We start from the raw sequence: 52,760 nt of genomic DNA on the forward strand, positions 1-52,760 counted from the left end.
CGGGTTTAAACAAGGGTGAGGCAAAACATACCCTGAAAAGGGCGGTGTTTTTTAATCGTCTGGGTGAAGTCCGCGATCGCTCTTATGAAGACCAATTTTATCGGGCTAGTGGGTTGAATTTGGTGGTGGCGGCGATTGTTGTGTGGAATACGGTGTACACAGAAAAGGCTGTTGAGCATTTGAAACAACAGGGTATGGATATTCCTGAAGAGCATTTGCAACATTTATCACCTTTGGGTTGGGAGCATATCAATCTTACTGGTGATTATGTCTGGAATTTGAAGCAGGCAACCAGCTTTGATAACTTGCGCCCTTTGCGAGTTAAGGAAAATAAGTATCGCTCAAATCCTTGATGGATAAAGCTTTCAGCCTTAGCGTACAATTTTCCCGTTTTGGCACGGTGACCCCAGTCTCTAAATGTATGTTTTGGATACCAACACCCTGATTTATTATTTTAAAGGTCAAGGACAAGTTGCTCAAAACTTTGCTAAAATACCTGCTCAGGAAATTATTATTCCGACAATTGTTCTCTTTGAATTACAAGTGGGAATTGCTAAATCAAATTCACCCGCAAAACGAACTCAACAACTTCAGCAACTTTTAAACTGGGTTAACTTAGTTTCTTTTGATAAAGATGCTGCTTTTGCTGCTGCTAAAATTCGCGCTGACTTAGAGCAAAAAGGAACTCCTATTGGTTCAATAGATGTTTTAATTGCTGGAATAGCTATAGCACTTCAAGCAACTCTTATTACTCACAATGTTAATGAATTTTCCAGAGTTTCAGGACTGTCTATTGTGGATTGGTTTTGATAAATTAAAACATCCTGGATATCCTGATTCTGACAAAAATAACTTTGGGAAAACAAAACCCTATATATATGGGCGCACAGATTTTCACTATACTTAAATAATAACCGAAACTTGAAAACTTGTCAACAGTTTCCGAAGAGGTTGTTTGCAAGTTTAATGGTAAACCAATAAATTTTGACTTTTAAAATTACCATAAAATACCTCTAGAATTAGTTCTAGAGGCTTTATTTTTGCTGATTAACTAAGGAAAACTAATGAAACCAGGAATTCCCAAGGGAGGAGCAAATAGTAGCGAGGGGTTGTTTCCGATAGGATCTAACGGTATAATATTGAGAAATGCTAGTGCTGACGTTAGATTAGTAGGAATAGTAGGAATACCAGGAATACCAGGAATACTAGGAATAGTGGTATTAACACCACCACAAGTATTTTCTTGTTCTTTAATAGATACGCTAGTAAATAATTTGTTGTTCATAATTTGTCATCTTTCTATGTAACAAACATTGACTGTAGCTAAATTAGTTTTGAAGCAATCTCAACTAATATTAATAATAATATAGTCAAATTGGCATTAAGTTCTATTCAAAAGGATGGAAGTTTTTTCACTGCTCTTTTGCTAGGAAAATGGTGTATTTCTTGTGACAGTTCCTTTGGATTTGAATATTTATCAAACCGCAGAGGGAAGAGGTAGAAATTTACATAATATTAATCGGATCTACGTCAATTGTTAAACTGACAGAAGCGGGAGCAAGCGATCGCACTTCTGGCCAATCTGGTAAATTTGGTAATGCGTCAGGCGCAAATTTAAGTAATATTTGCCACCGATAACGGTTAGCTACTCGTAATATACTAGCTGGTGCGGGTCCTAATATCTCAAATCCTTCTTTACCGCTTAAAAAGGTGGCAATGATTTGGGCTGTGTTTTGGACTTGAATGGGATCTAAACTACTTAACCGCAATAAAATTAATCTCCCATAAGGAGGATAATTCAGGGTTTGTCTTTCTGTTAACTCTGCATCAGAAAAAGATTGATAATCATGCTTTTGTACGGCTTCAATCACAGGATGTTCTGGGGTATAGGTTTGGACAATTACCCTACCAGGATCTTCCCCTCTTCCTGCTCTTCCTGCAACTTGGGTGAGGGTTTGAAATGTGCGTTCATTGGCGCGATAATCAGATAAGTGCAGTAATCCATCCGCAGCGACTACACCCACCAGAGTAACTTGAGGTAAATCTAACCCCTTCGTTAACATTTGTGTTCCCACTAATAAATGGGCTTCACCGTTAGCAAATTGGGTGAGAAGTTTCCGGTGTGAACCTTTGGTGCGGGTGGTATCGCTATCAAAGCGAATTATTTTCAAATTGGGAAATTGTTTAGTTAATTCTTGCGCTACCCGTTGAGTACCACTTCCGAAAAACTTTAAATAAGGGGAACTGCATTCGGGACAATGGGGAGGATGCGATCGCCCATAATTACAATAATGACAGCGTAATAATTCCGGCGCTCCCGCTTCCACGTGATGATACGCGAGGGATACATCACAGTGGGGACATTCCAACACATAACCACAACTGCGACAAGAAACAAATGTACTATGTCCACGGCGGTGGATAAATAATATTCCCTGTTGTTGTCTTTCTTCTAATTGTTGCAGTGCATTTTGCAGCTTTCTACTAAAAATAGACCGATTCCCCTCTTTTAACTCTTGACGCATATCCACTATTTCCACAGGGGGTAATGGCCGCGAGTTAATCCGTTCTGGTAATGATAAATATAGTTGATTTCCACTCACCCAACTCTCTAAAGAGGGAGTTGCTGAACCTAAAATGAGGGGACAATGTTCTAATTCGGCTCGCCATTGAGCGACGGTACGGGCGTGATAAGTGGGAATGGGGGAATCTTGTTTAAAGCTGCTGTCGTGTTCTTCGTCGAGGATAATTAAGCCTAAGTTGGGTAAAGGAGCGAAAATGGCGCTGCGGGTCCCAATGATGATTTGTGGTTCTCCTGTGAGCATTTGTCGCCAAGTGTCGTAACGTTCACCGTCGGAGAGGGCGCTGTGATAAACGTGGACTTTCTGACCAAATCTAGCGCGGAATCTATCTGTGAGTTGAGGTGTAAGTCCGATTTCGGGAACTAAGACGAGGGCGGATTTTCCTTGGGCTACTAAGGGAGCGATCGCTTGCAAGTATACTTCTGTTTTCCCTGAACCTGTGATTCCATGTAACAATACTTGAGCAAATCCAGTTAAGGAATTAATAGTTTCTAAGGCGTTATTTTGGGCTGGTGTCAAGGATTTATCCTGATCCCCAGCCATGACTGGTCCTTGTTCTCTGCGTAATATTTCCCTGTCTTCAATGACTATATAACTTTTATCTACTAAGGCTTTGAGGGTAGAAGTGCTGGTACTGCAAAGTTGCAATAATTCACTTTGCCACATTTCTCCGCCTTGTCGGCGTAGAACTTCGACAATTTCTTTTTGACGGGTTGTTAAATCTTCATTGGGATTATCCAGGAGGGTGACAGCTTTTTGTAATTTAGGTTGGGTGAGTCTTGGCGGTTCTAAATAGTTTTCTGCTAATCCTAATCTGATTAATTCCCGTATTCCCCGATATGCGGCTTTAACTTTTTGTTGAATGTAGTGATAACTATAGTCTGCTGTAGGGGTTTTTTCTAACAGAGCGATTACTTGCTGGGCTGTAGGGCTGATGTAAATCGAGAGATTTTTTCTTCCCAAGGGAGTTAAGCGTAGACGACGTTGCGATCGCCCTAATAAGCCTGGTGGTAAAGCGACGCGAATAACTTGTATTAGAGGTGTATAGTAATAAGACGCAACACGATTAAGTAAATTCCAATAACCAGGAGGAAAAAACCCCTCACTGACGACATCTTCTACTTCCCGAATTTTCTCTAAGGGAATATCTATATCTGGTTGAGTTAATAAGCGAATAGCGATCGCTCCTACCTGTGTCGCACCGAAAGGAACACTTAAAATATCTCCTGGTTTAATTGATAACTGTTCTGGTATTTTATACGTAAATAAGTCTGAACATCCTGGACAGTCTACCAGCACTTCAATCCATTGAGATAACTTAGTTTGGGGCTGATATGATCCCCCTGGTTCAGCTACGGCTATAACAGATAAATTAGCACTCTTACTATACATAACTTCCCGATTTATAAACAAATAATTTGCTCACATACTTGATTAATATTATCCAAGCTTACTTAACTCTATCCTTTGGTTTAACCTGATGTAAATAGTATTTTACAATACTTCAATTACCCATAATACTTGATAATCTTTAATTTATGTAATCTACTAAACAAATTATCTCCTAGCATCCAGGTAATAAATAATTTAAAAATTAAAAATTAAACCCCAAAAATCAGATTAAATAGGGGTTTTTAGAATTTTTAATATTTTATGGACTTATCTCCTTGTGTATTAGTAAGTATTCAGCAGCCCTTAATTACAGAGATTTTTCCTACTGTTTCCTGTTCCCGGAAATTATGTTATTAATCAATTCAGAGTTTGATCTATGAAATAGAACACAAAGCTTTTCCACCCATTGATAGATATTAAATACTTTGGCAATATGAGATGCTTTGAGACGATAAATATTATCCGGATTGTAAGTTACCATTTTCGTAATTTGAATCATTGAGTAAATTTTCGTAGAGATAAATAACTTTAGTACCAAAATGATGATTTATTCAATAACTTCCATCATCTAAACCGGAGAAACATAGAAACTTTGCAAAAAATACACAAAAATTTAATATATAGGATTTTTCTTGTATTTGTGACAGATAGCGTGGCTTTAGGGAGGCGATGAACAGACAATAGGCAACAAACAACAGATTTACTCACAAATCATTTAGGATGGATCTATAGAGTGCTTTCTCTACTTTTTTATATTTGTTAAAGTTGGTATGGGGGGATTTGACATATTTGATAATTAAGAAAAGAATAAAGAAGGAAGAGGAAGTAACCGCAGGGTTTATTTAGACTCCACCGGAAATATATCGCTGATATTCGTGGGGGTATCTTGACTGGCGGATAGGGAAAAGAAAAGTAGAAAAACTGTTCCTAGTTATCTATTCCCTATTTTTTGTTCTGTTCTTTGATGAAGAATATGTCTATTGCAATACTAATCAGTTAAGACCTGATAATTAGTTAAGTTAGTTCGGGTAAAAATTGAAAAATAAAGGGGAAAAGTTTTTTATTTTCCTATTCTCCTGCCTTTTTCCCCCTTAACCGACAAGTATTGATGTCTATTGGTATTCTGAAAAAGATAGTTTTTTGTGGGTGCTAAAACCATTAATGATTATAGGTTGTATCTAGCCAGAACGAAAAATAATGGACAAATACTGATTTCCATTCCCGAAAAGGAATGATCAAAAAGAGATTATTTTGCTAGTGATAAGGGTGTATTTGTCCTGAAGGGAAAACTACCAAGCCTGAAACAGGCTGTTGTCATTAAATTATGTACCAAACAAAGCAACCGTCCCTAAAGGAAACTATGAATATTGCTGAATTGGGAGCAATGGAAATACTAGAGAATATTACTGATCATGAAGAACCATCGCTTGAGAGCCTAGATCAAGTAGTATATGAAGATACTGCAATTGTCGAAAACTTGGAATCAGAAGAACGCAATGGCGATGAAATGGGCGCAGCCCGTCCTTCGGGATATAATAAGACGGAACATGATGATGCTGTAGGCGCATTTTTCAAAGAAATGGCGCGTTATCCCCTACTCAAACCTGATGAAGAAGTAGAATTAGCGCGACGGGTGAGATTTTTAGAAGAAGTCAAAGAATTACAAGCAGCCTTGGAATTAGAGCTAGGAACACACCCTAGTAAAAATCAAGTAGCTTCCCGGTTAGAAATGACGGAAAAACAACTAGAAAGCCGCTTGTATCAAGGTAGAGTCGCTAAACGGAAAATGATTCGCTCCAACTTGAGATTAGTCGTATCTATTGCTAAACGGTATCTAAATCGTGGCGTACCTTTTCTAGATTTGATTCAGGAAGGAGCAATGGGTTTAAACCGCGCTTCGGAAAAATTTGATCCTGACAAAGGATATAAATTTTCTACTTATGCTTATTGGTGGATTAGACAAGCAATTACAAGAGCGATCGCTAATGATGCCCGAACTATTCGCTTACCAATCCATATTGTTGAAAAACTTAATAAACTAAAAAAAGCCCAACGGGAACTCAAACAAAAACTTTCTCGTAACCCCTCTGAAGCCGAAATGGCCGAAGCTTTGGAAATTACAGTTCACCAACTCCGTCAACTTCAACAACTACGCCGTCAAGCCCTTTCCCTGAACCACCGTGTCGGTAAAGAAGAAGACACAGAGTTAATGGACTTGCTAGAAGATGAAGATAATCAGTCTCCAGAAGCAAAAATGAACGAAAACATGATGCGTCAGGAGATTTGGGAAGTCTTAGGAGACGTACTCACCCCACGGGAAAAAGATGTCATTTCCCTCCGCTATGGACTCACCAGCAGCGAACCCTGCACCCTAGAAGAAGTGGGGAATATGTTTAACCTTTCCCGCGAACGAGTCCGCCAAATCCAAAGTAAAGCTATGCGAAAGCTACGTCGTCCTCACATAGCCAAGCGTTTAAAAGGATGGTTGGTATAAGTCATTAGTCAGTTGTTAGTTGTCAGTTGTCAGTTGTCAGTTGTTAGTTTTGAAAAAAATCATCCACTGCGGTATAAACTATGGACTGTGGACTATAGATTAATAACTGATGACTGCTAATACTAATTTAATTATCCGTGCTGTTGAACCTAGTGATTCTGCTGTATTATTTGAATTGGTTCAGGGATTGGCAGAATACGAAAAATTATCTCATACTGTGACTGGCGACGTTGAAAAACTCCACCAGCATTTATTTGGCTCACCAAAATATATAGAGGCAATATTAGCAGAAATTGGTGGACAGGCAGTAGGTTTTGCCATGTTCTTCCATAATTATTCTAGCTATTTGACCAAGCCTGGAATTTATTTAGAAGATATCTATATTATCCCAGAATATCGTCAGCAAGGTATTGGCAAAGCACTTTTAATTAAGGTAGCTCAAATAGCTGTAGAAAGGGATTGTGGACGTTTAGAATGGAATGTTTTAGATTGGAATGTATCAGCCCAAGAATTTTATTATCGCATGGGAGCAGAGATGATAGAAGATTGGCGTATTTGTCGTCTTAATCAAGAGAATTTAATTAAGTTGGCAAATAATTGATAATAATCAATCAGATCCCCGATTTCTCTAAGAAGTCGGGGATCTTTAATCTTTCTTTAATCTTTACTTTAATTCTTCATAAATATGATAATAGCTTTCCTTCATTCCTAGAGCTTGATAAGTCTTTTGAGCGACTGTATTTTCACGCTCAACATAAAGTCTAAATCCGCAGACTTTCAGCCCATTTCCTGGATTTTCTGCCTGTTGTTTCACAAATTTATAAAGGGTTCTAAAAATTCCTTGCCGACGAAAATCTTGGTGAACATATACACTTTGTATCCACCAATATAAACCATTACGCCAGTCGCTCCATTCCGTGGTGATCATTAATGAACCAACAACCTGATGATTCTTTTCAGCTAATAAATAAAATCCCAAACTCGGCGTTTTTAATAATGTTTCTACACCCCCAGTTATAACATTGACGGGGAGTTGTTTCTTTTCTGTTTCATATATTAAAGCTTGATTAAACTCAACTAAAATATCTAAATCCTGCAATTCACCCCTACGAATTAATAACTCCTGTTCCATTTTTTGCTGTTCCTATGACTTGATAGCACTAATATTTGATTTTTGAAATATTGGTGGGCATTGCCCACCCTACATTACTTAGGGGGGAAAAACCTGCTTTTTTAAATCCTAAAAATAAGATTGCAGTGTGCCTTTTCTTCTAATATCTAAAGTTGCACAATGGAAAGAACCACCAAAGGTATTAAAGTTCCGGAAATTACAAGGAATTGGTGTAAATCCCCAATTTTTTAATAGTTTAATCATGGGTTCATCTTGCCTTTCCACGATCACTCTATTTTCATCAATTGATAAAACATTCATCCCTACTCCCTTACTACTCATATACAGGGGATGATCGTCAGGAAGAGCGAATTCTTTAACTTGGATTACATCCCAACTTTGGAACATATCGGGAAGTTTATCAAGTTTGTAAGGATGGATTAAAAGCTTACCAGGAGCGAGAGGAACAAAGGTGGCATCAATGTGCATGGCAGATTGATCTTTGAATTTGAGTTCATGAATTCTGTACTCATCTCCTAAACATCTCCGCATCCATTCTATCCCAAATTGATTGGTTACTTGACTTTGTTGAACAAAGATATCTCTACCACATCTACTAAATTCAGCCGCGTCAAATACTGGTTCAAATTCAGTTAGTGAAGAGTTAAATAGTGCATCTTTGTCTGCTTCTTCATATTGATAGTTATATAGTTCATCGCGTAGTTCAGGCTTAGGTGCGGGAAGCCATTGTGCGCCAGCATGAAAATACTCTTTGATGAGTGAACGATAGGCATTAATTTCAAAATATCTAGACCGCCAAGGCATGGGAGCTTCAATTAGTTTATCCCCAATGACGATCATCACATCTCTGGGCATTGCTCCGTAAAGACCACTAGGACTTTGCCAGTCTGGAGTTCCATAAGGAACAGTATAATTTACCGCGTCGGGACGGCGAACTTTGACACCTTCTGCTTCTAAAATGTGGGTAAGTTCTTCTAGTTCTTTTTCTCCAGCTTTAATTAACTCTTCTGGAAATAATTTACCACCATAGGTACGGAACACATCCCAATAACGCTGTGGCATTGTTGCTTTAACTGTAATATGCCAAGGTGGTATAACTGCACCATCCAATCGGCCAACAATTACTTCTTCTAAAAGATCCCATTCGTTAAATGAATTGACAACGGGTGTTGTTGGTGCGGTTGATTGCGGATTAAATGCCATATCTATGTCAAGTTAAGAACAATGTATAATTTCTGGAAGCTATGCAAGTGAATTGCTCACATATATTATGGTATTATGAAACACGAAATCAAGATATACAATTTTTATAATGACTAATGTTGTTGAGAAGCCAGTAGATAAAGTAGCATTAAAGCCAGGAATTTTGGATTTAGTTTTGTTATTGATAGCAGTATTACTCGTATCCTTAGATCCTATATTTACAAGATTGAGTGAAGACGAACTAGGTCCTAATGCTACGGTTTTTAATCGGGAATTAATAGCTGCCGTAATATTCCTATTTTGGCAAGGAATAGTTATAATCTGGGAAAGTCAATATAGTAATTCATCATTGTCTAAAGATTCAGAACCAATTACTTTTAGCACTTTAGCTATATTCCTAATTGGGGTAATGTTGGGAGAAATATGTTTAGTTACTTGGGCTTTATCTTTAACTCAAACTACCGTTGCTAATTCTAATCTTCTTCATAACTTGCCATCAGTTTTTGCTGTGCTTGGTGGCTGGTTATTCTTAGGTCAAAAGTTTGATCGAAGATTTATCATTGGCATGATTGTTGCTGTAGGTGGAGCAATATCCATTGGAATTCAAGATTTACACGTTTCTCATAATCACCTGATAGGTGATGCTTGGGCTTTATTATCTGCTGTGGTTTATGCAGGTTATTTTTTAACTATAGAAAAACTCCGATCTCAATTTTCTTCGTTGACTATTTCACTATGGTATTGTGTCCTTTCAAGTCTCCTCTTGTTACCTTTTGTTCTCATATTTGAAAATCAAGTTTTCCCAACTTCACTATTAGGTTGGTTAAACATATTTTCTTTAAGTATTCTCTGTCAAGTTATTGCTTCTGTTATTTTTATCTATCAACTAAAACAATTTTCTTCTGGCTTTGTTTCTCTATTCATGTTACTACAACCAATTATGGCAGCTATTCTGGCATGGATAGTTTTTCAAGAATATTTAAGTTTCGTGAATTGGATCGCTTTTTTCGTTGTTTTATTGGGTATTTACATTGCTGAATCAGGTGATGTAAGCAAAAATTAATTTTTCCAAAATTATCTCTCCTGCATTAGTTTAAAAAATTTATTTCCTTCGTTAACCAACTATTAAAAATTTCACCAAAAGCTTGTAGAATCTGCTTTCTTAATTTTTAATTATCAATTCCACACTGCGGTACTAGTATCGCAAGGCGGAAGTCAAAAGTCAAAAGTAATATTCAGCAAGCTTTTTGGCGATTAAGAATGGTTGGTTTATTTACGCCGTGCGGTACTAGTTTTTTATCCTCTGACAATGGCATCAACGCCGTCCCAATAGGTTTCCAATAGTTGTAGATATGTATTGATGCCTTCTTCAAATAAGTCTCGTCCCTCTTGATTAACCAAATAGGGTGCGATCGCATTAAAAGCATTATTGCTATGGCTAATTTCTACATTTACGTGCATTATCCAATGCTTTCTCACGTTCTTGTCATATCCTTGATTCAGCAAGGCATCATTGAATTGAGTTGACAATACTGCTGACATAGTTTCATCAGCATAGAACGCCCCTAAGTTTCTTTCAATTGGGGGTTCACAATAAAGTTTTTCTGCACCTTTATTAATAGCTGTAGTGCTAGGCAAACATTGATGATTAGCAATTTCTTCATCAGTAATCCCCATAGCATTCAGTTGTTCACGAAACAAAGTTTCATGGGTTACTTTTCCAGCCACTTCATCATAAACATTGAGGATAATTTCCTTCAATACTTTATAATCACGAGTATTTACTGCCATACTCGTAATATAGAAAGGTTCGTTTTTAAAGTAATACCAAGTTTCCAGGTAGAATTTCTTTTCTTGTTCTTTAGTAAATGCGTTTTTTGCGATAGTAAATTGAGCAGAGGATGTTGGACTGCGCGGTGATTGAGAATATACTCCATCTTCCCGTTCAAATAGTCTTTGATCTCTGGGCCATCAACATCTAAGCGTTGACGAACATTTGGATCTTGGATTTTCTCAAATTCTTGTACTTGTAAAGCTGTCATTTTCGGTTCTCCTACACAGATAGATTACATTTTTGAGAAGATGTTTGCATTGCTTTTTGGCAATTTTCTAACATTTTGACAGGTGATGTTTAAAAAATATCAAATCTCATGCTGACACAGCTAAAATTTAGCTGTAATTACCAGCTACTACTTCTTTCTCTGCCCACCAACGATCATTCTCATTGAGATTTCTTTTCTGATCATCAAGACATCCCCAAGTCATATTGAGCATAATGCGTGTAGAATCACGATTTAAGGGAACTGTTCGATGAAGAGTTGTATCTGACTTCAACAAGTAAATGTCACTAGTAACAAAACCATAGGTGCTGATAGGATTCTCACACAGATACTCATGAATTCTTGGATTAGTTTTATCCCAACTGGTATGAGGAACACATTGCAACATTCCACCATGTTCGATAGGTGGAGTTTCTAAAATCCAAATTAGCGCATAACGATAATCTCCCCAGTGCCAACCGTGGGTATCTCCGCTTTTTTCATGTCTGGTAATCAAAAATTCTTCATCTTTTGATGGACAAGCTAAGAAAGGTTCACCAGCCAATTTTTCTAGTATATTTTTCAGTGCTTCGGATCTATAGATAGTATTAACAAATTCACTGCTTTCAGCAATGTTTTCGCTGGTTACTACACTCATATTTCTGGGAGTATTTCCCGTTGTTGCTAGTTTTAAATCACGTCGTTCAGAGTGCAATTCTAACAATCTTAGAGCCTCTTGTTTCATTTCTTGACGGATCTGGAGAGGCATGATTTGAGGAACTTTAAGAAACCCATCACGCTTAAACTGGTGAGAGAGAAATGTTAAAGATGATTCGGAGAAATTATTAGCAATATTTTGTTGAATTTCTTCTTCCCAGACGTTCACTTTTGTAAAATTTGTCATTTCACCATGTGAGTAAATATACATAGAAATTTATACCATATATTTGTTCTTTCTTGTTGCATTATTTTCTAAATATTTTCTAAATATTTATTAAGAATTAGCTTTAAACATTAATAGCTTGCTTATTACAATCGTCTTTAGATTTATATAATAATTTACGTACACAGTATCAATTTACAACCTTACTTGTGTTCACGATTAACCAGGACTTACCGCTTGACAAAAAATATTATCTGTGTGTTTTAGCTAATATTATTATTATTGAACAATAATACAAGGACAGGCAGGACTTGTACTGAGCTTGTCGATAGCATAGAGTGGCGTTAGCCATAGTATGCCCATGCCACAAGATTGGATCATATTAATTTTATATTTTTCCTCGATCCTTTGTATCACAATCAATTGACCTTGAATAATTGAGTATTCAAGCCAAGTTTTACAGCCTGTCGTTTGACTAATCCTACCAGATCAAATCAGAATTAGAAAGGATATTTGCACAGTTTCCACAATTGTTGTAGAGAGAACACCAGATGAAAAGAATTATCTCAGTATTACTGTTAAGCGTAGCTATCTTCACCTTTGCCTTCAGTAGTCCCGCTTTGGCCGCAGACGCAGCCAGTGGAGCTAAAATATTTAGTGCTAATTGTGCTTCTTGTCATGCGGGTGGCAGAAATTTAGTTAATGCTGCCAAAAGCCTGAAAAAAGCAGATTTGGAAAAGTACGGTATGTATTCAGCAGAAGCCATTATTGCTCAAGTTACTAAGGGTAAAGGTGCTATGCCAGCTTTTGGTAAGAAGTTAAAAGCAGATCAAATAGAAGATGTAGCAGCTTATGTACTAGAACAAGCTGATAACGGCTGGAAGAAGTAAGTTTACATCTAATGTGATGGTTTAACAATGGGCGGGGCTTTTGTCCCGCCAAATATTTGTACTGTTGAAATTATCAAAGGAGATGTAAGTGACTTATTTCTGGCGATTAATCCTCAGTATAATTATAGTTTTTGTTTGCGCTTTTTTAGTCCCCAGTGCAAATTCATCACTGCTTGCGGAAACTCAAATTACAGCCAGTGACTTATTTAAGTTGGGTGTAAACCAAATGCACCAAAAAAGTTACCAAAAAGCCATTGAGAATTTTAGTTTGGCTATTCAAATGCAAAGTGACTTTAGTGTAGCTTATAGCGATCGCTGTTTAGCATATTTACAAATCCAAGATTACCATCAAGCGATCGCTGATTGCACTCAAGCACTAAATTTAGCACCTGATAATACAGAGGCTTATCTCAACCGAGGAATAGCACAATATAGACAGGGAAATTACTTAGATGCTATTGCCGATTATAATCAAGTAATTGCTCTCAAACCCGATAATTTCCGTGCTTACTATAACCGGGGTATAGCCTTAGCTGGAGACGGTAATTATTCCCAAGCTATAATTGATTATAATCTCGCATTAACTAAAGTTCCTTCAACTAATACTTTACGATTAGCAGATATACATAATGACCGAGGTTTAGCGCATTTTGAGTTGCAAAATATGGAAGCAGCTATGAATGATTTTCATTTTGCCATTCATTTTAATCCTGATGATGATAGAGCATATTTTAACCGGGGTTGCATTTGTGGAAGGAATGGGGATAATTTTTGTGCAAAGCGTGATTTTTCCCAAGTGATTAGGCTAAATCCTAGTAATGCTCAGGCTTATGTGAACCGGGGAGTAGCAAACTATAACTTAGGATACTACCAAATAGCCATATCTGATTTCCAAAAAGCATCGGTATATTTTGGACAGCAAAAACAAATACTTGCTTATCAAAGAACCTTAGATTTATTAAAACGTGTTCAAAAAGAAATCTCATCAGTCTGGGAAATTGCTTCTCTTTAATATTTTCATAAGTAGGTTGGCTGAAATCAACCGAACTATGTAACGAAATGTAAAAACCTCAAAACCCTTGCAATTGCTATATTTCACTACGTTATATTCGCAATGACATAGTTATAAAATTTCCCCCACCTACTTGAATTACTTATTTAGTAAATACAAAAAATCCGGTATCTCATCCTTGATTAATTTAACTATGACAGCCTGTCTTTTGACACTATTGCTATTAATAGGGAAAATCCCAATAAGTGATTGTTTTTACCGGGTGTGAGTTCAGAAAGATGAATAAAATTTTTTTATTACCAGTGTCTTTACTAAGTTTACTGGTAGCGTTTCCTGTCGTGGCTGCTGAAAATGAATATGATAAAAATTCAGATATTCTTAATCTAAAAGAAATTGAATTACCAGCCACAAATGCTGAATTATTAACTCAACAACCAGCAGAAAATGAAGTTGAGCAAGAACCTGAATTAGAAGAAGATTTAACTCCTGTAAATGATGCAGATATTTTTATAGAAGTTATTGGCGAAAAAGACGTTATCCCCGAATCTACTCCCACTTATGTCATTGAAAAAGAAGAAATTCAAAAACAGGGTGCAACTAGCGTTGCAGATGTTTTAAAAAGAATGCCCGGTTTTGCTATTAATGATGTCGGACATGGTGCAGATATTCACACAGGTACATATTATCGCGGTGCATCAATTAATCAATCTGTATTTTTGATTAATGGTAGACAAATTAATACTAATATTAGCACTTATCACGGTGGAACTGATTTAAACAGTATTCCTATCGAGGCGATAGAAAGAGTTGAATTATATAGCGGTACAGCTTCTTCTTTATATGGTTCTTCAGCCTTTGGAGGAGTTGTTAATATCATTACCAAAGCAGGTTATGGTAAGCCGAAATTAAATGCTAGTGCAGAATTTGGCTCATTGAATTTAAATAATCAACAGGTAACTTATGGTGGTTCAGCTAATAATGTAAAATACAACTTTAGCTTTGAAAGATTTTTTATAGATAATCGTTATAGTGTACCTGTAGGTGCAGCAAATCGTGATTCTCAGGGCTTTTTATCGAATGCAGATACAGCTACTAGCACTTATTTTGGGAGTATAGGAGTAGATTTAGATTCTAAAAACTCTTTGAATTTAGATGTAACTGCACTCAGCAGTCGGCGGGGTTTAATTTATTTTGGTTTTCCTTTACAACGAGATAGATTAGATCATGATGGTTTGAATATTGGTTTATCTTGGAAAACTCGACTCGGTAAAGGAGAAAATTCCAACTTAACAACTACATTGGGTTACAACCGCGATTATTTTAGTACATACGGTCCAACAGGCGCAACATTTTACCGAACCGGAGTTTTAGATACCCAACAATTCAAAACTCGGATAGATCATGAATGGAAAATGACCACTAATAATCAATTACGCTGGGGGTTAGATTTAAAAAATACCGATTTAATTGGTGATGTTTTGAGTACAAATCCTAGCCTAATTGCTAAAAATGAAAAAGAAGATAGAAGTGTATTTAATACAGCTTTATTTGCTGTCAATACTTGGAAAATTAACGATGCTTTGCAAGCAGATTTAGGAGTAAGACAAAACTTTGATAGTCAATTTGGGAGTTATTTTAATCCTAGTTTTGGTTTACGTTATGCTGTTAATCCAGCCGTCGCAGTACGTGGAAGTTGGGCGGGGGCGCAGCGTAATCCTGGTTTAGATCAATTATATGTTTTTGACACAGTTCATAATTGGAATCCTAACCCCGATTTAAAACCAGAAACAGGTTCAACTTGGACTGCGGGAGTAGATGTTAAATTGTCACAAAATCTATTAGGACAATTTACTTATTTTGGGAATAGTTTAGATAATCGTTTGGGAGTAATTAATGGTAAATGGGAAAATATTGGTTTAGTAGATACTAATGGTTTAGAAGCAGCATTGCAATTAAAAATTGCCCGTGAGTGGTCAACTTTTCTCAACTACACTTATACAGATGCTCAAATCAAAACTGGTACAGAAAAAGGATTACAGTTAGGCTTAATTCCTTACTCTTTACTACAAACTGGTATTGGATATCAAAATAATGGATGGCAAGCTAATTTATATGCTACTTATAATAGTGGTTCTCGTCGTTCTATTTTTAGTAGAAATATACCGGGAGAAAGAAGTACAGATTTTGCGCCGTCTTTCTTCAATTTAGATTTTAGTGGACGGATTCCTGTAAATAAAAATTTGGGGCTAACTTTTTACTTAGAAAATATTCTCGGTGAACAATATGAACGAGTTAATCGTATCTATAGCCCTGGTTTTACTTTCCGGGTGGGTTTAACTTCTAGTTTATAATGTAGGTTAGGTTGACGCAAGGAAACCCAACATTTTCATCCAAATCATGGGTTTGATTTCTAAAAAATGTTGGGTTGTGCTGTCGCTACGGTTTTTTTCACCAATTACCCATTACCCATTAATAATTGTCAATTGTCAATTGTCAATTGTTAATTGTCAATTTACTCAACTTCCTTAATCTGGGTTTTTCGTTCTACAATTTCTTTGAGTATCAAAGTGATTACTGCTAAAAATGCTAACAATACAGCCGCAGAAAAAGCAGCTTCAGTTTCATATTGTTTGTAAGCTTCTTCTACAAATAGTGGTAAAGTCTGGGTTGTATTGGCAATATTACCAGATACCACAGAAACTGCACCAAATTCACCCATGGCTCTAGCATTAGTTAAGATTAAACCGTAGAGTAAACCCCAACGAATACTCGGTAAAGTTACTCGCCAAAAAGTTTGCCAGTCGTTTGCACCTAGTGTTCTAGCCGCTTCTTCCTGATCTTTACCAAATTCCTCTAAAATAGGAATTACTTCTCTGGCGACAAAGGGCATACTCACAAAAGCGGTAGCCATAAGCATCCCTGGAAAAGCAAAGATGATTTGGATATTATGCTCTTGTAGCCAAGGACCAAACCAGCCTTCTCTACCATACAAGAGGACGATCATTAAACCTGCGACAACGGGGGAGATAGAAAAGGGCAAATCAATGATACTGAGAACTATAGTGCGTCCGGGGAATTGATGACGAGCGATCGCCCAAGCCGCACATAAACCAAATATTGCATTAATAGGTATAGAAATTACAGCCAGCAATAGAGTTAACCAAGCTGCATGGAGAAATTCCGGTTTTGTGAAGTTAGATAAAAATGGTGCAAATCCATTTTTGAAAGCTGCAAAAAAAACATTAATAGCTGGAATATATTGAACCAGAAATAAGTAGGCGATCGCAATCCCAATTAAAACTGCTGGGACCCAACTTTGTTTTCTGGGATCTTTGACTTTATCTATTGTCATATCTTCTCGCCCAAGCTTGTAAAAAATTAATTGCTAATAACATCACCAAGGAAATTCCTAATAAAACTACACCAATAACTGTTGCACCAGCATAGTCATACTGTTCTAAACGTTGGAAAATTAACACAGGTGCAATCAAATCTTGAAACGGTGTATTAGAAGCAATAATCACTGTTGAACCATACTCCCCCACCGCACGGGAAAAACCCAAAGCTACACCAGTTAAAATTGTCGGAAATAAAGGAGGTAAAATCACTTTCCAAAAAGTTTGCCATTGGGAAGCACCCAAACTCCAAGCAGCTTCTTCAATTTCCGATTCCATTTCCTGAAGTACAGGTTGTACAGTTCTCACCACAAAAGGTAAAGATATAAATATCATTGCTACTCCTAAACCCGCACGAGTGAAGGATACCTTAATTCCCAGTGGTGATAAAAGTGAACCTATCCAACCATTATCGCTGTAAACTGTTGCCAGTGTTAAACCCGCTACCGAAGTCGGCAAAGCAAAAGGTAAATCTACTGTCGCATCAATAATCCGTTTAAAAGGAAAATCGTAACGCACTAATACCCAAGCAATTAAAGTTCCAAATACACCATTGAGTAAAGCCGCAAATAATGAAGTTACAAACGTAACATTGTAAGTTGACAATGCTAATTCACTAGTCGCAATTTCCCAAAACTTCCCAGGGGATAATGTACCAGCCTTGAGGAACATCGCCACAATGGGAATAAATAACATTACAGTTAGATATCCCAAAGTAATCCGCCAGGTCCAAGGAAGGCTAATCAAATTATCTATAAAAACCTTCCAAATGGGCGGTTTAATATTATTTTCAACAGCACGAGATACACTCATAATTTGGTCAGTTGTCAGTTGTTAGTTCTTAATTCTTAATTCTTAGTTGTCAATTGTCAATTGTCAATTGTCAATTGTCAATTTTTCTTAGCTTGAATTTGGTCAAAAATTGCCCCATCATTAAAGAACTTTTTCTGAGCCGCATCCCAACCACCTAATTCTTGAATCGTACTTAAATTTTTTATTGGCGGATATTTTTCAGCAAATTCTTTAGTTTTAGCTACTGTTTCATCTACAGGGCGAAATCCAACTTTAGCAAATTCCTGTTGTGCTTCAGGCGTAAACAAGTATTTAACGAAAGCTTCCACTACCTCACGATTACCATGTTTTTCAACATTCTTATCAACAACAGCAATAGGATTATCAATGGAGATATTTACTTCAGGGAGAATATAATTAGTTTTTTTACCCTTCTGTACTGCTAAGACAATTTCGTTTTCATAGTTGATTAAAGCATCACCTTGTCCTTGTTTAAAAAATGCGTCTGTAGCTTCACGAGCATCTTTAGTTAACACAGGAACGTTCTTATAAACTTTAGTCACAAACTCAGTTGCTTTTGTTTCATCTCCACCAGTTTTAATGACTGAATTCCAAAGTGCGATGAAGTTCCAACGTGCTACCCCGGAGGTTTTGGGATCTGCGGTAATTACTCTAACATCGTCTTTGGCTAAATCAGCCCAAGTTTTGATACCTTTGGGGTTGCCTTCACGAGTTACTAAAGCTGCTACAGACTTAGTGACAATGCTATTATTAGGAAATTTTTTCTCCCACCCCGGTTGAATTAATCCTGCTTTTTCAATCTTTTGGGTATCTAAAGCTAGTGCTAAATGAACAACATCTGCTCGCAAACCATCAACAACAGCACGAGTTTGAGTACCAGAACCGCCATAGCTTTGTTTAAAAATTACAGTTTGGTTTTGTTCCCGTTGCCATTTTTCTACAAATTTGGGAATAATAGCTGCGTGAGCGGCTTTGGTGACAGCAAAAGATACAAGGGTTAACTCTACATTTGGTTTTTTACCCGTACCAGTATTTGTTCCAGAGGAACTACTATTGTTTGCACCGGAGCAAGCAGCTAGGGATACACTTAATAGCGTCCCTATTAGGAAAAAGGATACAAATCCCTTCAATGAATTTACTTTGAACTTAAATTGTAGTTCTTTGAGCGATCGCTGCCACCAATTCATGATTTGTCCTCCTATGAAACTAAGGTTAATTGACGGAAATACCATTATTGCACGTGTCTGAATCATCAATATCAGCTCAAACCGCATATTGACGATAGGGAATATGGAGATTGTACCAGTTTCATGGAAAATTACAACTCCTCTCAATGTCAATATCAATACACTTTAGTAAAATACTCAGCCGCTAGATCCCCAATTTCTTTGCAAATTCGGGTATTTGAGTATTATGATATATTTATGTCAGTTCATGAAAATTTACCGTATACTCTGTATAATAATTATCAAAATAATACTTAACCTATATTTAAACCTTATAAGTATTTTGTATATTTTTTAGCTAAATTCTATTTATATACTGATAATCTCATAGATAATGAATACTGAAATTTAATTGATTAAATGATATAAGTAAATTAAGAACTTTGAGCGGTTGATTAATGGTAAACATACTTTATGGGATTTAGCTGCAAAAATGCAGCAAAATGTTTTGGCTGTAACTAACTCATTACGTCCTTTTATTAATAAAGGAATTGCAGAATTTATCGAAGTATCTGATGTAGAATTATCAATAATTAAAGTTAGGCAAAAAGCTGAAGTTAAATCTGGAAAAAAGAATAACTATTATCTGATTGCTTGTATTGATGATAGTCTACAAATGTCTAAAATTCTGGAGAAGATGGTTACATCGGAAGGAATGATGTTTATTAGTATTCAAGATCCTTTACAGGCTTTACCTATATTAATTGAAAGTAAGCCCGATTTGATTTTTTTGGATTTGATTATGCCAGTGGTTAATGGTTATCAAATTTGTGAACAATTACGGCATATTTCTTTTTTTACAAAAACACCAATTATTATATTAACAAGTAGTGATGGAGTGTTTGATCGAGTTCGGGCTAAGGTATTTGGGGCAACGGATTTTATTAACAAGCCTGTAGAGAAAGAGCGGTTAATGGGAATATTGGACAAGTATTTGCAAAGGAATGAAACACAGCCTCCACAAAATTTGGCTTGGTCTTATTAGCAGACTCGTGATCAAAAATTTATGTGTATTTTATGGGTAAACCATCCTGAAATACTAGTAATTCTCCCGGTTCAATTTGTGTCCAAACTTCGTTATCAGTTAAGGGTGTAGTCACAATCACAGCAACGCGATCGCTTGATGTAGTCAATTCACTAAAATCTACAGTCATCTCTTCATCAATTAAGTGAGCAGCAGCAAAGGGCGCTTGTCTGATAATGTAGCAAAGTTTAGTTGAACAATAAGTAAAAAAATGTTCACCGTCGGAAAGTATATAATTGAAAACACCGAAAGATGCTATTTCTTTAGTAATTATGTGTAATGTCTGATAAAGTTCCTTGAGAGAGGGTTGTCCTTCAGGGTAATGCGATCGCATACTATTAAGTATTAAGCAAAATGCTTTTTCGCTGTCTGTAGTACCCACTGGTTGAAAAACACCATTGTTTTCTGGATTAAAATCTGGCAAATTACCATTGTGAGCAAATACCCAATATCTTCCCCACAGTTCCCGACGGAAAGGATGACAGTTTTCTAAAGCTATTTCACCTTGAGTTGCTTTACGAATATGAGCGATAACATGGGTAGAATGAATAGGATATTGACGCACAAAATCGGCGATTGGCGAATCTATAGAAGCTTCTGCATCTAAAAAAAGCCGACATCCTTTCCCTTGAAAAAAAGCAATTCCCCAACCGTCGCTATGTTCATCTGTTTTCCCCCCTCGTGCTGAGAAACCTTCAAAGGAAAAGCAAATGTCTGTGGGTATGTTGCAGTTCATTCCTAGAAGTTGGCACATTAGTTAATTGGTGATTGGTGATTGGTGACTTGCCCTGAGCGTAGCCGAAGGGTTGGTGGTTGGGAAACATCTTCCCCCTGCTCCCCTGCCTACTTAATACGCCCCTGTGTGGGGAAATTCATCATTTAGCGCCCATTTGCCAATTTCCCGCAGTCTATAGTCAACAGGATCATGGAGGGTGAAAGTCCGCATATTGCGCCAATAACGGTCAAAACCATATTTTTGACTGGTAGCCCGTGCGCCCATAACTTCAAAAATGCGGTTAGTAATGTCTAAACCTACTTTGGTGGCCGCGACTTTAGCAGTATTGACAGCAATCATACATTCTCCCCTCTGTTCTGAGGTGAGGTTGTGTTCCTGTTCCCAAGCTGCTTGTAGTAATTCGATCGCTTGGTTGATTAAGGCATTTGTCCCTTGTAAGTCTACCCACATAGTACCGTAGTGGTGAAGAATAAAAGGATCTTGACTAACACTTTTCACCTCTGATGTTAACCAAGGTTTTTTGTAAGTTTGTGTATAGTTTTTAGCGGCTGCAAAAGCACCTTCAGCAATACCTAAATAAATATTGGCTAAATTGAGTTGAGTTATACAAGAACGAATAGTAGTGAAAATAGAATCTTGATTGTATCTAACGCCAATAATTTCCTGGGGATAAACGATGACGTTGTCAAAATTAATGTTACCGCTATCAGTTTGGCGTTGTCCCATACTATCCCAATCAGCGTTAATTTTTACCCCTGTTCGCTGACTGGGAATTACTAAGATAACTACTTCTCCTGTTGTTTGCTCAATCGCGGAAATTGGTAAAATATCAGAATCTACAGAACCAGAACAAAAGCTTTTACTACCATTGAGTAAAAAATTATTTTCTTGAGTTGTAATAGTTGCGCTTTTGTCTCTAGGATTAAGAGCATTACACCAAAACCAATTATGCTGGGCAGTTTCTTGGTAGTAGTGTTGTTTTTGCTCGGTTGTGCCAAAAATATGGGGAATAACTACGCCGATTTGATGGTATGAAAAGACGTGAGCTAAGGAACTATCAACCTTGGCAAATTCCCGAATTATTTTGAATGTGGTAATCCAGTTTGCACCGATTCCCCCATATTCTTTGGGAATGATAAGTTTGAGTAAATTGCTTTGTCGCAAGCGATCGCGCTCTCGTTTTGGTGTACCTCCTTGAGCATCTCTTTCTATCGCAGTTTGGGCAAATTCCTCTGCTAAAGACTGAGCTAAAATAAAGTAATCTTTGGACTCTAATTCAAAATTATTTCCCATTCAAAATCTTTATTTAATTTCTAGTTGTTTTTTAGCCTGTTTCAATTGTTTCCACAAGCCATGAATTTGTTTGTAAGCTTCCTCTGGAGATATCTTACCACCTGTTTGTAAGTTACAAATATAGCTTACCCGTTGAGCAAATTCCTGGAGACTAGCATTAAAAACTAAATATTCCGGTTTAAACTGACCATAATATGAACTGCGAGGATACAGGAAATCACATAGCTCAGATAGTAAATCAGATTCTTTTCTCATGGTAATTTTTAATTTGTAGTAGGCATTCAACTATCAGTAGTCCGGTAATAAGCAGGTAGCATTATCGAGTGGAGATACAAAATTGCCGATACAATCTTAGAAATGTTAATGCCGATAACTCCATAGAGATACCGTATTTTAATTTATTTTAGAAGTATTACATATTTTACTCAAGTCGGCAAGGCGTTTGCGGATCATGTCTGGTATTGATAATTGACAATTTACTCCTTCTTGCTGCTGACTCCTGACTGGGCGCGGGGACTGCGCCCCTACCTCTTGACTCCGGCTGTAAGTAATAACCGATTTTGTTCTATACCTTATGGCTAATATATAACTGCTAATTGGATAATTAAAATTATCCGAGAGATAGTTTTATTTTATAGCTTAAAAGTCTAATTTAATTAGAAGTTTTATTTATGGGAAACGCACATTTTAAAATCAGAAAATGACTAATTGCTAGTAATAAATCAAGCAAGCAAAACTAGGTTTAAACATCTGGTTATTCAAGAACAACTCTATTATCAAAAGATCGAAAAATATGGCTAGTCTATCAGGAAAACACATTTCTTACTGGATTGACTCCACACCCACAGCCAATTTTCCAGCACTTAGCAATAATCTATCTGTAGATGTGGCAATTGTCGGTGCAGGTATTACGGCGATCACTGCTGCGACATTATTGAAACGTGCAGGTAAAACCGTGGCTATAATTGAATCGCAACAAATATCTACCGGTGTGAGCGGACATACTACAGCCAAACTTACCTCCCTTCATCAATTAATTTATGCCGATTTGATTAAAAATCATGGTGAAGAAAAAGCACGTCTATATGCACAATCAAATCAAGCAGCAATAGAATTTGTGGCTAAAACCGTTGCAGAAGAACAAATTGACTGTGATTTTAGCCGTCAAAGTGCCTATACTTTCACAGAGACTGAAGATAATCTCCAAGATATTGAAAAAGAAGTCGAAGCAGCACTAAAAATTGGACTACCTGCCACATTTGTGCGGGAAACTTCTCTTCCTTTTCCTATTGTTGGTGCTGTTAAATTTGATCACCAAGCACAATTTCATTGTCGTAAATATCTATTACATCTAATCAAGCAAATTTCTGGTGATGGAAGTTACGTATTTGAAAATACAAGAGTGGAACAAGTCAAGGAAAATGATTTTTGTCAAGTCATTACCAATCAGGGAATTATTCAAGCACAAGATGTGATAGTTGCAACAAATATTCCTATTACCGATGAGGGATTATTTTTTGCTAAAACTTACCCGAAACGTTCTTATATCATTGATGCGCGGATTGCCAAGGATAAAGCCCCGCAAGGAATGTACATAGGTTCAGGAGAAAAATATTATTCTATTCGGACTACTCCTGTCAATGGTGGATTATTGCTGCTGGTTGGTGGTGGTGGGCATAAAGTGGGAACAGTGGAAAATACAGAGGAAAAATATTTAGATTTAGAAAATTATGCCCGTTCTCGCTTTGGTGTTGAGTCCATTGACTATCGTTGGTCTACTCAGGATTTTGTATCTTTTGATCGGCTACCCTATATAGGAAAATTAACTCCTTTAAGCAAACATACCTTTGTCGCAACTGGGTTTAGTTTATGGGGGATGACAAAAGGAACTCTGTCGGGAATGATACTTGCAGATTCTATTTTAGGGATTAAAAATCCAGCGGCTGATTTGTATGATGCTACCCGCGCTACTCCTTTTCTCCGCCCACAAAGTATCAAACAAAACTTGCAAGTTGGTACTCATTGGCTGGGATCTCGTCTCAAGGGATTGAATAAATCCCTAGAAGATGTGGCAATTGGTGAAGGGAAAATAGTCACTGTCCATGGTGATAAGGTAGCTGCTTACCGCGATGAAACAGGAGAAATACACGCTGTTTCGGCGGTTTGTTCTCACTTAGGTTGCGTTGTTGCTTGGAATAGTGGTGAAAAAAGTTGGGACTGTCCTTGTCACGGTTCGCGTTTTAATTGCAATGGTGAAGTTCTACATGGTCCAACAGTCAAAGATTTAAAGCAGTTTTAGAGGTAGGACTTACGCACAAGTCACGGAATAATGAACCACGAAGAAACGAAGAACACGAAGGGAATAGGGTTTGAGAGATATTTTGCGTAAGTCCTGAGAGGAACAGGAAAGGAAGAATTTAGAAACTTGCCAGAGTTGGTTGGCCGAGTCAGGGAAAAATAGCAAATAATAAATTATGGACAAACGCTATTTTTTGCAAATCAGTGCCGTCTTAGTCGGTACAGCTTTTTTTTCCCGCTATATCAATTGGAGTTCAGAAACGATGGCACTTTCTAATACAGAGTTTGCAGTTACCAAAACCGAAGAAGAGTGGAAGAGTATCCTGACACCAGAACAGTTTCGGGTGTTGCGGAAACACGGTACAGAACCATCCCATACCAGTCCTCTCGATAAAGTATATGAACCGGGTACTTATGTCTGCGCTGGTTGTGGACAGGCTTTGTTTACTTCAGATACTAAATTTGATAGTCGGACTGGCTGGCCGAGCTTTTTTAAGCCAATTGAGGGAGCGATCGCTACTACTACAGATCGCACCTTTTTCATGACGAGGACGGAAGTTCATTGTAGTAATTGTGGTGGTCATTTAGGCCATGTATTCAATGATGGACCTAAGCCCACTGGTCTCCGCTACTGTATGAATGGTGTATCTTTACAGTTCACTCCTGCGTAGATTACTAATACGGTTCACTTTTTAAACTCTGACAAGGGGTGCAAACCCCTTGTTTTATTCTCTCAAAAGCAGGAAATTATATATAGCAGGTAGTATTTAAATGAAATTGTTGGAAAAAAGGATAAGTAAGGATTAAATAATGCAAGTTCTCAAAAGATCCATCAAGCCAGAAAGTTATATATCGTTTCTCTACACCTACCAAACCACTTGGGGGACTGCTGGTGATATTTGTTTAGTTCGTGAGTCTGTAGCTAAATCCAGTGGATCGAAGTTCCTCGGCCGCAGAATCCAATTAGCTATCCCTAAAGGGATGGAACGTGATTACGTAGTGAATATCCCAGTGATTAAAGTTGCAGGCCATGTAGGTGAGGGACATCCTAAAGATCCGCAGTCCGAATGGGAGGCTTATGATGGTGTAGATCCAGAAATAGCAGGTGCTGTTCTGAAAATTTGGGGTTTTAAGTTAATTGAATTGTAAGGGGTTTTAGCTTGAACATTGTGATGTTTGAGCTTACCCTAGTGCATATTCTGTGAATTTTCGCATCAAAGGGGAATGAACCTCGATCTAATTGCTATTCTATATCCCCTTGTCACAATTATTTTTTCGGCTTTTGTCCCACAAGTAAAGCTGTATTTTATACGAACATGGAGGAATTTTAAATAGCGATACCTACGGGAAGCCAATCCAACATCAAATCTTGAAACGTCCAAAATTCATTGTGTGAAAGTCTAGGGTGCAGAATATGGAATCTAATTGTTGATTCTAGAAAGTCAGGCAATATCAGTTAGTAGGGGGTGAGGGGAATGGGGATACTTATGATAGAATCATACTTATGAGTAATATACAACAATATATAGCAAAAATCCTAATATGCTAGAAACTATTTCTTTACAAAACTTTAAGGGATTTAAAGATTTAGAAAATTTAAATACAAAGCCAATAACTATTTTATGCGGGACTAATAGTTGTGGTAAAAGTTCAATTCTACAAAGTATTCTTCTTCTAAAACAAACTTTAGAAAGTCAAAACCCAAATCAGACTCTTTTACTAAATGGGAGATTTGTTCATTTAGGATCGTTTGAAAATATTGTCTTTAAAAAGGATTTAGATAATAAATTAATATTTGATTTTGTATTTAAGATTACAAAAAGAGAAAAATTTCTCCTTAATTCCAATCGTATTACAAGATTTTATTTGAGAGATTTTTTAGATATAAGTGCTTCGCAAGAATCACAAGCTGAAATATATATTCACTTTAAGTTTGTATTAAAATCACCCGATATAAATATTAAAAATAAAGGAAACTATTTAAAAACAATAGTTGTTGAACAACTGCAATTTAAAGTGGAGGCAATAACTTCAGAGAAACAAATACTACCAGGACTATGTATAGAGGTATCCATTATTGATAATGAATTATATAAAATTAAGTGGGAAAATATTACAAGTAGAAATAGCAGAGATTTGGCAAATGGAGAGGTAACTTCTAAGATAAAATTTACAAATCTATTTCCTAGTGGAATTAGTATAGTGAGTGATACTAGCGATAGTGCAATATCTCAACAAAACATGGCATTAGAGTCAAATCTAGGTTTTACTTTTAATAGAATAAAAAATGTCTTGCAAACTATTTTTTATTCATACACTTATATTGGACCACTAAGAGAAGAGCCATCCAGGAGATACATATACGAAGATGAAATTGTAGAAATTGGAATCAAAGGTGAAAATGCAGCCTATATATATTCAATAAATCAAGATCAGAAAATTTCAAATCATTATTTTTATAACCCACAAAGCAATTCATTTACTAAAAAATCAGAAGTTAAACTATCTCTTGCGGTGCAAGAATGGTTAGAATTAATGAATATTAAAGGCTTTAAATCAGAACCAATTAACGAAATAATTCATTTAAATCTTAACTCAAATTCTAAAACTCGTGTGAGTATTGCTGATGTTGGGTTTGGAGTGAGCCAAATATTCCCAATTATTTTAGAAGGATTGAGAATGCCATTAAGTAATACTCTCTTATTAGAACAACCAGAAATTCATTTACATCCTAATCTTCAGATGCAGATGTCAGATTATTTTATTGGACTGGCTTTATCTGGTAAAAAGGTAATAGTTGAAACTCATAGTGATCATATAATTAATAGGTTAGTGAGAAGAATAGTTGAAGATGAATCTCACCAACTTAAAGATTTGATTGGAATATATTTTATTAGTTCAACAGAAGATAGTTCAACTTATGAAGAAATTAAAATTGATGAAAATCGTGGAGTTGTTAATTGGCCTGTAGACTTTTTTGATCAAGTAGCTAATGAACAAGAAAGTATTTTGAGAGCAGGATTAAAAAAGAGAAAAAATGTGAAAAAATAATAATATTAAAGAATAATATCAAAAAATGATGAAAGCAGTTTTCGAGCCTTCTAATTTATTTATTTCTGAAATTGAATGGCAAAATCAAGAAAGTAGAGATAAATTCTTAGAGCATTTGTTAGATAATCTCAAAAATATTAGTGATTATGAAATTACCAAAATATATTGGACAGACGAACTAGAGGAAATATTATGGGAACATCCACAATTACCTCCTTGGAGACAAGATAGAGATTGGAAAATTCAAATTGTTCCAATTATATATAAGTTATTCAATAGTGTAAAAGAAAACTTACCCAATCACAAACAATTAACTTCTTGCACAGTACAGCCAGGTTTTAATTCTCAAGATCCAAGTGATTTAATTTTAAATTATTTTTTAGAATTAATCCATATATTAATTGATAGAAATGAAAATATATATCTCTGCTTAGGTATTAAAACAAATAAACAAGAATATATATTTTCATGTAAGTGTCATGATTTTAAGGTTCACCCAACAATTATAGAAAACCCCATTCAATGGTTGAATTATATTGATATAATCAATACTTATTGGCCAAGTAGCGTAAATGAGATTGATAAATTGCATGAGTCTTTAAAGATATTATTCAAAATACATAACAGTCAACCTATTCAAGAATATGAATTTTCTCCTCAATTCGTGAAGGATATTATAAAAGCTACAAATCATCGTGAAAAAATATTGCAGAGCATTGTCAAAAGATTATTGCTAACAAAACAACAAGCTGCAAAAGATATGAATCTCCAAGACGAATATCTTAAACCAAAGAAAGAATATCGTTTTAGAGTAACTCCGAGACCTGCTTCTACTCGTATTCATTACAAATACGCTAAAAACAAAATTTTATTCCTAAAATATTATGATGAAGGTGAGCATGACGAAGGGCTATAAGATATCGCCCCCAGTTCTCCACTTCACCCCAAACTCCCGACTAACTCCTGCAAGCGATCGCTACCATTCCGAAACACAGACCAACCATCACCGACTAGTACCGCTTCCACCTTCTCCAAACCTGCCAATCTACGAATAGAAGCGATCGCCTCTTCCCGATTCAGTAGCTTTTCCTCTGGTAACATAGTCAAGCTACCGGCTGAACGCGATCGCACCAAATCCCCAGTAATTAACGTAGTTTCCTCCAATAGCAAAGCCAACTCACCGGGAGTTTTAGAACCTTGCATTGTGATTACCTTGAGTCCTGGTACAAATTCCTCTCCATCAGTTAACCAGCGATCGCACACAATTGGAAAATACTCCTTCTCTCCCGCAGGTCCGGCAATTTTTGAGTATGTTTGATTGGCAATTTCCTTAGCTGAACGCAGATGATCAGAATTTGTCACAATAATCCAAGCCACACCACCCAAAGATTCTAAATGATTCCAGTCATGATTTGATAAAGCCACTGGATCAATCAAAATATTGCCCTCTGGACGAATCCAGGCAAAGCCATTAAAATCAATGTTTCTGGCGGGATTGAAGCAGGACCAGCTATATAAATTAGGACGGTGCAGAGATTTCATTGTGATTTTGGTTCATAACCTATCTGTCAGCATCACTACTGTACCAAGAATTGAACTTTCTTCTTCCTGAATTCCTGACTCCTGATTCCTTCTTCCGGTGTTGCTGATTAAGAGTATGATTTTGTTTCACGCAGAGGCGCAGAGTCTACAGAGAGTAAGAGTTTGAAATCATTGATTTTTGAATTTCCTACCCTAATTCAGCAACGCCCTTCTTCCTAACGCCATTAACTAGCGTGTTCCCAGTCACTGAGAGATTCAGATGGTTGATTTTTAGCTTTGGTTTTACGAATGGGTACTTTAGGAGTACCAATATCAACAGCCGGAAAAGACTGTTTCTTTTTAGCAGACTTGCGTTCTTTTGTATTACTCATGACTATTTCACTTCCTTAAAACTTTCAACCCCATTTATATTCATTATCAACTTTGATTGAAAAAATCCCGGACAAAAGATTGAGTTTAGTATTAAAAATTTATCAATCTATAACTTTTGGAACTTTAGTGGGATTTGCTACAGAAAACCCTGGCTTTGTTGGTTGAATATTTCCCAACTCCACTTGAAAGTTTATTTGGTCGTGTAGCTTACCAATTCTGGCTTCCAGCTGCCAATTACCAGGGCGTAAATGCCAAAATATCGCATCATTTGACTGTGTAGATAAATGCCTATTATTTAGCCACCATTCCACAGGCTGATTTAATGTTCCACTGGCTTTAAATTCTAGTTTTTGGTGTCCCTCTCCACCGGAATACAGCAGAAATAAATCCCCATTCCGAGGAGATATAATCCGGAAATTATCAGCATTAAAATTCAATTGTGGCTGTTTTGCTAACCATTCATCATACACAGGTGATAAATAGGAATCAGTAGATTTTTCATAAGCAATTTGATCTTGGAAAGAGAAATATTCCTGAACTACAGAATTACAATCAGGTGTAGGTTTTAACCCTGTAGTAGCGCAGATTGGTAATTTTACCATACCTTCTAGAGGCGGAAAATCAGCAGGGGCTTGATGTTCATGCAGATGTAACATAATTCTGTTCCATAAAGGTGCAGCCCCTGTTACACCGGAAACCTGACGCATGGGTTCACCGTTGAAATTACCTACCCAAGTAGCTACAGTATAATCACTGCTAAAGCCGACTGTCCAGGTATCACGATAATTTGAAGAAGTACCAGTTTTGACAGCGACGGGAAAGGGCAAATTTAACACTGAGTCTACACCAAAAGCTGTAGATCGGGCATAGCGATCGCTTAACATATCAATAATTAATCGCCAATTATGGGAAACTAAAGTTTGAGAATTGGAACTTGGGGAACTATTTAATGTTGTTACCAATGGTTGACTTTTCCCCAGATTAGCCATAGTTAAATAAGCCCTAGCGAGTTCCCATAAATTCACTTCACCACTTCCCAAAGTCAAACCCAAACCGTAATATTCAGCACTTTGATTGAGATGTGCAAAGCCCAACTCACGCAACCGATTTAAGAAAGTTTCGACTCCCACTTTTTCTAATACCTTTACCGCAGGTATATTTAAAGAATTTGCCAAAGCAACTCTAACTCGTACCGGACCAAGAAAGGTGTTAGTATAATCTGTAGGACTATATAATTTTGCTCCCGGAATTGCATAATGAGTAGGCACATCTGGCAAAATACTATGAGGACTAATTACTCCTTTTTCTAAAGCTAATTCATACACAAAAGGCTTTAAGGTAGAACCAGGTTGACGCAACGCTTGTACTCCGTCATTTCGTCCTAATTGCACTTCATTAAAATAATCAGGCGAACCGACATAACTTAAAACTTCCCCAGTGGAGTTGTCAATTATCACCGCTGCTGCATCATGAACATTGTTAGCCTTTAAAGAAGCAATTACTTGTTTTACTTGTGTTTCTACAAATTGCTGTAAAGGGCGATTTATCGTAGTGCGAATAGGTGATGATTCTAGGTTGGGTGTATTGTTTTTTGTCGCCAACCAAAATAAAAAATGTGGCGCAGCAATAATTCCCTGTTGACGAGTTTGAAATATAACTTTTTCTTGATATATTTGTTGCGCGTCAGCATCAGAAATATATTTTTCCTTTACCATTCTGTTTAAAACATATTTCTGTCTTTGTTGTAATCTTTCTCGATGTTGATAAGGATTAAAATAAGTGGGATTATTAGGAATTGCTGCTAGGAAAGAAGCTTGGGCTAAGTTTAAATCACTCGCAGGAATAGAAAAGTAAATTCGCGCCGCAGCTTCCACACCATAAATATTTCCACCCATAGGAAGACGATTAATATAAGCAGCAAGAATTTCATCTTTACTCATTCCCGCAACTAATCGCCAAGATAACCAAACTTCTTTTAATTTTGCAGTTATTGTCCGAGGTGAATTATCCAACATTCTCGCTAACTGCATGGTAATTGTGGACGCACCAGAAACAATTTTTCTATTTTCTATTGCTTCTTTAATAGCCCGCACAATTGCTTTTAAATCTAACGCCCCATGTTGATAAAAGTTACCATCTTCAGCGGCTAAAATTGCATTAATAAATTGTGGTGAAACTTGATTTAATTTCACAACTGAGGTATTTTCTTGATCTGTAGTTAATATAGTTCCTAATGGTAAACCATTACGATCTGTAAACTCTATTGCTAATTGATGCTGGGCAATATCTATACTATGAATAGGTGCAAAATAAGGACATAATCGGATTAATAAACAGATTAATATGAAGGAGAAAATTATTTTATTTAGTTTGTAGTTGCGCTTTAGCTGCAATTTATATGATTTTATCTCACGCAGAGACGCGGAGGCGCAAAGAGTCAGAGTTTTTAGGAGTCGTGTGGGTAAATTCATCACAATGTTAAGAATTGTATGCTTTTTTGGGAATTGTCATAATGGATTAGTTATCTATATACCAATACGGTTCAAGTAAGAAAAAAGTAGGTTGGGTTAAGTGACAGCGCAACCCAACAAAAGTTTTGATAATATTGGGTTGACATAAGGAAATCCAAGCTACTAGGAATAAGATTTTTTAACGAACCGCAGAGGCGCAGAGAACACAGAGGAAGAGAGGAAGGAGATATTTACGTTTTATTTAGGATTGCTTTATTTACTGTAGCTAATTGCTTTTGATATTTTTGGCATTTATTTAATATGATGAATAAAAAAATCTTTAAGTTCCTGGTTATTGTCACTCTTATATTAGGAATGACGGGTTGTAATTTTATTGGTATTAAATCAGGGAAGGAAAAGTTACCAATTGTTGAGTCGTTAATAACGCCAAAGTTACCAGATTGGATAGAACAAATTAGTCCTTTGGGAGACGCAAAACCTATTAGTCAAATTCGTATCCGTTTTAAAGAGGCTTTAATTCCTGTGGAAAGTCTTGATAGTCCCCAACAGCAAAGTTTATTAACTAAATTTGAGATTTGGCCTCCTTTACCGGGACAATTTCGCTTTTTAACTCCGCGTATGGTAGGTTTTCAAGCTGATAAAGCTATACCACAAGCGACGCGAGTTCAAGTTACTCTGAAAGCGGGTTTAGCAGATTTAAAAAAACATCGTTTAAATGAAGATTTAGCTTGGACTTTTAATACAGAACCTGTTTTAATTACTAATTTACCAGGAGTTAACCCAATTGAAAATGCGGAATTTGAACCCATTGATTTAAAACCAAATTTACAATTTACTTCAAATTTAGAATTAGACATAGATTCTGTACGTAAGCATTTATTGTTAGTTCCTCAAGGTAAGACTCAAGGTGTGGGTTTGAATGTGAAATTAGCGCAGGAAGAAACACCAGATAATTTAGATCCTTTTGAACAATTTGATGCTTCAGCCCGAAATTGGGTTTATGATCTTACTCCTGTACAAAAGTTAGAAAAAGCTACATCTTACCGGTTAACATTTTCTCCTGGGATTCTTCCTGCTAATGGAAATTTACCCAGTCAAAAGGAATTTGTCAGTAAATTGGCGACTTATTCACCTTTAAAATTTGTGGGAATTAAACCTTATGGAGAACCAGATTCAGGTGGAACTTATGGCAGATTTATTAAAGGTAGTCCCCAGTTAGAATTTAATAATGTCTTATTAGCAGATTCAGCGAAGGAAAATATTAAAATTAAGCCAGCACCGAAAAACATTGATAATGTCTTGCAAATTTCCGAAGAAGATAGAATTGTCAGCATTAATCCCTATGCTTTAGAACCAGCTACTACTTATACAATTAATATAGAGAGAAATCTGAAAGATAAATTTGGACAAAATTTAGATAAACCACTCACAATTAAATATGATACTGGTGATATAGCTGGGAATATTTCAGCCCCTTCCGAGTTAAATATTTTTCCTACTGATAAAGACTTACAAATTAATATTGATACCATTAATTTACCAGGGTCAAAATATCAAGCAGCGTATCGTATTGTTAAACCAACAGATTTAGTTTATACCAATACTGCTAATGAGTTATTACCCCAACCTGCTAAATGGCAAAGTTTCCAAATTAGGAATAAGCAAAATCATTCAGTCAATATCAATGTTCCCCTGAAAGAAAAATTAGGTACTACTCAGGGAATGTTAGCCTATGGAGTGCAAGCACGAACTCACAAATATCAAGAAGACGGTAAACAATTGTGGAGAGAACCGACAACTTATGGCATGGTACAATTAACTAATTTAGGTGTCTTTTCTCAATGGTTTCCAGAATCGGGTTTAATTCGAGTTCATCATCTTAGTAATGGTTCACCAGTTAAAGGGGCAAATATTGAAATTTATCAATCAAAATTAGCAGAAAAATCTCGTCCTCAACCTGTACCCTGTGCAACCGGAAAAACTGATGAAAAGGGAATTTTGATCATTGAGAATAATCAATTAACACAATGTTATCCTAAATTGAAATCTAGTCTACCGCAATTATTAGTAATTGCCAGTGAAAATCAAGATTGGGCATTTGCGAGAACTGAAGAATATAGTGGTGCTTATGGTTATGGAATTGATGCTGGTTGGGAAGCTGAAAAACCAGAATCGAGAGGGACAATATTTTCTGATAGACAATTATATCAACCAGGAGAAAAAGCAGCTTTTACTGCTTTTGCAGATTATTTAGAAAAGGGTGAAATTCAAGAAGATAAAAATTCCGACTATAAATTAACTTTAGTCAGTCCGAATGGACAAAATACAGATTTAGGAACAAAAACGACTAACGAATTTAGTACATTTTCTTTAGAGTTACCAATTTCCAAAAATCAGCCTTTAGGCTATTATACTATTCAAGCTAAAGGTAAAAATGGCAAAGAAATTTCTGGAGAGTTTCGGATATCAGAATTTAAACCCCCAAATTTTAAAGTTGATTTACAGCTAAATAAAGAATTTGCATTAATTAATGACAAAATTGATGTGCAGGTAGGAAGTAATTACTTATTTGGTTCACCTGTGGAAGGGGGAGAAGCCAAATATTTTGTCACTCGTCAACAGACTAATTTTATCCCCAAAGGTTGGGAAGAATTTAGTTTTGGGAGACAATGGTTTTGGCCTGAAGAAAGTCCCAATGTTCCTAATGATGTTTTACAAACTAACACCAAATTAGATCCTAATGGGAAAAGTAATCAAACTGTAACTGTAGCTAAAGATTTACCCTACCCCATGACTTATCGGGTAGATGTGCAAATTAGTGATATTTCTAATTTATCGGTTGCTAATTCCCAAAGTTTTACTGCTTTACCCAGTAACCGAATTATTGGTTTAAAAAGTAATTTTGTTGCTAACGCTGGTAAGAATTTTCCTGTAGAATTGATTGTCACAGACGCAACGGGAAAACCTCTAGAAAATAAACGAGTACATCTGGAATTACAACAGATGAAATATAGCAGCGTTACTAAAATTGTGGAAGGTAGTAAAACGCCACAAAATCAAGTTGAATATCAAACAGTTGCGAAAACAGATATTACCTCTAAGAATACTTCCCAAACAGTCAATTTGAAACCTAGTGTATCCGGTTCATATCGAATTCGCGCTAATTTTAGTGATAATAGAGATGAAATTACAGCCACAGATTTACAAATTTGGGTAACAGGAGAAAATCAAGTATTTTGGGGTGGAGAAGAAAAAGATCAATTAGAAGTTAAATTAAATCAAAAAGAATTTAAACCTGGAGATACAGCCACAGCTTTAATTCAATCTCCCTACCCAGAAGGAGAATTATATTTTGCAGTCATTAAAGATAAACCTCTCTATCAACAAGTAATCAAAATTAAAGGAGGTGCGCCCCAAATTCAGTTTACAGTTACTCCAGAAATGTTACCTAATGCAGCAGTACAAGCGGTATTAGTTAGACAAGGTAAACCACTGAATCAAATAAAACTAGGAAGTTTAGAAAATTTAGCCAAAATTGGGTTTGCAGATTTTAAAGTTGACTTAGCAGATAAATATTTAAAGGTACAAATTAACCCAGTTGAAAAATCTTTAGAACCAGGAAAAGAAGAAACTGTAGAATTGGAATTAAAAGATCATCAAGGAAACCCCACCAAAGGACAATTTACTGTCATGGTGGTGAATGAAGCGGTGTTACAATTAACTGGTTATCGTCCGCCAAATTTGGTAGATACTGTTTATGCAGAACAACCAATTGCGACTCGATTTAGTGATAATCGTCGTGATGTTAAATTAGCCCCATTACCGACAAGTTTACCTAAAGGTTGGGGTTATGGTGGTGGCTTATCAAATGCTTTAGCAAATACTCGTATTCGCCAAGATTTTCAAGCTTTAGCTTATTACAATGGTGCGGTAATTAGTGATGATAATGGTAAGGCGAAAATCACCTTTAAATTACCCGATAATTTAACAACATGGCGGATAATGGTTGTCGCTACAGATGGAAATTTGCGGTTTGGGAATGGTGACGCGACATTTATCACCACAAAGCCATTAATAACTAATGCTATTTTGCCACAATTTGCCCGTACAGGCGATCGCATTTTGGCAGGTTTATCAGTCACTAACACCACCACAAACACCGGAAATCTGCATATTAACGGTGAACTTAGCGGTTCTCTCAACTTCGCTGAAAATAACCCCAAAACTACCACATTACAACCAAAAGCCGAGTCAGCAACCCAAGCTTATCGTTTCCCCATGGTAGTGGGAAATGTGGGAGAAGGTAAAGTTACATTTACCACCCAATTAAATAATATCGCTGATGCTTTTACTGTCCCTTTGGAAATTAAACCCTTAGAAATTACAGAACAAGTTGTAGAAACTGGTGTTAGTGAAAAACAGGTAAAAATTCCGGTGAATATTGCTAAAAATACCTTCCGCGAAGCCGGAGGTTTAGATATTCAATTAGCTAGTACCTTAATTCCTGAAATTAAAGCCCCCGCAAAACAAGTTTTAGAAAATAATGATTTACCATTTGCAGAACCAGCTGCAAGTCAATTATTAATTGCTGCAAATCTGCAAACTCTCACTCAAAAATATAATCAGACATTTACCGAATTTAATCCTCAACAACAAGCAAAATTAGCAATTGCACAATTACAAAAATTGCAAATAGCAGATGGTGGTTTTGCAGCATTTCCAGGACAAGAAAAATCAGATCCTTGGATTTCTACTTATGCTGTAGAATCTTTAGTTAAAGCTAATCAAAGTTTTCCTGATTTAGTTGAGAAAAAAATCATCTCTAATCTAAAAAATTATCTCCAAAATGTGCTTGCGAACCCTGGACAATACGACTTTTGTAAACAGAAACTTTGTAAGTCTCAACTGCAACTAAATTCTTTAATTGCCTTATCACAATTAGGAGATAAACGCAATAGTTTCCTGTCAGATATTTATCAACAACGCAATAATTTTGATCTAGTCACTCAAATCAAATTAGCGCGATATTTATATCAATTTCCTGAATGGCAAAATGAAGCCCAAATTATGCGAGTACAGTTCCAAAAAAATATCTATGAAACTGGACGTACCGCAGTTGTCAACTTACCCAAAAATTGGAGTTGGATGAGTTCAAATATCACCACTCAAGCCCAAGCTTTACGGCTATTTATTGACCAAAAAACCAACCCAGAAATCATTGATAAATTACTGCAAAGTCTTCTAAATTTACGCAGAGAAGGAACATGGCAATCTAGTTATAATAACGCCCAAGCCCTCACAGCTTTAGTCGAATATAGCCAACTTCAACCCACACCACCTAATTTTATGACTACGGTAAAATTAGGAAATCAGAAATTAGGAGAAATCCGTTTTAATGGCTATAAAAATCCTAGCTTTGCAGTAAATGTTCCCATGAATAAATTACCTCAACGTAATCATGATTTACTCTTACAAAAATCGGGAAAAGGCAGATTACATTATTTAGTTGCTTACAAATACCGTTTACAAGGAAATCAACCAGGAAGATTTAACGGTTTACGAGTAACGCGAGAAATTAGTAAAGTCAACGAAGAGAAAGTTATCCAAAAAACCGGAATGTATGCTTTTGATAAACCTTTGACTTTACAACCTGGACAAGTCTTTGATATTGGTTTAGAAGTAATTACAGATCATCCTGTAGATCATGTCGTGATTAAAGACCCCTTACCCGCAGGTTTTGAAGCAGTAGATGATAGTTTTCAAACAGCAACACCAGCATTACAAGCAAAAGCCGATAATTGGCAATTAGGATATAAAACTATCTATAAAGATCGAATTATTTCCTATGCAGATCATCTCGAACCAGGCGTTTACAGCTTACATTATTTAGTCCGTTCTGTAACTCCAGGAACATTCATTTGGCCTGGTGCAGAAGTACATCTTCAATATGCACCAGAAGAATTTGGACGTAGTGCTGATTCTACTTTAAATATCTTGGAAAAGTGAGTTTTATGTATGCTTTTTTTCACGCAGAGACGCAGAGTCACAGAGAGTAAGAGTTTAAAAAGGTGAGTTAGCGGTAGCATAACCCACCCGACAAATGAGATATTTGCTATTAAAAAAAACCTTACTGCACAATCTGATTCCGACAATATTCTTGCGTCGGTGTCACAGAAACAACTTCCACCTCTACAGGTTTTTCTGGAGTGGGGTTAATAATAAATTCACTTGGTCCTTGATGGGGTTTTTGAGGATTTCCCCAATCATAAGTGTAACCTAAACCAGACCAAGGATAATATTCTTGTTTCGCATTGGTGTAGGAATTGGTGTATATTGCCTTGATAACAGGACTGCTATCAGGAACAGGTAAAGGTAAAAGATTACAGCTAGAATCGTCAATTTCGGCATCAATACATGGTCTAATTAGATCTTCTGCTTTTACCCAAAGTTCGACAAAATGGGTTTTAGTGGAATATTTATTTAAAATTAAACCCAAATACTGTTGTAACCGCAATGAAAGTTCAATATCATCAGGAATATTACTATCAATTGCTTGATATTGCTGACAAAATTCTTTCACTTGTGATGCTGCGGTAAACCAAGTTTGATAAGGTAAAACTTTTTTTGTACCTATTGGCCAATCTGTATTGGGGTTACTTGTATATTTCCAAGTTGACATCAAATATTCTACTTTGCCATTATTTTCTCTCCATTTAACTTGGGGATTATTTGGAGATAAAGCCCAAAGATTATTTACTACTTCATCTGCTAGTGGTTCTTTGGCATCTTCAACACTTTCTACTAATGCTTTTGTCAGAAAATTATAAGTTTCTGGTTGATATTGCAAGAGATAATCATAGACGTTTTGAGTTACTTCTAATTGGGCTATTTGCGCCTTTGGTATGGGGGTACTATAACCAGTAGTTTCTTCAGCTAATACTTTATTTTGCCATCCAAAAACTAACAATGCACAGCAAACCAAGCCTGCAAATAATTTGTGCTGCCAATTTCTCATGATAAATTACCTGGTAATTGAAATTTTATACCAAGGTTGATTCTACATGAAAATACTATTTAGTTTGTAGCAAGAATTGTTAATAAACATTAAAAATACTTAACAAGACTTATGCACGAATCACGAAAGAACGTTCGCGCAGCGTCCTGTTAGGGATAGAAAAGAGGTTTCAGAGATATTTTGCTTAAGTAGGACTTACGCAAAGCTACATCTCAAATATGCCCAAGAACATTAGATATCGTAGATAAGTGAGGTTCATCAATTTTGAGAATGACAAAGTTATGAATTATGTTTATCTTCACGGTTTTGCTTCTAGTCCTCAGTCTAGCAAAGCTCAGGATATTAGCGATCGCTTTTCTCAACTACAAATATCAATGCAAATTCCCGATTTGAACGCTGGTGATTTTTCTCATTTGACAATTACTCGCCAATTAAATCAAGTCGCTGCTGAATTTTCCCAAAATTCTCAACCAGTCACCCTCATAGGTTCTAGCTTAGGCGGTTTGACATCTGCCCATTTAGCACAACAACATTTACAAGTACAACGCCTAATTTTACTAGCACCTGCATTTGGATTTTTAGGACATTGGTTGCCAAAATTCGGAGCAATCGGTTTAAACCTATGGCAACGCACAAAATATATGATGGTATATCATTACGGGCAACAACAATTGCTACCTCTAAGTTACAATTTTGTAACCGATGCGAAGAAATACCAGGAAAATTTGTTACAACGCCCCATTCCAACTTTGATTCTTCACGGGAAACATGATGAAGTTATCCCCATTCAATCCAGTCGAGAGTTCGCCTGTACCCGTCCTTGGGTAGAATTAATAGAATTCAATAGTGATCATGGTTTGGGAAATGTCACTCCCGAAATTTGGCAAGCAATTTCCACATTTTGCCATTTATCGTAAAAAGCAAAAGCCAACAAAGACAAGTTTTCCCAATTACCAATCACCCATTACCAATCACCCATTACCAATGACCAATCTTAAATTTATTCGTTCCGATTTATCTCAACTTAACGCTTATAAACCTCATCCTGGTAGTGATAGCGCCGAACCTGTTGCAACTCAATTTGATCGCTTAGATACTAATGAAAGTCCATTAGATTTACCACCGGAAATTAAAGAAAAGTTAGCTTGGACTTATCAGCAAGTTATTGAAACAAATCGTTATCCTGATGGTGGCCATGAAGCACTTAAAAATGCGATCGCCCAATATGTGAATGAATCTGCAAACCTTTCACCTGCAACTTTCACCGCTGCGAATATTTCCGTCGGTAGTGGTTCTGATGAACTGATTCGTTCTCTATTAATTGCCACTTGTTTAGGCGGAGAAGGTTCTATTTTAGTCGCCAACCCCACTTTTTCTATGTACGGCATTTTAGCCCAGACTTTGGGCATTTCTGTGGTGACAGTGGGTAGAGATAAAAGTAACTTTGAAACTGATTTAACCGCCGCCCAAGCTGCCATTACTCAAACTCAACAGCCGCCCATTCGTGCCGTTTTTGTCGTTCATCCCAATTCCCCTACCGCCAATTGTTTAACAGCAGCGGAAATAGATTGGTTAAAAAGTTTACCAGAAGAAATTTTAGTAGTTATTGACGAAGCTTACTTTGAATTTAGTCAAACTAGCTTAGTAGGGGAATTATTACAACGTCCTAATTGGGTAATTTTACGGACTTTTTCCAAAGCCTTCCGTCTAGCAGCCATGCGTGTAGGTTATTGTATCGCTCATCCACAGGCGATCGCTATTTTAGAAAAAGTCCGTCTCCCTTACAATCTTCCCAGCTTTTCCATCGCCGCTGCCCTCATTGCTTTGGAAAATCGTCAACTTTTACTAGAATCCATTCCCCAAACCCTCAATGAAAGAAGCAAACTGATCACAGCTTTATCAGCACACCCCAGCTTAGAAATTACACCTAGCGCCACTAACTTTATATATCTGTGTGTTAAAACTAATGACTCTCATTCACCAGATGCCGTTTTAACAAGTCTTAACCAAAAACTTAGAAGCCAGGGTACTCTGATTAGACTTCTACCTCACGGTTTAAGAATCACCATCGGTACACCCGAAGAAAATTCTCGTACTCTACAACGGATACAAGCTAGTTTAGTACAATAATTAGTAAAATAAATAGACTTTCAACCCTGTAACCTACTGGACACTAATTATCTAGATCAATACCCACCCGGCGGACTATTGTTACTGTTTGTGGTAACACACCCACCAACATAGCAAAAGCCTCATCTGGGATATTAGCCACTATCTCAGCGGGAAAAAATACTTCAAATTGATCAAGAATTTTTTGGACTCGTTGTTGAGCGACAGGACTTTCTGTGATTTGCTTAATTAAGCGAATCCATTGCCGCCTAATCAAGTAAGCGGTTTGACGATCTTGATGAGATTCTGGAGTCAATAAAGATAGATTGCCTATGGGTAAAGTCCCTTGGCAATCACTATCATAATCTCCACCAATCACTGCTCCAGGTCCTGCAAACTCTGCATGGTAGTGTTTAAAGAGTATTAACCCATTTCTTTTCCGACTATTAACCACGAGAACCTTGCCGGTTTGAAGCCGTGCTAGAATATCAGAGCTTTCTAATTGCTCAGTTCCATCTGGCATGATCATTTGGTTAATAACACTATTATCAGCGCAGTCATTTGACACCATAGCTGTTTGGTAGCGTCTACGCTTGTCGCTATCCATGTTTTGTTAAACTTCTTACGATATTGTTACAGGTGTACTCTTCAAAGCAAAAATTGCTATTGAATTGAGAAATTGTGAATTTTCCTTTATCAACGTTATCCTGAACAGTATAATTTATTTTAGGAATAAATACGCACTGTTCAGTTATTTTAATTATCCTATTCTAGGGGATGAACTCCAGCTTTATCTCAATCTAGAGCAGTCTTTATCTAAAGTTTTTGTAAAGTTGAAGTTTCCGCTCTCCAATTCCTGTTAAGAGGGAACAGGGAACAGGGAACAGGGAATAGGGAACAGGGAATAGGGAATAGGGAACAGGGAATAGGGAATAGGGAACAGGGAATAGGGAACAGGGATTTGTTCCAAAAATATGCAATTAATTTTGCTCAGGTACTTATATGTGTTTATGTAGTAATATCTGGCGTGAACGATTTAGGAGAATTGCATTCCAGGGAGATTCGACTTTATACACGCGATATGCCAACTTAAAATAAAGTTGACGGGCTTGATGATTACTTTCCAAAACATGAAGATATAAATCTTGAAATCCCCATTCTTGGGAAATTTGCTCACAGCGAATCAATAACCCAGAAGCGACTCCCTGCCGCCGATAACTGGGGTGAACAGCTAAATTAGATAGATAAGGAAAACATTGACTAACATAATCCCAAGAATCGCTGAATTTGACACCCATTTCTATAGTTCCCACAATTTGACGATCTTCTGTATCAGCATCAACAGCAACCAAACAAACATGATGAGGTAAGGGAAACTTCAGACGATGGCGGAGATCCTCATAAATACCCAAACGAAATAAGGGAAAAGCCCAACCCCATAAACCATCTTGGGAGTGAAAACTTTCAGTCACAATTTGGGCAATAATCGTCAAATCATCAGGTGTAGCTACGCGAATTTGCAGATGCCCAATAGATAGAGTATCAGTTTTTGGGCTTGCTTTGGAGTGAGTTGGATCAAAAAACCAGGATTTCAAAGCTAGTTGGGGATTAATTTAATTTAAAAGATATTTTCCCAGTATCTTTGCCAGTTATAACTGAATGGTATCGTGAACTACTCCGCAGTAAGATGGACGGAGCTTCCCAATTCATCGGGAATAGCCGCCAGAACTCCATAGTTCTATTGGTTTAACATTTTCTCCAAGGGCAGGAGTCCTGATTCCCAAGACTCAAATCTTTTACCCTTCGGCTACGCTCAGGGTTCTCTGGCGATACTTACCTAAAAGCTAGTGATTTTCGCTTACGGCATTGGTGGTCAAGACCCGAATATATTACCAGAAAACCTGGGGATTGTCAGCGTGTTGTTAAAAAAACAAACAGTTATAGCTAAGGTAACTTACCGTCAAGGTAGTAAAACCTATCTAAATGAATTATCCTAGCCTATTAGAGTTAAAAATTACCCTAATTGGCAACGAAAGAGACTGGTGCTATAGGTACTGAGTAATGGATACTGGGAGAAGAACCTATAAAAATACTCAATTCTTCATGGAAAAGTTACCTAAAACTACGACTTGCTTTAGTATTAGTTCTGATTGCTAAATTAGAATCAGGTATTTGTTTAATAGTATACTTTGCCTGTAAGTCAGAGTGATGTATTATTCATAACGCTACCATATCTACTAAAAATGCAATTAACCTAAAAGTGCTAGTACAAATGCTGAAATGAGAAAACTTAATGTATAGCTTCATTCCACGTATTCACCATCCCGATAGTAATTTATGTATCAGCAACTACTGTGAGGGAGTAAGATCCAAAATAAACAATTCAAAATCAAAGACAGTCATGCCGAAAACTTTTCTTAACAATTCAGATCCCAGTCTGTAAAAAGATCCCTGAGTTTAGGGGTGTTAAACCCTGGAATTTCTGCCCAAGGGTAAATTCCCTTGTCATGTAACCAAACAGTCAGTTATTGGTCGAAATAACCTGAGCTTACCTGACTCATACATATTCTCTACTTGAACATTTTATTCTTTATCCGACTGCCATTGCAGCAGCAAAGCGGTGCATGATATCACAAGCAAACAGTAAGCCGAAAATTTTGGTTGTTGATGATGAACCCGACAACCTTGACTTGCTTTATCGCACCTTTTATCGTGACTATAAGGTGCTACGGGCAAATTCTGGACCGGCGGCGCTGGAACTACTGGCTCAAGAGGGTGATATCTCAGTCATCATTTCCGATCAGCGGATGCCGATGATGAGTGGTACAGAATTTTTAAGCCTCACAGCTACCCAATATCCAGATATTATTCGCATTATTTTAACTGGCTACACCGATGTTGAAGACTTGGTAGATGCTATTAACTCTGGCAAGGTATTCAAATATGTAACTAAACCCTGGGAATCTGAAGAACTAAAAGCAGTGGTTCGTCAAGCTATGGACACTCACAATGTCCTCAAGGCTAGAACTAGGGAACTTACCCGCACACTCCGCCAAGAATCGCTGCTGAATACCATTACCAATACGATTCGTAGCGCCCTCAATTATCGACAAGTTTTACAAACTATTGTTGATACTGTCGGACATATTTTGGAAGTAGATGTTTGTTTATTACGTCCTTTTCAAGATCAACAGTTGACAGATGAAGGATTTATTTACCAAAAAGCGATTAGCTCTGGGAAGGATAGCCAACAGGAGACTTCAGAAGCAAAAAGTATCTCTTTGCCTATTTTGGTACAGACAGTCTGGGAAACCCGCGAATTACAGGTAATTAATAATGTTGCTGATGATGAGCGGATTCAAAGCGATGATGAAAACATTAGTCGGGCTAATGCTTTTGCGGCGGCTAATATTTGTTCTAGCTTAGTTGTTCCTTTGATTTGGCAACAAAAATTGATGGCGGTATTGGCTCTACATCAGCGATCGCAAGTCCGGATTTGGGCAGAAGATGAGATCCAGTTGGTTTTGGTTGTGGCAGATCAAGCGGCTTTGGCTTTGTCTCAAACCTATGCGTATGAACAAGTCCGGGCTTTAGCGAAACGGGAAGCTTTGATTAATACAATTACTAGCGCCATTCGTTCTAGTCTTGATCCCGAAGATATTTTTGCAGCGATTACTCAACAGTTAGGACAGGCTTTACAAGTTGATGGTTGTGTGTTGTCTTTGTGGACTCAGGAGGATGAATTTGTTCATTGTGTAGGCTTATATGATAGTTCTGATACTGTAGGGAATTCTTTGGCGAATATTTTGCATCATCAATTACCTGATTCCCAAGTGAGAATTCAGGATAATCCGGTGTTGCAAGAATTATTGCGAACAGAAGAACCGGTGGTAATTGCTGATATTACCCATTGTTCGGCTGATGTTCAGGGTTTTGATTTACCTTTGAAAATGCCAGTGCGATCGCTCATAGTTGTCCCTTTACTAGCTGATGGTAAATGTATTGGTAGTATTACTCTGCGGGAAGGTAGCAAAGCTAGAAGGTGGCTATCCTCTGAAATTGAGTTAGCTAAATCAGTCGCTTCCCAAGCCGCGATCGCTGTCCAACAATCGCGCTTATACCAAAAAACCCGCGAGCAAGCAGAACGCTTACTAGAACTAGACAAACAAAAAACTGAATTTTTCCAAAATATCTCCCATGAGTTCCGGACTCCCATTACTCTCATCCAAGGACCCCTAGAATCCGCAGTCAATTCAGGTGAAGGCTTATCCCATTCTCAAAGTATTATCGCTCTCCGCAATTCCCGTCGGTTACTACGATTAGTCAATCAACTCCTCGATTTACAACGTCTTGACGCAGGGAGAATGCAGCCCAGTTTCCGTCCTTGTGATCTCGTCGAATTTGTTACCCAAATTGTTGACTCTTTTCGTCCTTACTGCGAGAAAAAGGGACTCCAAGTCAATACCGATTTGCTTACCTGTCCCACAGTCTACTTAGATATAGAAAAATTTGACAAAGTGATTTATAACCTTTTGTCAAACGCCATGAAATTTACCCCTGAAAATGGGACAATCACCATTAGACTAGCTACAGCAGGGAATAATTGTATCTTGCAAGTTCAAGATTCAGGGATTGGTATTCTTCCCCAACAAATACCCTATCTATTTGAACGATTCCGTCAAGCTGAAGGTTCTGAAAATCGCACCTACGAAGGTAGTGGTTTGGGTTTGTCCCTCGTGAAAGAATTAGTAGAATTACACGGAGGTAAGGTCACAGTTGAGTCAATTTATGGTCACGGAACTACATTTACCTTACAGCTTTTGACCGGTTCATCTCACCTACCTACAGATAGAATTTTAGATACTGTCGCTGATTTGAATATTAGTCGCGCTAGTGTGGAATTAGCTGATTTAGAACAAGTTGATTTAGATATAGAAGATTTGGCTCAGACAATAGACACATTAGCAAATCCAGAAATTAAAGATGCTCAACTTATGAGTATTACAGCCCCAGGGACTGGACACTCAATTTTAGTTGTTGATGATAATCCCGATTTACGAGTCTATGTATCTGATATTCTCCGTCGTAATGGTTATAAAGTAGATACAGCCCGCAATGGGAATGAAGGATATATTCTTGCACAACGCATCAAACCCAGTTTAATTATCACCGACTTAATGATGCCCGTGGTGACAGGACTGGAAATGATTAAAATGATTCGCAATGAAGAAGATTTAAAAGGTATACCTATTATTCTCCTCACAGCCAAAGTGGATGAAGAAACCCGAATTCAAGGTACAGAAAAAGGTGCAGATGCTTATTTAGCCAAACCTTTTAATGATCGGGAACTCCTGGCCGAAGCACGAAATCTTTTAGCTTTGAAGGAAAATGAAAAACGCATCTTGGAGTTAAACTACTATCTCACAGAATCCGTACTCAGACGCTTTTTACCCACTGCATTAGTCAGAAAAGCCGCTACTGGAACTTTGACACTAGATTTACAACCAGAACCGCGGTTAGTGACGGTTCTATTTAGCGACATTGTTGGCTTTACTCAACTATCTAATACCCTTAGATCCCGAAAAGTGGCAGAAATATTGAATGAATATTTAGAAGCCATGACTAAAGTTGTATTTGAGAATGGCGGTACAGTGGATAAATTTATGGGAGATGCTATCTTAGCTTTATATGGAGCGCCAGAAGACCTGACACCCAATGAACAAGTCCGACGTGCCATTAACACAGCTAGAGCCATGCAACGCGCATTGAAGACATTAAATCTTCGCTGGCGATCGCAAGGTATCTTTGAAACAGATGGCCGTGATGGCGTACAATTTCGCTGTGGTATCCACCAAGGTACGGCCGTTGTCGGAATGTTTGGTAGCGCCGAACGTGCTGACTATACAGCCATTGGTCCAAGTGTGAATATTGCTGCCCGCTTGCAAGCTGCCGCTGTTCCTGGTACTATCCTAGTCTCCGCTGCTGTGGCAGACTATTTACAAGAAGAAGAAATTACTAAAGGTAGTCCCTTAGAATTAAAAGGTATAGATGAAACAGTTCTAACTTTTATGGTCACACCCGAACCTGTGAAATAAATTTCTAAAAAAAGGTTATGAATAATTCGTCAGTAACTAGAAAAGGACTCAGATAACGTACATTTAATTTTTATTTAGGTTGTTTAGGTTGTGCTATCAAGAGGAAGAAAGAAGAAAGAAATTTCTTCCCTATTCCTAGTTCCCTGACATAACATAATACTAATGATTACAAATAATCATTCAAATAAGAGTTTAATTACATCTCAAAGTTTCAGAGGACATACTGATCCTGCTTGGTTATGGATTGTTGTATCTATTAGTTCTGTGTCTCTTCACTTGTTAGTATTTTGGTTAATACGTTCGTCTGATAATTTCCAGCCTTGGTTTCCCCAATCTAACCAAAGTTCTATTCCTATTGACTTTATCGAGATTGCTGTTGAACCAAAATCTCCAATCAAACCACAACCAACAACCCCAAAGATTAAATCACAATCTTCTTTTTCATCTTCACCAAAATTAGCTCCTATTACACCCAACATTGAAGATAATGAGATAGTTTCTAGGGTTAATTTACAACAACAGGAGCAAACTCAAAAACCTGAAGTTATCAAACCTGAAATCAAAAAACTCGAAGTTAAAAAAACCGAAGTTAAAAAAACCGAAGTTATCAAACCCGAAGTTATCAAACCCGAAGTTAAAAAACTCGAAGTTGAAAAATCTGAAGTTAAAAAAACCGAAGTTGAAAAACCTGAAGTTAAAAAATCTGAAGTTGAAAAACCTGAAGTTAAAAAATCTGAAGTTGAAAAACCACCAGTTAGACAACAATCTTATCCCACCAACCCAACACCACAAACAACACCAATAATTCCAGAAAGTGAGCTTCCTTGGAATCGTCGTCAAGAAGTTAGACTAGGAAAGGGAACTCCCCTACCCCAAGAAATTCCCGCTGAATCCCCAACTCCTACAACAGAACCTTCTGTAAATCCTACCCCAGAACCTGCTCCAACTTCTAATAGAGGTGGTGCGATCGCTACCGTCAATCCTATTTTTAAAGAAGAAGTTATTGCATTAATCCAACAAAAACAACTTCGAGCTAATGATTTACCAGATGTTCTGGCTGAATATAAAGGTAGCTTAGAAAAGGAATTAGAGCCTAGTGTTCTTCCCAGCGAAGAAGATATTAAACCAGCAAATATACTGGCTAGTTTAATAATTGATAAAAATGGCAACTTTCAACAAGCGATAGTTCTCACCATTGAACCAGCCGCACTCCGCAGCCAAATAAGCATTTATGAGCAAGCAATTAACCAGATGTTTCAACAGGAAAACTTTCTCGCTGCTTATAATCAAGACGGATCAAAACCAGATTTGAGCAATTTATATATTCGTCTCAAAATCCAACCGATAAATTCTCCGATTTGAGCAATTTATATATTCGTCTCAAAATCCAACCGATAAATTCTCCATAAATGCTTGCGTTTTTATAAAAGCCATGTTATACTGATTCAATTGGAAATGCGGGTGTAGTTTAGTGGTAAAACTTTAGCCTTCCAAGCTAATAATGCGGGTTCGATTCCCGCCACCCGCTTTATCTGTACAGAACTAACCAAATCTGCCGCTAATGTAAGCTTTGGTGTCCTCCTGTTGAGGATCGCTAAAAATTAGTTCTGTGGAATTGTACTCTACTAAATAACCACTACGTCCACCAGTTTCCGAAGTTTTGACATTAAAAAATGCCGTTTTATCGGATACCCGTGATGCTTGCTGCATATTGTGAGTAACAATAACGATAGTATATTCCTCTTTAAGTTTGTGAATTAGTTCTTCAACCCGCAAAGTAGAAATAGGATCAAGAGCCGAACATGGTTCATCCATTAATATAACTTCTGGTTGGACAGCGATCGCCCGGGCAATACATAACCGCTGTTGTTGTCCACCGGATAAAGATAAACCACTTTGTCGCAATTTATCCTTGACTTCATCCCACAAAGCCGCTTGTCGCAAACTTCTTTCTACCAATTCATTCATATCACCTTTGAAGCCATTGATTTTTGCCCCAAAAGCAATATTTTCATAAATTGACTTGGGAAATGGATTTGGTCTTTGGAATACCATACCAATTCGTCTTCGCACCTCTACAGGATCAATATCAGGTGCATAAAGATTTTTGTCGCCGAAATAAACCTTACCTTCGGCTCTAAATGATTCAATTAAATCATTCAGACGATTATAACATCGCAGCAATGTACTTTTACCACAACCAGATGGTCCGATAAAAGCCGTAACTCGATTTTTAGGAATATCTAGCCAAACATTCTGTACAGCCAAGAAATTGCCATAGTAGATATTCAGGTTTTCTGTCCGTAAAACCGCTTCAGTTTCATTGTTTGTACTAATGTTAGTAGCCATATTTGTCAGGAAGTTGTTCTGGATAGGTTTTAATTGGAATTAATAGCCATTACTAAGCCTTTTCTCTAGTTGCCCAGCGAGAAATAATACTAGTAATCAAAACCATCAATACTAAGATTAAAGAAGCAGCCCAAGCTAGAGATTGCCAAGTCTGAAAGGGAGAAATCGCAAAGTTGTAAACTAAAACTGCCAGAGAAGCAGTAGGTTTGAGGATGCTATCCGGCCAAAAAGAAGAGAAAAGAGCCGTAAATAGTAATGGTGCTGTTTCTCCAGCCGCGCGAGCGATCGCTAGAGTAGAACCAGTTACAATAGCCGGTAAAGCTGCCGGTAGTACCACCTGTGTCACCGTTTGAAAATTAGTTGCACCTAATCCCACCGCAGCTTGACGTAAATCTTGAGATACTAACTGCAAAGATTCATCTGTAGTTCGCACAATAATCGGTAACATTAAAATTGCTAGTGCGAATCCACCGCCCAAAGCTGAATAAGAGCCTAAGTTTAGCTTTAACAACGTCAAAACCACAATCCCATAGGCAAATACCCCGGCAATAATCGAGGGGACACCACTGAGAACATTAGTAGCAAAACGTATCCATCTAGCGACTTTGTGGGAACTAAACTCAGTTAAATAAATTGCGGCCATCACACCAAAGGGAATGCTCATTATCGCTGCAATCCCTACCATGAGAAGTGTTCCCAAAATAGCATTACCAAAACCACCATTTTTCCCAAAAGGAGCAGGTGGTAACTGGGTCAAAACATTCAAACTTAGACTACCAAAACCTTTGATAATTACATAAGAAAGAACTGCCAATAAAGGGACAAGTGCCAATGCTCCACAGACAAAAGCTAATACAGTCATCGCTGTATTAAACAACGTCCGGGGAGATGAAGAGGAACGAGTCAGGCTTCTTTGCGGAAAATAAGAAGTCATAATTTCACCTATCAATACAGACGTTGAACTCTAGCAACAACAAACTCTGCCAAAATATTGACTATCAGAGTCAATGCAAATAGGACTAAAGCCGCATACATTAAAGCCGCAACTTGTAATCCATTAGCTTCAGCAAATTGATTAGCCAGTAAAGAAGAAATGGTATTAGATGGTGCTAAGAGGGAGATATTAATGTTATTGGCATTACCTATTAACATTGTCACAGCCATTGTTTCCCCCATTGCTCTACCAAGTGCCAACATTACCGCACTGACAATCCCAGAAAAAGCAGCAGGAATGAGAATTTGGAAAATAGTTTCCCAACGGGTTGCACCGATTCCCAAGGCAGCTTGACGCAAACTAGAGGGTACAGAAATCAAAGCATCACGGGATATAGCGGTGATAATTGGCAAAGTCATAATTGCTAATATCACCCCCGCAGGTAACATTCCTGGACCTGTAGGTGGAGAGCTAAAAAATGGTATCCAGCCTAAGTAGGTGTGTAACCATTTTCCCAAATTCGTGATAATTGGCACTAAAACGAAAATTCCCCAGATGCCATAAACGACACTGGGAATAGCGGCCAGTAGTTCTACTAAAAATACTAGAACTAACTTGACTTGAGAGGGGAGAAAATCCTCACTCAACAAAATCGCCGTTCCTACACCAATAGGAATAGCTAAAAGTAGTCCAATTAAAGAACTCATCAGAGTTCCATAAATCGCAGGTAGCACCCCATATTGACTGTTAACAGGGTTCCAATCACTTGTAAATAGAAAACCGATCCCGAATTTTTGAATTGCTGGCCAAGCACCAATGGCAACTTGTAGGGCAATCCATAATAAAGTAGCAGCGATCGCTAATGCAAAAATCCGAGTTAACCAAATAAAGCTCCGATCTAGATTTCTATCCATTTCAGAGCGACTTTTCATTAGCGATGATGTTTCTGAAAAATTTGTAGTCATGAATACTGACTGTAAAGGTTTAATCAGCAAAAATTAATAGGTGATTGGTGATTGGTTAATTAATGCCTGTCACCTGTCACCTGTCACTTGATGTCACTTATTTGCTAGTATCAGCGCCAACAGAAATCTTATAATCAGGACTGATTTGATCAGCCGCAGCAGCCACTTTGGTAACTACATTCGCTGGTAAAGGAACATACCCTAATTCAGTTGCTAACTTTTGTCCATCAGTTAAAGCATACTCAATAGTTGCTTCCATTGCCTTAGCTTTGTTAGCATCAGCATATTTCTTATAAGCCAGAATCCAAGTGTAAGTAACAATTGGGTAAGATTCCGCACCTTCTGGATCAGAAATAAAAGCGCGAAGATTTTCCGGTAAAGTCACTGCTGCTAAGGTTTTCGCTGCCGATTCTGGAGTAGCGGCCACAAATTGTTTTGATTTATTTTCTAAAGACGCAAAATTGAGCTTATTTTCTTTAGCGTAGCCATATTCAACATAACCAATAGCACCTGGAGTTTGTTGAATTTGGGCGGTGACACCTTCATTACCCTTAGCACCAACACCTACAGGCCATTTTACACTTTTACCCTCACCGACTTTAGTTTTCCATTCTGGACTAATGGCACTCAAGTGCTTAGTGAAAACACCTGTAGTTCCGCTACCGTCTGCACGATAGATAACTTTGATTGGCTCTTTTGGTAATTTCGCGCCAGGATTAGCTTGAGCGATCGCGGCATCATCCCAAGATGTAATTTTACCCAGTAGAATACCAGTATAAACTTCCCGTGGTAGTTTAAGTTCAGGCACATCGGCTAAGTTATAAGTTATGACAATACTACCAGCAGTTACAGGCAGTAATAATACCCCTTTGTCTGTGGGTATCTTCTGAATTTCTTCATCCTTCATTGCTACATCACTAGCACCAAAGTCTACGGTTCCTTTCGTAAACTGCTCAACACCAGCACCACTACCAACTGACTGATAATTGACTTTTAAATTAGGATATTTTTTGTTTAATTCCGCAAACCAAGTTTGATAAAGTGGTGAAGGAAAAGAAGCACCAGCACCGATTAACTCCACAGTACCTCCTAAGTCTAATGTCTTAGCAGGAGTGGTTGTAGTACCAACAGGAGATTCGCTAGTAGTTGGATTAGTTGGGCTAGTTTCCCCACAAGCAGATAAACTAATTGCCAGCGCCAATACAGAAATTGAAGTTGTCAGGCGATTATTTGTTCTTGCTGTTAGGCGTGATAGCATGATTGTTAAGTTTGGCTAATTTTTATATAAACGTCTCTAAGATACACCTAAAGAATAACTGTGTAGGTAAACAATAGGTTAAGAAACAAAAAAAGCCCTATTCTCTCAGGGAACACAAAAAAATAAATTACGCAATTTCACTCCAATCAAAACGACTTTTCCGCCCCCTGCTCCCTGCCCCCTGCCC

44 protein-coding genes and 1 tRNA gene are annotated in these 52,760 nt (G+C 37.3%); 22 read left to right on the forward strand and 23 right to left on the reverse strand.

Going from position 1 to position 52,760, the window contains the following annotated elements:
• Both FJR38_RS08315 and FJR38_RS08320 read left to right on the forward strand, forming a co-directional pair.
• The coding region (locus FJR38_RS08315) for a Tn3 family transposase (protein ID WP_168536471.1) at positions 1 to 353 on the forward strand (353 nt) is incomplete at its 5' end.
• A 64-nt stretch (positions 354 to 417) separates the two neighbouring features.
• Positions 418 to 810, forward strand: a complete 393-nt coding sequence (locus FJR38_RS08320) for a type II toxin-antitoxin system VapC family toxin (RefSeq protein WP_168499914.1) — start codon at positions 418 to 420, stop codon at positions 808 to 810.
• Positions 811 to 1,051: 241 nt separating this feature from the next.
• Here FJR38_RS08320 and FJR38_RS08325 read toward each other — a convergent pair whose 3' ends face one another.
• On the reverse strand, positions 1,052 to 1,285 hold the full coding sequence (locus tag FJR38_RS08325) for a hypothetical protein (protein WP_168499912.1): 234 nt from the start codon (positions 1,283 to 1,285) through the stop codon (positions 1,052 to 1,054).
• Positions 1,286 to 1,505: 220 nt separating this feature from the next.
• The gene (gene priA, locus FJR38_RS08330; RefSeq protein WP_168499910.1) at positions 1,506 to 3,974 is read right to left on the reverse strand and encodes a primosomal protein N'; all 2,469 of its coding nucleotides are present in this window, start codon (positions 3,972 to 3,974) and stop codon (positions 1,506 to 1,508) included.
• 1,324 nt (positions 3,975 to 5,298) lie between these two features.
• On the opposite strand from priA, the gene FJR38_RS08335 reads away from it, so the two are divergent.
• Together FJR38_RS08335 and FJR38_RS08340 are read left to right on the forward strand one after the other, a co-directional pair.
• Entirely contained in the window at positions 5,299 to 6,468 is a 1,170-nt protein-coding gene (locus FJR38_RS08335; RefSeq protein WP_168499908.1) for an RpoD/SigA family RNA polymerase sigma factor, read from the forward strand.
• 109 nt (positions 6,469 to 6,577) lie between these two features.
• Positions 6,578 to 7,069, forward strand: coding sequence for a GNAT family N-acetyltransferase (locus FJR38_RS08340; protein WP_168499906.1), 492 nt, complete (start codon positions 6,578 to 6,580; stop codon positions 7,067 to 7,069).
• 63 nt (positions 7,070 to 7,132) lie between these two features.
• On the opposite strand, the gene FJR38_RS08345 is transcribed toward FJR38_RS08340, so the two are convergent.
• Together FJR38_RS08345 and FJR38_RS08350 are read right to left on the reverse strand one after the other, a co-directional pair.
• Positions 7,133 to 7,600, reverse strand: a complete 468-nt coding sequence (locus tag FJR38_RS08345) for a GNAT family N-acetyltransferase (RefSeq protein WP_168499904.1) — start codon at positions 7,598 to 7,600, stop codon at positions 7,133 to 7,135.
• Between the two features lie 108 nt (positions 7,601 to 7,708).
• Entirely contained in the window at positions 7,709 to 8,803 is a 1,095-nt protein-coding gene (locus FJR38_RS08350) for an amidinotransferase (protein ID WP_168499902.1), read from the reverse strand.
• Positions 8,804 to 8,912: 109 nt separating this feature from the next.
• On the opposite strand from FJR38_RS08350, the gene FJR38_RS08355 reads away from it, so the two are divergent.
• A complete protein-coding gene (locus FJR38_RS08355; RefSeq protein WP_168499900.1) occupies positions 8,913 to 9,866 on the forward strand; it encodes a DMT family transporter in 954 nt (317 codons plus the stop codon).
• Between the two features lie 233 nt (positions 9,867 to 10,099).
• On the opposite strand, the gene FJR38_RS08360 is transcribed toward FJR38_RS08355, so the two are convergent.
• From FJR38_RS08360 to FJR38_RS08370, 3 genes are all read right to left on the reverse strand, one after another.
• On the reverse strand, positions 10,100 to 10,687 hold the full coding sequence (locus FJR38_RS08360; RefSeq protein ID WP_168537184.1) for an iron-containing redox enzyme family protein: 588 nt from the start codon (positions 10,685 to 10,687) through the stop codon (positions 10,100 to 10,102).
• The gene (locus FJR38_RS08365; RefSeq protein ID WP_168536472.1) at positions 10,585 to 10,845 is read right to left on the reverse strand and encodes a hypothetical protein; all 261 of its coding nucleotides are present in this window, start codon (positions 10,843 to 10,845) and stop codon (positions 10,585 to 10,587) included. The genes FJR38_RS08360 and FJR38_RS08365 overlap by 103 nt, the downstream gene beginning before the upstream one ends.
• Positions 10,846 to 10,972: 127 nt before the next feature.
• Positions 10,973 to 11,746: an ArpA protein gene (locus FJR38_RS08370; protein ID WP_168499896.1), complete on the reverse strand. Its 774-nt coding sequence runs from the start codon at positions 11,744 to 11,746 to the stop codon at positions 10,973 to 10,975.
• 530 nt (positions 11,747 to 12,276) lie between these two features.
• Between FJR38_RS08370 and petJ the strand changes: the two genes are divergently transcribed.
• The 3 genes from petJ (at position 12,277) to FJR38_RS08385 (ending at position 15,978) form a co-directional block, all read left to right on the forward strand.
• Positions 12,277 to 12,615: a cytochrome c6 PetJ gene (gene petJ, locus FJR38_RS08375; RefSeq protein WP_168536473.1), complete on the forward strand. Its 339-nt coding sequence runs from the start codon at positions 12,277 to 12,279 to the stop codon at positions 12,613 to 12,615.
• An 88-nt stretch (positions 12,616 to 12,703) separates the two neighbouring features.
• Positions 12,704 to 13,627: a tetratricopeptide repeat protein gene (locus FJR38_RS08380; protein ID WP_371418163.1), complete on the forward strand. Its 924-nt coding sequence runs from the start codon at positions 12,704 to 12,706 to the stop codon at positions 13,625 to 13,627.
• 278 nt (positions 13,628 to 13,905) lie between these two features.
• A complete protein-coding gene (locus FJR38_RS08385) occupies positions 13,906 to 15,978 on the forward strand; it encodes a TonB-dependent siderophore receptor (RefSeq protein ID WP_168536475.1) in 2,073 nt (690 codons plus the stop codon).
• A 161-nt stretch (positions 15,979 to 16,139) separates the two neighbouring features.
• Here FJR38_RS08385 and cysW read toward each other — a convergent pair whose 3' ends face one another.
• From cysW to FJR38_RS08400, 3 genes are all read right to left on the reverse strand, one after another.
• A complete protein-coding gene (cysW, locus tag FJR38_RS08390) occupies positions 16,140 to 16,979 on the reverse strand; it encodes a sulfate ABC transporter permease subunit CysW (protein ID WP_168536477.1) in 840 nt (279 codons plus the stop codon).
• Complete coding sequence (cysT, locus tag FJR38_RS08395) at positions 16,966 to 17,835, reverse strand: sulfate ABC transporter permease subunit CysT (RefSeq protein ID WP_168499886.1); 870 nt, start codon at positions 17,833 to 17,835, stop codon at positions 16,966 to 16,968. The genes cysW and cysT overlap by 14 nt, the downstream gene beginning before the upstream one ends.
• A gap of 77 nt (positions 17,836 to 17,912) precedes the next feature.
• Positions 17,913 to 19,022, reverse strand: coding sequence for a sulfate ABC transporter substrate-binding protein (locus tag FJR38_RS08400; protein WP_168536479.1), 1,110 nt, complete (start codon positions 19,020 to 19,022; stop codon positions 17,913 to 17,915).
• 123 nt (positions 19,023 to 19,145) lie between these two features.
• On the opposite strand from FJR38_RS08400, the gene FJR38_RS08405 reads away from it, so the two are divergent.
• Both FJR38_RS08405 and FJR38_RS08410 read left to right on the forward strand, forming a co-directional pair.
• Entirely contained in the window at positions 19,146 to 19,319 is a 174-nt protein-coding gene (locus FJR38_RS08405; protein WP_168536481.1) for a hypothetical protein, read from the forward strand.
• Between the two features lie 133 nt (positions 19,320 to 19,452).
• Complete coding sequence (locus FJR38_RS08410; protein WP_254449401.1) at positions 19,453 to 20,046, forward strand: response regulator; 594 nt, start codon at positions 19,453 to 19,455, stop codon at positions 20,044 to 20,046.
• A 19-nt stretch (positions 20,047 to 20,065) separates the two neighbouring features.
• Here the strand turns inward: FJR38_RS08410 and FJR38_RS08415 are convergent, their stop codons facing one another.
• The 3 genes from FJR38_RS08415 to FJR38_RS08425 form a co-directional block, all read right to left on the reverse strand.
• On the reverse strand, positions 20,066 to 20,839 hold the full coding sequence (locus FJR38_RS08415; protein ID WP_168499880.1) for a class II glutamine amidotransferase: 774 nt from the start codon (positions 20,837 to 20,839) through the stop codon (positions 20,066 to 20,068).
• Positions 20,840 to 20,932: 93 nt separating this feature from the next.
• A complete protein-coding gene (locus FJR38_RS08420; RefSeq protein WP_168536482.1) occupies positions 20,933 to 22,114 on the reverse strand; it encodes an acyl-CoA dehydrogenase family protein in 1,182 nt (393 codons plus the stop codon).
• A 9-nt stretch (positions 22,115 to 22,123) separates the two neighbouring features.
• A complete protein-coding gene (locus FJR38_RS08425) occupies positions 22,124 to 22,369 on the reverse strand; it encodes a hypothetical protein (RefSeq protein WP_168499877.1) in 246 nt (81 codons plus the stop codon).
• Positions 22,370 to 22,907: 538 nt separating this feature from the next.
• Between FJR38_RS08425 and FJR38_RS08430 the strand changes: the two genes are divergently transcribed.
• The 5 genes from FJR38_RS08430 to FJR38_RS08450 all read left to right on the forward strand — a co-directional run bounded on the left by FJR38_RS08430 (position 22,908) and on the right by FJR38_RS08450 (position 28,379).
• Positions 22,908 to 24,413, forward strand: coding sequence for an FAD-dependent oxidoreductase (locus FJR38_RS08430; RefSeq protein WP_168536483.1), 1,506 nt, complete (start codon positions 22,908 to 22,910; stop codon positions 24,411 to 24,413).
• 175 nt (positions 24,414 to 24,588) lie between these two features.
• Positions 24,589 to 25,083 (forward strand): peptide-methionine (R)-S-oxide reductase MsrB, encoded by a 495-nt coding sequence (gene msrB, locus FJR38_RS08435; protein WP_168499873.1) that lies wholly within the window; start codon positions 24,589 to 24,591, stop codon positions 25,081 to 25,083.
• A 139-nt stretch (positions 25,084 to 25,222) separates the two neighbouring features.
• Positions 25,223 to 25,561: a hypothetical protein gene (locus FJR38_RS08440; protein WP_168536484.1), complete on the forward strand. Its 339-nt coding sequence runs from the start codon at positions 25,223 to 25,225 to the stop codon at positions 25,559 to 25,561.
• Positions 25,562 to 25,954: 393 nt separating this feature from the next.
• On the forward strand, positions 25,955 to 27,463 hold the full coding sequence (locus FJR38_RS08445; protein ID WP_168536485.1) for a DUF3696 domain-containing protein: 1,509 nt from the start codon (positions 25,955 to 25,957) through the stop codon (positions 27,461 to 27,463).
• 25 nt (positions 27,464 to 27,488) lie between these two features.
• Entirely contained in the window at positions 27,489 to 28,379 is an 891-nt protein-coding gene (locus FJR38_RS08450) for a hypothetical protein (protein ID WP_168536486.1), read from the forward strand.
• 23 nt (positions 28,380 to 28,402) lie between these two features.
• Here the strand turns inward: FJR38_RS08450 and FJR38_RS08455 are convergent, their stop codons facing one another.
• The 3 genes from FJR38_RS08455 to pbpC all read right to left on the reverse strand — a co-directional run bounded on the left by FJR38_RS08455 (position 28,403) and on the right by pbpC (position 31,848).
• Positions 28,403 to 29,005, reverse strand: coding sequence for an MBL fold metallo-hydrolase (locus FJR38_RS08455; RefSeq protein ID WP_168536488.1), 603 nt, complete (start codon positions 29,003 to 29,005; stop codon positions 28,403 to 28,405).
• A 224-nt stretch (positions 29,006 to 29,229) separates the two neighbouring features.
• A complete protein-coding gene (locus FJR38_RS08460; protein ID WP_168499865.1) occupies positions 29,230 to 29,376 on the reverse strand; it encodes a hypothetical protein in 147 nt (48 codons plus the stop codon).
• A gap of 102 nt (positions 29,377 to 29,478) precedes the next feature.
• Positions 29,479 to 31,848, reverse strand: coding sequence for a penicillin-binding protein 1C (gene pbpC / locus FJR38_RS08465; protein ID WP_168537190.1), 2,370 nt, complete (start codon positions 31,846 to 31,848; stop codon positions 29,479 to 29,481).
• 300 nt (positions 31,849 to 32,148) lie between these two features.
• Between pbpC and FJR38_RS08470 the strand changes: the two genes are divergently transcribed.
• Positions 32,149 to 37,854: an alpha-2-macroglobulin gene (locus tag FJR38_RS08470; protein WP_168536490.1), complete on the forward strand. Its 5,706-nt coding sequence runs from the start codon at positions 32,149 to 32,151 to the stop codon at positions 37,852 to 37,854.
• A 121-nt stretch (positions 37,855 to 37,975) separates the two neighbouring features.
• Here the strand turns inward: FJR38_RS08470 and FJR38_RS08475 are convergent, their stop codons facing one another.
• A complete protein-coding gene (locus FJR38_RS08475; protein WP_168536492.1) occupies positions 37,976 to 38,863 on the reverse strand; it encodes a hypothetical protein in 888 nt (295 codons plus the stop codon).
• A 281-nt stretch (positions 38,864 to 39,144) separates the two neighbouring features.
• On the opposite strand from FJR38_RS08475, the gene FJR38_RS08480 reads away from it, so the two are divergent.
• The gene (locus FJR38_RS08480; RefSeq protein ID WP_168536494.1) at positions 39,145 to 39,780 is read left to right on the forward strand and encodes a YqiA/YcfP family alpha/beta fold hydrolase; all 636 of its coding nucleotides are present in this window, start codon (positions 39,145 to 39,147) and stop codon (positions 39,778 to 39,780) included.
• A 67-nt stretch (positions 39,781 to 39,847) separates the two neighbouring features.
• Entirely contained in the window at positions 39,848 to 40,993 is a 1,146-nt protein-coding gene (locus tag FJR38_RS08485; protein ID WP_168536496.1) for a histidinol-phosphate transaminase, read from the forward strand.
• A gap of 43 nt (positions 40,994 to 41,036) precedes the next feature.
• Here the strand turns inward: FJR38_RS08485 and FJR38_RS08490 are convergent, their stop codons facing one another.
• Positions 41,037 to 41,579: a hypothetical protein gene (locus tag FJR38_RS08490; RefSeq protein WP_168499858.1), complete on the reverse strand. Its 543-nt coding sequence runs from the start codon at positions 41,577 to 41,579 to the stop codon at positions 41,037 to 41,039.
• A gap of 391 nt (positions 41,580 to 41,970) precedes the next feature.
• The gene (locus FJR38_RS08495; protein WP_168536498.1) at positions 41,971 to 42,567 is read right to left on the reverse strand and encodes a GNAT family N-acetyltransferase; all 597 of its coding nucleotides are present in this window, start codon (positions 42,565 to 42,567) and stop codon (positions 41,971 to 41,973) included.
• A gap of 252 nt (positions 42,568 to 42,819) precedes the next feature.
• Here FJR38_RS08495 and FJR38_RS08500 point away from each other — a divergent pair, with 252 nt between their 5' ends.
• The 4 genes from FJR38_RS08500 to FJR38_RS08515 all read left to right on the forward strand — a co-directional run bounded on the left by FJR38_RS08500 (position 42,820) and on the right by FJR38_RS08515 (position 48,595).
• Entirely contained in the window at positions 42,820 to 42,969 is a 150-nt protein-coding gene (locus FJR38_RS08500) for a hypothetical protein (protein ID WP_168499857.1), read from the forward strand.
• Positions 42,970 to 43,596: 627 nt separating this feature from the next.
• Positions 43,597 to 47,067, forward strand: a complete 3,471-nt coding sequence (locus tag FJR38_RS08505; RefSeq protein ID WP_168536500.1) for a response regulator — start codon at positions 43,597 to 43,599, stop codon at positions 47,065 to 47,067.
• A gap of 553 nt (positions 47,068 to 47,620) precedes the next feature.
• Positions 47,621 to 47,872, forward strand: coding sequence for a pentapeptide repeat-containing protein (locus tag FJR38_RS29270; RefSeq protein WP_371418179.1), 252 nt, complete (start codon positions 47,621 to 47,623; stop codon positions 47,870 to 47,872).
• A gap of 652 nt (positions 47,873 to 48,524) precedes the next feature.
• Positions 48,525 to 48,595: transfer RNA gene (locus FJR38_RS08515), tRNA-Gly, on the forward strand.
• A gap of 14 nt (positions 48,596 to 48,609) precedes the next feature.
• On the opposite strand, the gene pstB is transcribed toward FJR38_RS08515, so the two are convergent.
• The 4 genes from pstB to pstS all read right to left on the reverse strand — a co-directional run bounded on the left by pstB (position 48,610) and on the right by pstS (position 52,573).
• Positions 48,610 to 49,416, reverse strand: coding sequence for a phosphate ABC transporter ATP-binding protein PstB (pstB, locus tag FJR38_RS08520; RefSeq protein ID WP_168499855.1), 807 nt, complete (start codon positions 49,414 to 49,416; stop codon positions 48,610 to 48,612).
• Positions 49,417 to 49,468: 52 nt separating this feature from the next.
• A complete protein-coding gene (gene pstA / locus FJR38_RS08525; RefSeq protein WP_168499854.1) occupies positions 49,469 to 50,350 on the reverse strand; it encodes a phosphate ABC transporter permease PstA in 882 nt (293 codons plus the stop codon).
• 11 nt (positions 50,351 to 50,361) lie between these two features.
• On the reverse strand, positions 50,362 to 51,315 hold the full coding sequence (pstC, locus tag FJR38_RS08530; protein WP_168499852.1) for a phosphate ABC transporter permease subunit PstC: 954 nt from the start codon (positions 51,313 to 51,315) through the stop codon (positions 50,362 to 50,364).
• A 97-nt stretch (positions 51,316 to 51,412) separates the two neighbouring features.
• Positions 51,413 to 52,573, reverse strand: a complete 1,161-nt coding sequence (pstS, locus tag FJR38_RS08535; RefSeq protein WP_168536502.1) for a phosphate ABC transporter substrate-binding protein PstS — start codon at positions 52,571 to 52,573, stop codon at positions 51,413 to 51,415.
• Positions 52,574 to 52,760 lie beyond the last annotated feature (187 nt).

It is taken from the genome of Anabaena sp. UHCC 0253 (assembly GCF_009712085.1).
GTDB lineage: Bacteria > Cyanobacteriota > Cyanobacteriia > Cyanobacteriales > Nostocaceae > Dolichospermum.

What these genes read in the sequence shown, in the direction of transcription:
- FJR38_RS08320 (WP_168499914.1), top strand. Translation starts at nt 418, where the DNA reads ATGTATGTTTTGGATACCAACACCCTGATTTATTATTTTAAAGGTCAA.
- FJR38_RS08325 (WP_168499912.1), bottom strand. Translation starts at nt 1,285, where the DNA reads ATGAACAACAAATTATTTACTAGCGTATCTATTAAAGAACAAGAAAAT.
- priA (WP_168499910.1), bottom strand. Translation starts at nt 3,974, where the DNA reads ATGTATAGTAAGAGTGCTAATTTATCTGTTATAGCCGTAGCTGAACCA.
- FJR38_RS08335 (WP_168499908.1), top strand. Translation starts at nt 5,299, where the DNA reads ATGTACCAAACAAAGCAACCGTCCCTAAAGGAAACTATGAATATTGCT.
- FJR38_RS08340 (WP_168499906.1), top strand. Translation starts at nt 6,578, where the DNA reads ATGACTGCTAATACTAATTTAATTATCCGTGCTGTTGAACCTAGTGAT.
- FJR38_RS08345 (WP_168499904.1), bottom strand. Translation starts at nt 7,600, where the DNA reads ATGGAACAGGAGTTATTAATTCGTAGGGGTGAATTGCAGGATTTAGAT.
- FJR38_RS08350 (WP_168499902.1), bottom strand. Translation starts at nt 8,803, where the DNA reads ATGGCATTTAATCCGCAATCAACCGCACCAACAACACCCGTTGTCAAT.
- FJR38_RS08355 (WP_168499900.1), top strand. Translation starts at nt 8,913, where the DNA reads ATGACTAATGTTGTTGAGAAGCCAGTAGATAAAGTAGCATTAAAGCCA.
- FJR38_RS08365 (WP_168536472.1), bottom strand. Translation starts at nt 10,845, where the DNA reads ATGACAGCTTTACAAGTACAAGAATTTGAGAAAATCCAAGATCCAAAT.
- FJR38_RS08370 (WP_168499896.1), bottom strand. Translation starts at nt 11,746, where the DNA reads ATGACAAATTTTACAAAAGTGAACGTCTGGGAAGAAGAAATTCAACAA.
- petJ (WP_168536473.1), top strand. Translation starts at nt 12,277, where the DNA reads ATGAAAAGAATTATCTCAGTATTACTGTTAAGCGTAGCTATCTTCACC.
- FJR38_RS08385 (WP_168536475.1), top strand. Translation starts at nt 13,906, where the DNA reads ATGAATAAAATTTTTTTATTACCAGTGTCTTTACTAAGTTTACTGGTA.
- cysW (WP_168536477.1), bottom strand. Translation starts at nt 16,979, where the DNA reads ATGACAATAGATAAAGTCAAAGATCCCAGAAAACAAAGTTGGGTCCCA.
- cysT (WP_168499886.1), bottom strand. Translation starts at nt 17,835, where the DNA reads ATGAGTGTATCTCGTGCTGTTGAAAATAATATTAAACCGCCCATTTGG.
- FJR38_RS08400 (WP_168536479.1), bottom strand. Translation starts at nt 19,022, where the DNA reads ATGAATTGGTGGCAGCGATCGCTCAAAGAACTACAATTTAAGTTCAAA.
- FJR38_RS08405 (WP_168536481.1), top strand. Translation starts at nt 19,146, where the DNA reads ATGGAAAATTACAACTCCTCTCAATGTCAATATCAATACACTTTAGTA.
- FJR38_RS08415 (WP_168499880.1), bottom strand. Translation starts at nt 20,839, where the DNA reads ATGTGCCAACTTCTAGGAATGAACTGCAACATACCCACAGACATTTGC.
- FJR38_RS08420 (WP_168536482.1), bottom strand. Translation starts at nt 22,114, where the DNA reads ATGGGAAATAATTTTGAATTAGAGTCCAAAGATTACTTTATTTTAGCT.
- FJR38_RS08425 (WP_168499877.1), bottom strand. Translation starts at nt 22,369, where the DNA reads ATGAGAAAAGAATCTGATTTACTATCTGAGCTATGTGATTTCCTGTAT.
- FJR38_RS08430 (WP_168536483.1), top strand. Translation starts at nt 22,908, where the DNA reads ATGGCTAGTCTATCAGGAAAACACATTTCTTACTGGATTGACTCCACA.
- msrB (WP_168499873.1), top strand. Translation starts at nt 24,589, where the DNA reads ATGGACAAACGCTATTTTTTGCAAATCAGTGCCGTCTTAGTCGGTACA.
- FJR38_RS08440 (WP_168536484.1), top strand. Translation starts at nt 25,223, where the DNA reads ATGCAAGTTCTCAAAAGATCCATCAAGCCAGAAAGTTATATATCGTTT.
- FJR38_RS08445 (WP_168536485.1), top strand. Translation starts at nt 25,955, where the DNA reads ATGCTAGAAACTATTTCTTTACAAAACTTTAAGGGATTTAAAGATTTA.
- FJR38_RS08450 (WP_168536486.1), top strand. Translation starts at nt 27,489, where the DNA reads ATGATGAAAGCAGTTTTCGAGCCTTCTAATTTATTTATTTCTGAAATT.
- FJR38_RS08455 (WP_168536488.1), bottom strand. Translation starts at nt 29,005, where the DNA reads ATGAAATCTCTGCACCGTCCTAATTTATATAGCTGGTCCTGCTTCAAT.
- FJR38_RS08460 (WP_168499865.1), bottom strand. Translation starts at nt 29,376, where the DNA reads ATGAGTAATACAAAAGAACGCAAGTCTGCTAAAAAGAAACAGTCTTTT.
- pbpC (WP_168537190.1), bottom strand. Translation starts at nt 31,848, where the DNA reads ATGAATTTACCCACACGACTCCTAAAAACTCTGACTCTTTGCGCCTCC.
- FJR38_RS08470 (WP_168536490.1), top strand. Translation starts at nt 32,149, where the DNA reads ATGATGAATAAAAAAATCTTTAAGTTCCTGGTTATTGTCACTCTTATA.
- FJR38_RS08475 (WP_168536492.1), bottom strand. Translation starts at nt 38,863, where the DNA reads ATGAGAAATTGGCAGCACAAATTATTTGCAGGCTTGGTTTGCTGTGCA.
- FJR38_RS08480 (WP_168536494.1), top strand. Translation starts at nt 39,145, where the DNA reads ATGAATTATGTTTATCTTCACGGTTTTGCTTCTAGTCCTCAGTCTAGC.
- FJR38_RS08485 (WP_168536496.1), top strand. Translation starts at nt 39,848, where the DNA reads ATGACCAATCTTAAATTTATTCGTTCCGATTTATCTCAACTTAACGCT.
- FJR38_RS08490 (WP_168499858.1), bottom strand. Translation starts at nt 41,579, where the DNA reads ATGGATAGCGACAAGCGTAGACGCTACCAAACAGCTATGGTGTCAAAT.
- FJR38_RS08505 (WP_168536500.1), top strand. Translation starts at nt 43,597, where the DNA reads ATGATATCACAAGCAAACAGTAAGCCGAAAATTTTGGTTGTTGATGAT.
- pstB (WP_168499855.1), bottom strand. Translation starts at nt 49,416, where the DNA reads ATGGCTACTAACATTAGTACAAACAATGAAACTGAAGCGGTTTTACGG.
- pstA (WP_168499854.1), bottom strand. Translation starts at nt 50,350, where the DNA reads ATGACTTCTTATTTTCCGCAAAGAAGCCTGACTCGTTCCTCTTCATCT.
- pstC (WP_168499852.1), bottom strand. Translation starts at nt 51,315, where the DNA reads ATGACTACAAATTTTTCAGAAACATCATCGCTAATGAAAAGTCGCTCT.
- pstS (WP_168536502.1), bottom strand. Translation starts at nt 52,573, where the DNA reads ATGCTATCACGCCTAACAGCAAGAACAAATAATCGCCTGACAACTTCA.